Source organism: Dactylosporangium sp. NBC_01737 (genome assembly GCF_035963215.1).
Taxonomy (GTDB): Bacteria; Actinomycetota; Actinomycetes; order Mycobacteriales; family Micromonosporaceae; genus Dactylosporangium.
Window position 1 is genome coordinate 12752694 of the sequence record NZ_CP109153.1, and the last position, 57671, is coordinate 12810364.

Below are 57671 nucleotides of genomic sequence, written 5' to 3' on the forward strand. Positions count from 1 at the left end.
TCGTCGGCGGACAGCAGCGTCGCGAGCATCCGCAGCGTGGTGGTCTTGCCGGCGCCGTTCGGGCCGAGGAAGCCGAAGATCTCGCCCTGCGCGACGTCGAGGTCGATGCCCTTGACCGCCTCGACGCTGGTCGCCTTCTTGCCACGGCCCGACTTGTAGACCTTCTTCAGACCCTTGATCTTGATCATGATCCTGCTCCCTTACCGGACCGAACGCGAGAATGTGCGGGCCGACCAGATCACGGCGACCACCATGAGGCCGGCGGCGATCAGGATGCTCTGCCAGATCGCCGGGTTGCCGGTGTCCCCGATGAACAGCGCGCGCAGGCCCTTGGCGGCCCAGTTGAACGGGTTGAAGTCGGCGACCGTGCGCAGCCACAGCGGCGCGAGGGCGAGCGGCAGCAGGGTGCCGGACAGCAGCATCAGCGGCTGGGCGATGTTGTTGACGACCTGCCCGAGGACGCTGGGGTTGGCGACGCGGATCGCGATGCCGTAGGAGATCGACGCCGACGACAGCGCGCACAGGGCCAGGATCGCGTAGCCGAGCAGCAGGCTGCCGATGTTGACGAATACGCCGAACGGCAGCGACAGGACGGTGATGATGATGCACTGCACGACGACGGTGACGACGTCGCGCAGCGACCGGCCGAGCAGCAGCGCGACCCGGCTGACCGTGGTCACCCGGGACCGCTCGATGACGCCGTTGGCGAGGTCGCCGAGCAGCCCGAAGCCGACGTACAGGCCGCCGGCGAGCGCCAGGGCGACGAGCATGCCCGGCACGTAGATCTTGTACGCGTCGCTCATCGTCTCCGCGCCGACCGACGCGAGCGCCGGCTTGAGCAGCGGCGCGAAGAGGATCAGGTAGACCGCCGGCTGGGCGACGCCGAGGACGACCCACAACGGCGACCGGAGCATCAGCAGCATGTGCCGCTGGAAGATCAACCAGGTGTCACGCAGGAGTTTCACGCGCTTGCTCGCTTTCAGACGTCGTGCTTTGAGGGAGGAACTGGATCAGTGCCGTCGCGGCGGCATCGGCGCCGCCGCCCGCGAGCAGTCGCTTGCCGGTCGCCCGCGCCGCCTCCGCGTAGCGGGGGTCGTCGAGCAGGTCGAGCAGCGCGGCGCGCAGCGCCCCGGGCCGGCTGTGGTCGATCGAGACCCGCAGCCCGGCGCCGGCCCGCGCCACCGCCGAGGCCATGAGCGCCTGGTCACCCTTGATCGGGGCGACCAGCAGCGGCACCCCGTGGACCAGGGACTCGTTGACGGTGTTGGCGCCGCCGTGGCTGACCACCGCGTCCAGCCGCGGCAGCAGGTCCAGCACCGGCACCGGGCGGCGCACCAGCACGTGCCCCGGCTCGCCGGTGATCGTGCCCTGCGGCGCCACGACGACCGCCTGGAGCTGCTCGCCGAGCGGTTCGAGGGCGGCCAGGATCCGCGGGTAGAAGTGCGCGGCCTGGTCCATGTTGAGCGTGCCCATGGTGACCAGGACGTGCTTGCGGGCCGGGTCGAGCCAGTCGAACGGGAAGTCCGGATCCGGCGTGCGCGGCGCGATCGACGGCCCGACCGTGACCGTGTTCGGCGGCAGCTGCGACGGGTCGTCCAGCAGGTCCTCGCCGAGGAAGCTGATCAGCAGGTGCGGGGAGAACCGCAGGTCCCACGGCGGCTCACCGTCGTGGCCGGCGGTGCTCCACGCGGTGCGCATCTGCTGCTGGATCCACTCCTCCACGCGAGGCAGGCGCCGGGCGAACGGCCTGGTCAGCTCCATCGCGCTGGACGCGACGGTCACCCACGGCAGGCCGAAGCGGTGCGCCACGATCGGGCCCGCGATCGCGTGCTGGTCCACGACGAGCAGGTCCGGCCGGAACGCCTCGACCGCCGCCTCGACACCCTTCCGGGTGTACTTCGTGTGCGGCAGGATGTAGCCCTCCCACCGCGAGCGGGTCGCGTCGAGGCCGCGTTCGGCCTGGCCACGGTGCGCGCGCAGCGGGATCGGGTGGATCGCCGCGGCAGGACCGGCAAGGGGGCGCAGGAAGGACTCCGACCCGGCCCACAGCACCTCGTGCCCGCGCGCCAGCAGCACGTTGGCCACCGCGACCATCGGGTGCACGTGGCCGGTCAGCGGCAGCGACAGGAACAGGAACCTGCTCATGGGACCAGCCCCGCCAGGTCCCCGACGGTGAGCTCGATCAGCTCGGGCAGCTCCAGGCCGGCCACGTATGCGGTGAGGTCCACGCCGTACGCCTGCCGCAGCCTGACGCTCAGCTCGACCAGCTCGAGGCTGTCGATGAACAGGTCGGTGTCGACCCGGGTGTCCGGCGTGACCGCCGCCGCCCAGGTCTCGTCCTCGCCGGTGACCTGGCGCAGCAGCTCCACGATCTCCCGATGGACGGCGAGATGCGGCGCCGTGGTCACGGTGATCAGTCCCCTGCCGCCGGCTTCGTGGCACGAACCGCGCCGTAGGTCACGGCACCGGTCTCGAAGCCCTTCAGCATCAGCGGCCCGGCGTAGAAGAAGCCCAGCACGTCGACGCCCCGGTCGCGGGCCAGGTCACGCATCATCGACCGGCCGTTGTCCAGCCCCTTGACCTGGGCGAACCCGGGCTCCCAGGAGTTGGCGACGTTGGCGCTCCAGTCGACGATCGCGATGTCGGTGAAGCCGGCCGCGGCGGCGAGCCGCTCGTGCTCCTCCAGGGAGGAGAAGCTCGGCATCACCTGGTGGCGCAGGATCTGGTCGACGACCCGGGTCTCCTCGGCGTTCAGTTCCCCGTCCCGGACCGACCAGGTGGCGATGGCGACGATGCCGCCGGGTCTGAGCACCCGCAGGACCTCGGCGAAGAACGCCTCCCGGTCCGCGATGTGCATGAGACTCTCGACGGCCCACACCGCGTCGAACGACGCGTCCGGGTAACCGCCTTCGAAGAAGTCGGACTGGCGGAAGTTGGTCCGCTCGCCGAGGCCCAGCTCCGCGGCCTTCTCGTTGGCGCGGGCGGCCTGCGCGGCGCTGAGGGTGACGCCCTCGACGGTGCAGCCGAGCGGCCCGGCCAGGTGCATCGCCGGCCCGCCGATGCCGCAGCCCACGTCCAGGACCCGGGCGCCGGCCGGGATACCCGCGAAGTCGACCAGCTCGCGGACGAGGCGGTCGGTCGCGGCGTGCCGGTCGTCGTCGTTGCCGGGGCGCTCGCCGATGTCCCAGAAGCCGTGGTGCACGTGCTGGCCCCAGAGATCCTCGTACAGGTCCAGGGTCGTGTCGTAATACCGCTCGACGGCGGCGTTCAGTCCGGGCCCGGCAGGTGCGGACGGGTATGCGGAACTGGCATTAGCTTTCACAGTCGCAAATCTCCGAATGGGATCACCAGCTATGGGCGCGTTCCCGGATAGGGACGCACGAGCCCGGCCATTGTATGGGCGACGCGCCGACGCTTGTCAATGCACGTTACATGGCTCGCCACCGGCCCCGGCCTGCACTGTCGGAGATCGCGCAGGCCGACGCTCATCGTGTCGCCATACATGGCGAAACGGTATATCGGCCCGGACGGACGTTCACGGGTGTCAATCGTGGCGGTTGCGCACCGTAGCGCATGGCAATGGGCGGGTGGCGAGTGTTCTCAGGGTAGATACCGGTTGTATCCGGTGCGCCGCTTAGTGGCGCATATTGCCCCATTTGGCAGTCGTCGGATGTCCCCCGAACCGGTACTGACCTCGCAGTTTTGTTGGACGGGGCAGAGACCGAACCTAATGCAGAACGTATCGATGCAAACGATTTTTAGCGGTCGTAGGCATGGCAGAACGGACAAACGGCGGCACGGTCGGGTTGTGCACTCTTGTAAAACGGCTTTGATTGCGTAAGGTCTATGGCTAGTCGAGCTGACTAATTCCTGAGCATTGTGTCCGGGCGTGATTCGCACCGGCGGCTGCAGGCCCGCTCGACGTTCGCCAGTGTGTTCATTCGGGGGTTGCACACGCTGATCGCCGGCCAACGTGGGCCGTCCGGTCAGCGGGGCAACCGTGTGCGCAGAAAGGGGTTCCGGGTGACCGACGCCGTTACCGACATCCATCGAACCCGGGGCATCGACCCGTCATGGGTCGACGAGGTGCTGCTGTCCGGCCCCGCTGACCAGGTCGCCCTGGTCTTCGAGGCCCCCGTCACCCGTGCCGACCTGCGCGCCATGATCTCCGCCAAGCAGTCCGTGCTCGCCGCCGCCGGGCTGGGCCCCGGCGGAGCCGTCGCGCTGTGCCTCGCCCCGTCGCTCGCATTCGTCACCAACCTGCTCGCCGCCTGGCGGCTCGGCGCCCGCGCGGCGCTGCTGGATCACCGCCTCACCGCCTATGAGGTCGACAACGCCCTGCAGCGCCTGGCACCGCAGGTCGTGGTCACCGCCAAGCACGTCACCGGCGGGCCGCTGCGCGGCTTCGTCGAGATCGAGGAGCGCGTCGCCACGTACCCGGGGCGGCCCGCCGACACCGCGCACGCGCTCATCCAGCTCAGCTCCGGCTCGACCGGCCCGTCGAAGGTCATCGCCCGCACCGCGGCGGACCTCGTCGAGGAGGTCGGGCGCTACGTGAAGATCGGCGCCGGTGTGCCGCAGTGCGGCGAGCGGATCGTCTCGCTCGCGTCGATGGTGCACGTGCTCGGTCTGGTCGGCGGCCTGCTCTACGGCCTGCACGCCGGCGTTCAGCTCGTGGTGCCGGCGCGGATGACCGCCGACGGCATCCTGTCCACGGTCGCCGCGGGACCGGAGCCGACGACGCTGCTCGGCGTCCCCTTCCACATCGAGCTGCTCTCGTCGGTGCACGCCCCCATGAAACTTCCACAGCTGACCGGCATGACCACCGGCGGGGAACTGGTCCGCGCCGAGGTCTACGGCGGCTTCGTCGACCGCTACGGCATCCGCCTCGGCAACATGTACGGGATGACCGAGGTCGGGGTCATCGCCACCGACCTGTTCGGTGAACACCGCCCTTCCCTCACCCCCGCACCCGGCCTCACCGTCCGCGAGGAAGCCGGCGAGCTGCTCGTGTCGCTGCCCGCGTCGCCGTACCTCGGCCTCGTCGACCCGGCCCGCTGGGCCGACGGCTGGCTGCACACCAAGGACGCCGGCAGCGTCGACGAGGCCACCGGCCGCGTGCGCATCCACGGCCGGCGCGACTCGCAGGTCTCCGTCGGTGGCCTCAAGGTCGACCTGACCGAGGTCGAGCACACCCTCGCCGCGCTGCCCGGCGTCGCCAGCGCCGTCGTGACGTTCGACAAGGCCATCGAGGCGTACGTGATGCTGCGCGACGGCGCCACCGCGGCGCAGGTCCAGGAGCGGCTCGCCGAGCGGCTGGCCGGCTTCAAGCGGCCGCGCGTGCTCAAGGTCGTGGATCAGCTGCCGCGCACCGCCACCGGCAAGCTCGTCCGGGACCGCGCCGCCCTGCTGGCCGCCGTCCCGGCGCCCGCGATCCCGGCGGCGATCCCAGGGCAGCGTGCGGGAGAAGACGTGACCGATGGCGCGACCGACCCGGTCGCGCCGGCACCCGTGAAGGAAGGGAACCACTCACGATGAACGACACGACGAATCAGGAAATTCGCCAGTTCCTGCTGGACTCGTTGACGGAGATGAACTACAGCACCGAGGACGTCGACGACGACACCGCGCTCGGCCCGGCCGGCGCCGACCTCGAGTCGCTGTCGCTCGCCGAACTCGCCGTGCGCGTCGAGGACCGCTTCGGCGTGCGCTTCGACGACGACGAGGCGGAGAAGCTGGCCGGGATGACCGTGGGCGAGTTCATCGCCGCGGTTGCCGAGCGCCGGTCCGCCGCAGCAACGGCGGGCAGCTGAGCGTGGCCGCTGCGCCAACCCGCGACGACGTCCTGGCCATGCTCGCCACGTACGGCGACCGCTCGCCGGCCGACATCGCCGAGGGGATCGACTCCCTGGAGCTTGCCTGGCTCGTCCACCAGCTCGAACAGCACTACGGTGTGCCGCTCGACCTCGATGACGAAGCCCTCGCCCGGATGTCGACGGTGAGCGGGACGCTCGAGGTCCTACAGGAACTGAAGGTCGAGACGGGTTCGCGATGACCGCCACCATGACCGCTCGGCGCGGTCCGGGTGCGGTGGTGCTGACCGGAGCGGCCGTGCTGAGCGCGTTCGGCCGGGGCATGACCGCCCTCGCCGACGGGCTGGACGCCGGTACGCCGGCGTTCCAGCCCGTGGACCGCTTCGACGTGACGGGACGGCGGGTCGGGGTGGCCGCGGCCATGCCCGGCTCCCCCGCCCTCACCAACGAGCTCGTGCGGGTGGTCGACGAGGCCTGTGACGAGGCCAAGCTCAGCACCGCCCAGCGCGCCGCCGCGCCGCTCTTCCTCGCCCTGCACGGCGATCCGGCGCTGGCCCGCGTGGCCGAGACGGACCGCCGGCAGCACAGCAGCACCGCGTTCACCGCCGCGCTGGCCACCAGCACCGGGCTGGCCGGGGACCTGCCGCTGGGCGCGGGGATCCGGGCGTACACCTCGGCGTGCGTCGCGGCGAGCACCGCGGTCGCCGACGCGGCGGCGGCGATCGCCCGCGGCGAACTCGACCGGGTCGTCGTGGCCGGTGGCTACCTTGTGGACGCTGATCAGTTCTCCCTCTTCGACGCGGGCCGTGCACTGTCCACTGACGGACAGGTCCGGCCGTTCAGCGAAGGACGGCGCGGCCTGCTGCTCGGCGACGGTGTCGGCGCCGTCGTCGTGGAGTCCGCGGCCGCGGCCCGCGACCGGGGTGCCACGGCGCTCGCCCGGCTCGCCGGCTGGGGTCGCCAGCCGCACGCGCGGTCTCGGCCTCGCCCGTGCGGTCACCGCCGCCCTGCAGCGGGCCGGGATCGGGCCGGCGGACGTCGGCTACGTCAACGCGCACGGCTCCGGCACCGCGCAGAGCGACGTCGCGGAGTCCGCGGCGCTGCACATCGCGCTCGGCGAGCACGCCGGCACCGTCCCCGTGTCCTCGACGAAGTCGTTGCACGGCCAGGCCCTTGAGGCATCAGGGGTACTGGAGCTGATCGTCACCCTGCACGCGCTGCGCACCGGCCGGCTGCCGGTCAACGCCGGGTTCCTCGCCGCCGACGAGCACTGCGAGCTGAACCTGGTCCTGGACGGCTTCACCGCGGCGGCACCCACCTACGCGCTGTCGCTGAACGCCGCGTTCGGCGGCGCCAACACCGCACTGCTGGTGGGATCGGCATGAGCGGCCCGGAGCGAAGCGGAGAGGCCGCTCATCATGGGCGCAGTGTTGGCTCAGGCCGGCGCCGGAGCGCAGCGCAGGTGACGGCATGAGCGGCCCGGAGCGAAGCGGAGAGGCCGCTCATCATGGGCGCAGTGTTGGCTCAGGCCGGCGCCGGAGCGCAGCGCAGGTGACGGCGTGAGCGGATTAGTTCTCGACCCGGCGGAGCAGGGTCTCGGCGCGGCGGAGCTCTTCGTCGAGGAGATCCCGCCGTTGACCGCGCTCGCCGCGCGGGCCGGCCTGGAGGTCCTCGCCGCCGCCGACTGGCCGGAGCCGGGTGACGAGGAACTGCCGAAGCTGGCCGGCTTCGTGCACTCCACGTTCAACCCGCTCGTCGCCGCCACGGCCGGCCGCTGCCTCCAGCGCCGTGCGGAGAGCGCTCCACCGGCGGTGACCGCGATCGTGCTCGTCACCTCCCTCGGCGACGTGGCCAGCGCGACGCACGTCGCGGAGGCCGTCGACACCGGCGGCCGGGTCGGGCCGCTGTTCTTCTTCCAGTCCGTGCCCAACGCCGTCGCCGGGCACGTCGCCTCCCGCTGGCGGCTGACCGGGCCCGTCGTGTGCGTCGACAGCACCGACGCCGGGCTGACGGTGGCCAGGCTGCTGCTCGCCGACGGCGACGCCGACGAGGTCCTCGTCATCCTCCTCGAACAGGCCGCCGTGCCCGAGGCCATCACCGGAACCAGCCACGACACCGCCGCCGCGGTGCTCGTCGCCGCCGGAACCGCCGAAAGAACCGCCGAAAGAGGGACACCATGAGCAGATCCATGGCCATCACGGGGATCGGGCTCGTCACCCCCGTCGGCAGCACCGGCGCCGAGGTCTTCGACGCGATGTGCGACGGGCGGTCCGGGCTGTCCCGGCCCGCCGCCGACCATCCCCTCTTCGGATCGACCGACGTGGCCGCGTTCTCCCCGCCGATCGACCCGACGTCGGTCCTGCCGGCGCCGGAGACGCGGGTCGTCGACCGGTACATCATCATGGCGATGACCGCCGCCGAGCAGGCCCTGGCAGACGCCGGCATCGAGGTCGGCCGCGACGTCGACCCGTACCGCATCGCCATCATCCTGTCCGGCACCGGCGGCCTCGCGACCCTCGACGCGCAGGCGGTCCTGCGCTCCCAGAAGGGCCGCCTCGGCGTCAGCCCCTACCTGCTGCCGGGCATGCTGCCCAACATGGGCGCCGCCCGGGTCGCGATGCGCCACGGGATCCAGGGGTACAGCTCCTCCATCGGCACCGCCTGCGCCGCCGGTGCCCAGTCGATCGGCGAGGCCGTGCGGCTGCTGCGCGCCGGCGAGGCCGACATCGTCGTCGCCGGGTGCAGCGAGGCGCCGCTGTTCCCGACGCTCGCCGACACGTTCGGCAACGCCCGGGCACTCGCCCGGGGCTGGGACGACCCGACCGCCGCGAGCCGCCCCTTCGACCGCCGCCGCAACGGGCTCGTCCTCGGTGAGGGCGCCGGAGTGTTCATCGTCGAACGCGCCGAGCACGCCGAGGCCCGCCGGGCGCGCCGCTACGCCGACCTCGTCGGCTGGGGCGCCACCAACGACGCACACCACCCCACCACCCCCCGCCCCGACGGGTCGGCCGCCGCCGCCTGCATGAGCCGGGCCATCGCCGACGCCGGGATCGAACCGGGTGACGTCGGCTACGTCAACGCGCACGGGACCAGCACCAAACTCGGCGACGTGGCCGAGTCCACCGCGATCCGCGCGGTGTTCGGTGCCGACACCCCGCCGGTCAGCTCCACCAAGGGCGTGACCGGCCACATGCTCGGCGCCTCCGGGGTGGTGGAGGCCGCGGTGTCGGTCCACGCCATGCTCCGCGGGCTGCTCCCGCCGACGCACAACCTGGACGAGCCCGATCCCGCCTGCGACGTCGACCACCTCCGCAAACCCCGCCCCGCGGAGGTGACCCACGTCCTGTCCAACTCCTTCGGCTTCGGCGGCCACAACGTGAGCCTGATCTTCGGCCGGCCGGAGTCGGCGTGGACACGCACGGCGTGACGCCCGCTCGTCACCGCCATCTGGCAACGATCGATCAGAACCCGAAAGGGAAGCAGGCCATGGAGATCCTCGACACCGACCACATCGAAATGTTCGTCGGCGACGCGCGCCAGGCGGCGCACCAGTTGTGCGCCACGTACGGCTTCCACGTCTACGGCCACGGCGGCCCGGAGACCGGCCTCATGGGTCAGCGCAGCGTGCTGCTGGGGCAGCGCGACATCCGGATCCTGCTCACCTCCGGCCTCAGCGGTGACCACCGCGCGAGCCGCTACGTCGCCCGGCACGGCGACGGCGTGTCGGTCATCGCCTTCGGCTGCACCGACGTGGAGGTCGCCTTCAGCGAGGCCGTCGCGGCCGGCGCCACCCCGCTCCAGCCGCCGCAGCGCCTGGAGCACAACGGCTCGACCGTCGTGACCGCGGAGGTGTCCGGCTTCGGCGACGTGACGCACCGCCTCGTCCAGCGCACCCCCGGCGACGGGCAGTTCCTCCCCGGCGCGATCGACATGTCGGTCGCGCCCGGCGCGCCGACGGACGCGGACCTGCTGCACACCATCGACCACGCCGCGATCTGCCTGCAGGCCGGCGAGCTCGACCCGACGGTGCAGTACTACGAGCGGGTCTTCGGCTTCACCATGATCTTCCAGGAGTACATCGAGGTCGGCGAGCAGGGCATGCAGTCCAAAGTGGTGCAGAGCCCGTCGGGCGGCGTGACGTTCACGCTGATCCAGCCGGACCTGAGCCGCCGCGCCGGCCAGATCGACGACTTCCTGTCCTGGCACGAGGGCGCCGGCGTGCAGCACATCGCCTACAGCACGCACGACATCGTGACCGCGGTGCGCGCCTACAGCGCCAAGGGCGTCGAGTTCGCGCAGACCCCGGCCAGCTACTACGACATGCTCGAGGCGCGGCTCGGCGCGGTGGACGTGCCCGTGGAGCAGCTGCGGCCGCTGGGCATCCTCGTCGACCGGGACCACTGGGGCCAGATGTACCAGATCTTCGCCAAGTCGACGCACATCCGCCGGACGTACTTCCTCGAGCTCATCGACCGGCACGGCGCCCGGACGTTCGGCACGAGCAACATCCCGGCGCTGTACGCCGCGAAGGAGCGCGAGCTCGCCGCGGTGCGCGACACCACAGACGGCCTGCGCAGCTGACCCCGCCCCCTCTCACGACCTCGAAAGGACATAGACCCTTGACCATCTCAGCGACCCGGGCGTTCACATTGTCCGATGACGAGCTGGCGCTGCTGCCGTCGGACGACGACGTCGAGCACTACGCCCAGCACGGCTGGTACCTGACGAAGAAGCTCTTCACCGATGACGAGGTCGACGAGCTCGTCGAGGTGACCGAACGCTTCTACGCCGGTGAGCGGTCCCGCACGCTGCCGGTGCGCCCGCCCCGGCTGGCGTACTGGGAGCCGTCGCACGGCGACGTGCAGCGCCACCACGACTACGTGCACTACGAGAGCGACCCGATCGCGCGGATCCTGCGCAAGCCGCTCATCGGCGCGGTCGCGGCGCGGCTGGCGAAGGCCGACGAGATCCGGGTCTTCCAGTCGACGCTGATCTACAAGCCGCCGATCGTCGGTGAGCCCAGCAACGTGGTCCCGTGGCACTTCGACCGGCACTACTGGTCGTCCTGCACGTCGGAGAACATGCTGACGGCGTTCATCCCCTTCCACGACTGCGGTGAGGAGATGGGCACGATCACGATGGTCGACGGCTCGCACCGGTGGGAGGAGATCCTCGCCGACGACACCACGACGAAGCACTTCGCCGAGCGTGACCGCGACGACCTGGAGGTCATGCTCGCGGAGAACGCGGCGTACAACAACGTCGAGGTCGTCAAGATCCCGATGGTCATCCCCAAGGGACACATGAGCTTCCACCACTGCCGCACGTATCACGGCAGCGGCCCCAACCGCAGCGACAACCCTCGCCGCGCGGTCTCCTTCCACCTGCAGGACGGTGCGAACGAGTACCGCCGGTTCGAACTCAGCACGGGTGACGTCGTGACCTACAACCACGACGTCCTGGTGCGGCGCACCGAAGACGGCCGACCCGACTACTCCGATCCCGAGTACTGCCCCGTGTTGTGGCGTACGCCCTAACTTCTCAGGAGGCTCACATGTCCCGTTACGACTGGGGTCAGCGACACCCGGGCATCGATCGGCTGGAGGCGCTGATCGCCGATGCCCGCAACGAGGTCGTGTCCCACCCGATCTACGCCCGGCTGGACAGCCTGCCGGCGATCCAGACGTTCCTGGAGCACCACGTCTTCGCCGTGTGGGACTTCATGTCGCTGCTGAAGTCGTTGCAGCGCAACCTCACCTGCGTCGAGGTGCCGTGGATCCCGACCGGCCCGACCGGCAGCCGGCGGCTCATCAACGACATCGTCCTGGTCGAGGAGAGCGACGAGCTGCGTGGCGGCTTCATCAGCCACTTCGAGCTGTACCTGCTCGGCATGCGCGAGGCCGGCGCCGACACGACCGTCATCGACACCTTCATCGAGCTGCTGCGGGACAGGACCGCCGTGCCGGCGGCGATGGCGGCGGCCGGTGTGCCCGAGGCGTCCGCGGAGTTCGTCGGGCTCACCTGGCACCTCATCGACACCGCGCCGATCCACTGCCAGGCCGCGGCGTTCGCGTTCGGCCGCGAGGACCTGATCCCGGACATGTTCACCCAGGTCGTCAAGGTCAACGAGCAGGGCGGCGGGCAGCTCGACACGTTCGTCGACTACCTGGAGCGGCACATCGAGGTGGACGGCGAGTTCCACACGCCGATGGCCATGCAGATGGTCACCGACCTGTGCGGCGACGACGAGAGCAAGTGGAGCGAGTGCGCGGAGACCATCAACCTCGCCCTCGCCGCCCGCGCCAAGCTCTGGAGCGGCATCCTCGCCAAGATCGACGAGAAGGTCCTCGCGGCGTAGTCGCCGTTTCGAAGAAGGAGCACACGTGACTGACGCCGCCGGGCTGTACCGGACGGTCCGCCTGATCCGCAGGTTCGAGGAACGCGCCATCGAACTGGTGCGGGACGGCACGATCGTCGGTGGGATCCACCCGTACCTCGGGCAGGAGGCGATCGCGGCCGGGACCTGCGGAGCGCTGCGCCCCGGCGACGTCATCACCAGCACCCACCGCGGCCACGGGCACGTCCTGGCGAAGGGCGCCGACCCGGCCCGGATGCTCGCCGAGCTGACGGGCCGGGCCACCGGGCTCAACGGCGGCCGCGGCGGCTCCATGCACGCCGCGGACTTCAGCCTCGGCATCCTCGGCGCCAACGCGATCGTCGGCGCCGCCGTGCCGATCGCGACCGGCGCCGCGTGGGCCGCCCGGCGGGCCGGCAAGGACACGGTCGCGATCACCTACTTCGGTGACGGCGCCGTCAGCCAGGGCGTCGTGCTGGAGACCATGAACCTCGCGTCGCTGTGGAAGGTGCCGGTCGTCCTCGTCTGCGAGAACAACGGCTTCGCCACCACCACCCGGGTCGAGCAGGCCGTCGCCGGCTCGATCACCGGCCGCGCCGAGGCGTTCGGCATCCCGGCGTCCACAGTGGACGGCAGCGACCCCGAGGCGGTCCTCGCCGCCGCGCGGGACGCCGTCGCCCGGGCCCGTTCCGGCGGCGGTCCGTCGTTCATCGAGTGCGTCGCGTACCGCTTCGACGCCCACCACACGTGGGAGCACAGCGCACGGCCGCGGTACCGCACCGACGACGAGGTGGCACTCGGCATGCGGCGCGACCCGGTGGCGTTGCAGGGCGCCCGGATCCCCGTCGCGGACCGGGAACGCATCGACGCGGAGATCGAGGCGCTGCTCGACGAGGCGGTCCGCTTCGCCGTGGACAGCCCCATGCCGGACCCGGCCGGTGCGCTGGACCATCTGTACGCGGACGGCCTGCGGGCCAGGGCGGGGGTCTCCTGATGCCGAACCTGTCGTATCTCAAGGCGCTGAACCGGGCCCTGAGCACCGAGATGGACGCCGACCCGGCCGTCTGCGTCTTCGGCGAGGACGTCGGCGTCGCGGTCAGCAACGTCACCACCGGCCTGCTCAAGAAGTTCGGCCCCGAACGGGTCGTCGACATGCCGATCTCCGAGCAGGCATTCACCAGCTTCGCCACCGGCGCCGCGATGGCCGGCCAGCGCCCCGTGATCGAGTTCCAGATCCCGGCGCTGCTGTTCCTGGCGTTCGAGCAGATCGCCAACCAGGCCCACAAGTTCTCCCTGATGACCGGCGGTCAGGTCAGCATCCCGGTCACCTACCTGTTGCCGAGCTCCGGCTCCCGCGGCGGCTGGGCCGGGCAGCACTCCGACCACCCGTACAGCCTCTTCGCCCACGTCGGCGTGAAGACGGTCGTGCCCGCGACCCCCGCCGACGCCTACGGTCTGCTGCTGACCGCGATCCGCGACGACGACCCCGTCATCGTGTTCGCGCCGGCGGGCGCAATCGGGGTCCGCGACAACGTCGACTTCGCCACCCTGGCCCCGGTGCCCCTCGGGTCGGGGCGCATCCACCGCGCCGGTGACGACGTGACGGTCGTCGCCGTCGGGCACCTCGTCCACGACGCCCTCGCCGTCGCCGAGGAACTCGCCGGGACGGTGTCGGTGGAGGTGTTCGACCCGCGGACGCTGCACCCCTTCGACTGGTCCGGGCTCGCCGAGTCCCTGGAACGCACCGGCCGGCTCGTCGTCGTCGACGACTCCAACCGCTCCTGCGGCATCGGCGGGGAGATCCTGGCGACCGCCGCGGAACAGATGCGCCTGATCGCGCCGCCGAAACGGATCACCCGCCCCGACGGGGCGGTGCTGCCCTTCGCCCGCGAACTGGACCTGGCGCTGCAGCCGACCCGGGCCCAGATCCGCACCGCGATCGAACAGGTCGCGAAGACCTCATTTTCAACGCAGAACGAGGAGTAGACCCATGGCGTCCACGAGCATCCGGGCGGCGCTCGCCGCCGACCCCGACGTCGGTGCCGGCAACGTGCTGCACAAGCTCATCGAGCACGGCGCGGCACTGGACGGGCCGGGCATCGCCTTCGACGTCGCCGTCGACGGCTTCCCCGCCTGGCAGGGCCTCACCCTCGGCGAGCTGCGCGACCGGGCCGCGGCCCGCGCCGCGTGGCTGCACGCGTACGGCATCAGCCGCCGCGACCCGGTCGCCATCTACGTGACCAGCTCCGCGGACTGCTTCCTCAACTGGATGGGCCTGGTCTGGCTCGGCGCGATCCCGGCGCTGATGAACCCGAACATCCCCGGCGACATCGCCGCGGCGTACATCGCGAAGCTGCGCGCGACCGCGCTCATCACCGACGCCGCACACATCGAACGGCTGACTGGTGGCGAGATCAAGCACGACGTCGGCATCCCGGTCCTGGACGCGGCCGACACCGGCACCGGCGACCCGGCGCAGGCACCGGCGCCGTTCAAGCTGCACGCCGACGACCCGATCGCCATCACCCATTCCTCCGGCACCACCCGCATGCCGACCGCCGTCGTGCACTCGCACGCCAGCCTGTTCCACGCCACCCGCAAGATCCGGCTGAGCGGCCCGAGGGCCCAGGGCACCGAGCGGATCCTCAGTGCCCTGCCGGCCCCCCACGCGGCCGGCATCATGACCATCAACCACGCCCTGAGCAACCGCTCCGAGCTGCTGTTCCTGTCGCAGCAGAGCGACGGCGGCGTGGTGCTGGACGCGATCGAGCAGTGGAAGCCGACCGGCGTGTTCGGTTTCGCCGTCACCTGGTCCGAGCTGGCCCGCTTCGACCTCGAACAGCACGACCTGGACTCCGTCGCGCTGTGGTTCAACACCGGCGACTGCGCGCACGAGCCGCACATCCGCAACCTCGTCAACGTCGGCAGCCGCAACACCGTCACCCGTCAGGTCGGGTCTTCAGCTGGTGCAGCCGTCGAGCGGGTCAAGGGCTCCATGTTCGTGGACGGGCTCGGCTCGACCGAAATGGGGCACTCCGCGTTCCACATCACCCACCGGCCCGACACCGAACGCTACGGCCGCTGCGTCGGCGTGCCGCACGTCTTCGCCGACGTCGCGCTGCTGGACACCGAGACCGGCGAGGAGGTCCCCGTCGGCGCGGTCGGTCACTTCGGCCTCAAGTCGCCGACTCTCGCACCCGGCTACTGGAACGACCACGTGAACACGTACCGGAACCGGCTCAACGGCTACTACCTGACCGGCGACCTGATGTTCCGCGACGAGGAGGGGTACTACTACCACGTGGACCGCGCCGTCGACTCCGTCGACCTCGGCGACGGCAACTGGCTGTACACCGCCATGTCGGAGGAGCAGATCCTGCGGGCCGTGCCCGACGTGCGCGACTGCACGATCGTGTCGGTCACCACCGACACCGGGGTCGTGTCCGACGTGCTGCTGTCGCTGCACGCGAGCGCCGACCCGACCGTCGACCACACAGAGGCCGTCCGCGCCGCGCTGACCCCGGCCGCTGCGGCGACGCTGCGCAAGGTCGTCGTGTTCCCCGACGAGAACATCGTGACCGGCCCCACCGGCAAGGTCCGCAAGTTCCTGATGCGGCAGCGGCACCTCGCCGAGATGGCGAATGCCTGACACGTACCTGCCGGCCCCCGCCGACACCACCGGGATCCGCGCCACGACGCGGATCCCGGTCCGGTTCTCCGGCGACGGCGCCGGCATCGGGCCGCTGTCCTGGGGACAGCGCGAGATCTGGCTGACCATGCTCCGCCAGCGCTCCTGGCTGCCCATCGGCGGCTGGGCGCCGCTGCCCGCCGGGACGGCCATCGAGGACGTCGTCGCCGACCTGCAATGGGCGATGCACCGGTACCCGACGTTCCGCACCAGGCTCCGCTTCGACGCCGGCGGCGAGCCGCTGCAGACGGTCGCCGCGCAGGGCACCATCGGCCTCGACGTGTTCGACGTGCCGCCCGGCGCCGACCCGGAGGCGTACACGGCGGCCGTCGACGCCCACTACCGCGCCCAGAGCTACGACTTCGTCGCCGACTGGCCGGTGCGGATGGGCGTCGTGCGGGTCGGCGGCAGCCCCGCGTACCTGTCCACCGTCACCTGCCACCTCGTCACCGACGGCGTCGGCGGGCGGCTCATGCTCCGCGAGGTCGCCGCGCGGGCGGAGGCCGCGCCGACCACCGGGCTGCAGCCCCTCGACCAGGTCCGCTGGCAGGCGTCGCCGGACGGGCTCAAGCAGCGCGAGCGGGCGCTGAAACACTGGGACCGGATGCTGCGGCAGCTCCCGCCGGCCGGCCCGCTCGCCGAACGGCCCGGGCCGCGACACCACCGCGGCGAGTTCCGGTCCGCCGCCCTGTACACCGCCACCCACACCGTCTCGACGATCGCCGACCTCGACACCTCGCAGGTGCTGATGACCTTCCTGGCGATCGCCCTCACCGACCAGGCCGGCGACGGGCGGCCCGCCGTCATCCGGCCGATGGTCGACAACCGGTTCCGCCGCGGCCTCGGCGACGTCGTGGCCATGGTCGCGCAGCACGGGATCTGCGTCGCGGACGTCGCCGGCCGGCCGTTCGCCGACGCGCTGCGCCAGACCGGGATCGCGGCGATGCTCGCCTACAAGTGGGCCTACCACGACCCGGCCGCGGTCCAGGCGCACGCGCGCACCCTGGCCGGGACGCTCGGCATCGACCTCGACGCGGGGATCTGGTTCAACGACCGGCGCACGATCAGCCGGCAGATGTTCCCGGGCGACGCACCGACCGCGGAACAGGTCCACGCGGCCGCGCCGGGCGAGTTCCGCTGGACCGCCGCACAGGACGACCCGTACGACCCGCTCAACATCGACGTCGACGACGAACCCGGCCACTTCCTGCTGACCTGGTTCACCGACACGTGGCGCAATCCCCCGGCCCGGGTCGAGGCGCTCGCCAGGTCGGTCGAGGCGATCGCGGTGCACCAGGCGCTGCAGGCACTGTCAACGGCTGCTGAAACGAGGACCCCGTGACCGCTCTCGTCGCCATCGGCACCCACGTGCCGGCGGGCCGCGTCCCGATCGAGTCCCACGCGGACGAGTACGGCCTGACCCCGATGCAGCTGCGGGTGTTCCGCCGGTACCACAAGCTCGGAACCGCCTCGCACGCACCGGACACCTCGCTCACCGAGCTGCTCCGCCTCGCGGTTGCCGACCTGCGGCTCACCACGGCGCAGACCACCCGGATCCGGTATGTGCTCTACGCGCGGACGATGCCCGGCGTGGTCCCCTACCCGCACAACCCGCTGCACGACGTGTGCCAATCGTTCGGCCTGCAGCACGCGCAGGCGTTCGCCGTCGGCCACCACGCATGCGCGTCCGGCCTCCTCGCCGTCGACCTCGCCGGCCGGCTCCTGGCGACCGCACCCGACGACGCGCTCGCGCTGATCCTCACCGGCGAGAAGACGTTCACCCGCGAGGCCCGGCTCGTGCCGGAGACGACGATGTTCGGCGAGGGCGCCGCCGCCTGCCTCGTCGCCGCCTCCGGTCCCCACGACCGGCAGCTCAGTTACGTGGCGCGGCTGCGCGGCGAGTTCGACGAAGAGCTGGCGCAGGTCGACGGCGAGTTCCAGCGGATCTACCACGACGCCCTCGGCGAGGCGGTCACCAGCGCCGTCGAGCAGGCCGGCCTGACGCTGGACGACATCGCCGTGATCCTGCCCCACAATGTGAACGCGGTCGCCTGGCAACGCGTGTGCAAGCGGATCGGGTACCCGCTCGACCGGGTCCTGCTCGAGCACGTCGCGGAATACGGCCACGTCTTCTGCGCCGACGCGTTCCTCAACCACCGCACCGCCGTGCGGCGGGAGCTGCTACGGCCCGGCGACCGCTACGTCATCGCCGCCGCGGGATCCGGCCTGGGCGCCACGTTCTCCGCCATGGTCTTCGAGCATTAGCTCCCGCCCTCGCTGCAAGCCCTCTCTTCAAGGAGCCTCTTCATGACCGACACCACCACCACCGTCGACCCGGAGCTGCGCCAGCAGGTCGTCGACACGATCTGCGAGCTGCTGCCACGCGTGCTGAAGCGGGAGGTCACCGGCGCGTCGGAGACCACCACGCTCATGGACGACCTCGGCATGAGCTCCACCACCGGCCTGGAACTGGTCCTCGAGCTGGAGGACAAGCTGGAGCGGGAGATCAGCGTCGAGGACATGGGCCGCGACAACTTCGAGACGGTCGGCAGCCTCGCCGACTACGTCGCCGGAAACCTGCTCCCGGAAGAGTGAGCATGCCCGCCGAAGACCGCTGGGGACTCCGGCGCGCGGTGTCGCGCCGGTACTCCTCGCCGGCCGTCCTCGCCGCCGACCCGGATCACACGGCTCGCCTGTCGGCGTACCTCACCGACCTCGTCGGCCAGTACGGCCTGTCGCTGACCCCTTCCGCGCTGGACCCGGTGCGCGGCCAGTCCTACGGCGAGATGGCGGTCGAGCTGCTGCCGGACTCGCCGGTCGACCTGCTCGTGCTCGCCTACGACGTGCCGGACATCTCGCCGGGGCGGGCGGTCAGCACCTACCTGACGCACGTCTGCCCGGGCGAGCCGATGTCGTTCGCGGTGTCGGACCAGGGCCGGGCGGCGGCGTTCACCGCGCTGTCGCTGATGAGGGCCTACACCGCGACGCACCCGCGGGCGCTGCTCATCGCCGTCGAGCAGACCGACCTGCCCTACGACCCCGGGGTGCCCGTGGCACTGCCGGCGGCCCATGCCGGAGTCGCCCTGCACCTGGACGCGACGACCGCCGCGGCGTGCGTGTCGGTGACCGTGACCCCTGACTCCGACGCCGTCCTGGACAATCTCGACGCGTCCACGGTCGTGCTCGGCGGCGGGCTGGCCGCGCTCGCCGACGACGTGAAGGCCGACCTGGTCGTCCTCGCCGATCCGGCCCAGCCGATGACCGGCGTGTGGGAGTCTCTGGCGGCGCTCGACCTCGGCACCGCGGGCCGGATCGCGGTCGCCGACTACGACCCCGCCCTGCGCTACCTGTGCGTGGCCACCTTCGGCTGACGGCGGGGTGCACGACTCGACCAGCACAACACAATCCGGCCCGCCGGTCCGGAGCCTCGCGATCCACGCGGCCCGACAGCGGTGCCAGTTCATCGACGTTGATCATTTATAGGGCTATCATCGGCCGGGCCGGTGGAGCTGTCGGACACGATGGGGGAGGCTTGCCTCGATGCAGACCGTGATTGCGTTGAAGGATCTCTTTTCGGCCGAGGGTCGGCGAGACCCGTATCCCTTCTACGCAGATCTGCACCGGCAGGGCCAGGCCGCGCCGCTCGACCCTGCCGTGGATCGGTACGCGGCCGTCGTGCACGGGTGGGAGGCAATCGAGCGGGTGATGCGCGACCCGACATTCCGCATCCTGGACGCCGCATACCTGGATCAACTGGAGCACCGCGCCGAGCCGTTGTGGCGGCGCCATCTGTCGCTGTGGGTGTTGAAGCAGTCCGTCTTCTTCCTCAATCCGCCGGACCACATGCGGGTGCGCCGGCCACTGGCGCAGGCCTTCTCGGCGCGGCGCGTCGCGCAACTGGAGCCCGCGATCGTCCGGCACATCGACCGCCGCCTCGATCTGCTCGAGGAGCTGGGTGCCGGCGGGCGGCCGGTGGACTTCATGGCGACATTGGCGTATCCGCTGCCGAGCGACGTCATCGGCGAGCTGATCGGCGTGCCCGAGGAGGACCGGGCGTGGTTCCCGTCCCAGTCGGAGCCGTTCTCGCTGGTGCTTGAGCCGGGTCCGCAGAACTGGCGGTACCTGCAGGCGGGCAACAAGGCGGCGGCCGAGCTGACCGCGTACTTCACCGATCTGATCGCGACGCGCCGTGCCGCTCCGCAGGACGACCTCATCAGTGCGCTCCTGCAGGCTCAGGCGTCCGGAACGGCCGAGTTCAGCGATGCCGAGCTGGTGGTCAACCTCATCGGGCTGTACAACGCGGGATTCCTCACCAGTGTCCATTCGATCGGCAACGGGCTCACCCTGCTGCTCGATCGGCCCGAGGCCCGCGCCGAACTGGTCGACCGGCCGGAGCTGTCGCCGGCATACGTCGAGGAGATTCTCCGCTTCAAGACGCCGCTGCAGTTCACGGTCCGGTGGGCGTCGGAGGACACCGAGATCATGGGCGTGCCGGTGCCGGCCGGCAGCGAGGCGCTCGTCCTGCTCGGCGCCGCGAACCGGGACCCGCTGCGGTTCCCGGAACCGGACGTCTTCAACCCGAGCCGGCCGAACAACCAGACGATGTCATTCGCGGTCGGCCCGCACTACTGCCTGGGTGCGGCGCTCAGCCGCCTGGAGCTCCAGCTCGCGCTGCCGATGCTGCTGCGCCGGTTCCCGAAGCTGGCGCTGGCCGGCCCGCCGCGCACCCTGGACCTGCTGACCTTCCACGGCTACAAGGAAATCGCGGTCACGATCTCCTAGCGGCTCCAGGTGACGGGCCGCCCGCCGGCAGGGGCTGCTCGTCCTCGTACCGCAACGGCTCAGGCAGCCTCGCAGACGTGCTGGGTGACGGTGAACGGGGCGTCGCCGGCGAGGGCCACCGCGGCGCGGAAGCCGTCCGGGGCGTCGAGGTCCTCGATCCGGAACGGCCCGTCGTGCTCGACCACCACCGGCGCCGGACCCGCGACCGGGGTGGCCAGGCCGCGGGTGAGCCGGGCACCGGCGGCCTTCACCAGGGACTCCTTGCGGGCCCACAGCGCGGCGAAGCGCTCGTGGCCGCCGTCGCCTGTCACCAGGTGCGCCTCGGCGGGCGGGTAGAACCGCCGGGCCATCGCGGCGCAGTCCAGGGTCGGCATCACCCGTTGCAGGTCGACGCCGACGGGCCGACGGCCGGACACGGCGACCATGACGAGATCGCCGGAGTGCGACAGGTTGACCTCGACACCGGTGTACGCCCCGGTCAACGACGGTTTGCCGTTGGCGTTGTGTGCCCAGCGCAGCTCGTGCGCCGGCGCGTCGAGGGCCGCGCCGACGATCCGGCGGGTGACCGCGTGTGCCACGACGAACCGGCGCCGGTCGATCGAGTGGACGATGGCGGCGTGGCGGCGTCGCTCGTCGTCGTCCAGGAGCGTGAACATGGCCGGCAGCGCGGTGTCGGGCACCAGCGCGTCGGCGAGCCAGACCTGGACGGCGTCCACGGTCACGCGGTCGCGATGAGACGCGCGAAGCGGCGGACGCCCTCCTCGATCTGCGCCGGCTCCAGGGCGCTGCACGACAGCCGGATCGCGTGGCTGCCGCCGCCGCCCAGGTAGAAGAACCGCATCGGGGTCCACAGCACCCCGTGCTCGCGGGCGGAGACCTCCAGGAGCTCCTCCGACGCGTCGACCGGCACGTCCACGACGACGAAGAACCCGCCGCTCGGGCTGTTCCACCGCACCGGCGTGCCGCTGAACTCCTGCGAGAGCGCGGCGAGGAGGGTCTGCAGGTTCTGCCGGTAGAAGCGGATCTTCGCCTGGTTGGCGCCGCGCAGGCTGAACCCGCTGTCCAGCAGCATGCCGCCGACCACGGCCTGGGACAGGGCGGAGGTGTTGACGGTGAGCATGCTCTTCACCGTCGACAGTTCCTCGGCCAGCAGCGTGCGGCGGCCGGTGGCGTCGACGACCGCCTGGTCCGCGACGAGGAACCCGACCCGCACCCCTGGGAAGTACGACTTGGCGAACGAGCCGAGGTAGATGACCCGCTGGTCCGTGTCGAGGGACTTCAGGGTCGGGCGCGGCTCGTCGTCGAGGCCGAACAGCCCGTACGGGTCGTCCTCCAGGATCAGCAGGTCCGCCTCGGCGGCGACGTCGAGCAGCGCCCGGCGGGTCGGCACCGGCAGCGACACGCCCGACGGGTTGGCGAAGTTGGGCACCAGGTACAGCGCCTTCGGGGTGCGCCCGCCGGCCCGGACCGAGGCGGCGACCGCCGCGACCGTCTCCGGGCGCAGGCCGTCCGGAGACTCCGGCACCGGCACCACGTCGATGCCGAGGATGCGGGCCGCGCCGGTGAACCCGACGTAGCACGGCTCGGCGGCGAGGACGACGTCACCTGGGCCGGCGCACAGGCCGCGCAGGGCGATGACCATCGCCTCCTGGCAGCCGGTGGTCACCATGACCGCCTCGTCCGGGACGCGGATGTCCTCGTCGACGTCCAGCATGCGGGCGATGAGGCCGCCGACGTGGCCGTTGGTCCGCCCGTACTGGGTCAGCAGCTGCCGGCTCTGCGCCGCGCTGAGGCCCCGCTCGCGCAGGTGCGTCAGGTACGCCTGGACGTGCTTGTCGATGTCGGCGACGGAGTGGAACTCGTCGAAGGGCCGGCCCGCGGCGAGGGAGATCGCGTCCGGGAACCGGCCGGCGACCTCGTTGAGGAAGTTCATCGACGCGGACACCGGGTCGGAGACCGACACGTGCAACGCTTCCCGCCGCAGTTCCACCATCACAGCTCGCCTCCTGGTTGTGCCCGCACCGTCGACCGGTCCAGCCCGGCGAGGCGCGGCCGGCCGGCGAGCGCCATCGCGTGCGCCAGCTCCTCGGTCGTGGTGCGCAGCAGCCCTTCCACACCCTCGGCGCCACCGGCGGCGAGGCCCCACAGCGGTGGCCGCCCGAGCAGCACCAGGTCGGCGCCGAGGGCGAGGGCGGTGAAGGCGTCCGTGCCGCGGCGGACCCCGCCGTCGAACAGCACCGGCAGCGCGCCACCCACCGCGTCGACGACCTCGGGCAGCGCGTCGAGGCTGGCCACGGCGTTGTCGAGCTGGCGGCCGCCGTGGTTGGACACCACGATCCCGTCGACGCCGTGCTCGACGGCCAGTGCCGCGTCCTCGGCGGTCAGGATGCCCTTGAGCACGATCGGCAGGCTCGTCTGCTCCCGCAGCCAGGCCAGGTCGGCCCAGGTGACGGCCGCGTCGAACGACTGGGCGGCGTGCTCGGCGATCGCCGAGTGCCCCTCGTCGCTGTGGTGGGTCAGGGCCATGACCGCCGCGTCGATGTTGACGGCGGCGACGTCACCGCCGATCGCGAACCCGTTGCGCATGTCGCGCCAGCGCCGGCCGATGCGCGGCGCGTCGACGGTGAGCACCAGCGCGCCGAAGCCCGCGTCGGCCGCCCGCCGGATGAGGCCGGTCATCACCTCGCGGCGGCGGAACCAGTACAGGTGCAGCCAGAGTGTGCCGGAGGTCGCCGCGGCGACGTCCTCGAGGGTGCGGCTGGCGAACACGCTCACCACGAACAGCGCACCGGCGGCGTCCGCGCCGCGGGCCGTGGCGACCTCGCCCTCCGCGTCGACGAGGCGGTGGTAGGCGGTGGGCCCCACGCCGACCGGTGTCGCATATTCGGCCCCGAACAACGACACGGTGGTGTCGACTGTGGACACGTCGGTCAGCACCCGCGGGCGCAGCCGCCACCGGTCGAACGCGGCGACGTTGGCCCGCAGGGTGCGCTCGGACTCCGCGCCGCCCTCGATGAAGTCCCACACGTCGGAGTCGACGAGGTCACGGGCGAGCTGCTGGTAGTCGGAGGCGGTCAACACCGGCCCGGTCCGAGGTCGTGTCACCGGCGCTCCATAGGCGGTAGCCTATCGGAACCAGGCAACGACCGACAGGAGCCGAAAGTCTTGCATGGGCACCGATAGCATGCTGATCGCCGAGACGTCCGACCCGTTCTGCCTCGCCGCCGGGGAGGCGCAGGCCCTCCTCGAGGGGCACCCGTGGCACCGGTTCGCGATCCTCGGCGACAGCGTCGCGGAGGGCCTGACGGAGCCCGTCGACGGCTATCATCCCCTCGCCTTCCCCGACAGGCTGCGGGTGGAGCTGGCGCGGCACCGGCCGGGTCTGGCGCACCGCAACCTCGGCCGGCGTAACCTGCGCGCCGCCGAGGTCCTGGCGACCCAGCTCGACCCGGCGCTCGCGTTCCGCCCCGACCTCGCGCTGGTCGTCTGCGGCGCCAACGACGCGATGCGCCCCGGCTACGAGTCGCGCGCCGACGCCGTCGACGCGACGCTGACCGCGCTGATCCGCCCGTTGCAGGACGCCGGTGCCCGGGTCGTCACCGTGTCGTTGTTCGTGATGCCGCACTACCCCTCGATGCCGGCCTGGCTCGGTCCCGCGTTCTCGCGCAGGATGACGCTGCTCGGCCGGCGCACCGCCGCACTCGCCGAGACCCTCGGCACCGTCCACGTCGACCTCGCCACGCACCCGGCGATCGCCACCGGTGACGTCCTCACCGGTGCCGACGGCCTGCACGGCAACGCTCGCAGCCACGCCATCGCCGCGGCGGAGATGATCCGCCGCCTGTCCCGTGAGATCCAGGGAGCCTAGAGATGCCACTCGACCCCCAGCTGCAGGCGATGCGCGACCAGCGCGAACGCGACGGCGTCGCCCCGCTGTACTCGATGACCCTCGAAGCCGCCCGCGCGGCCGACCTCGCCTCGATCAAGGCCGGCGGCGGTACACCGGAGCCGGTGCACGACGTCACCGACCACACGATCGAAGGGCCCGGCGGCGACCTGCAGGTCCGCGTGTACCGCCCGTCCGGGAGTACCCCGCTGCCGGTGCTGGTCTACTTCTTCGGCGGCGGCTGGGTCCTCGGCACGATCGACACCGCCGACGGTATCGCCCGCACCCTCGCCAACAGCGCCGGGTGCCTCGTCGTCGTCCCCGGCTACCGCCTCGCCCCGGAGCACCCGTTCCCCGCGTCGATCGAGGACTGCTACGCCGCGGTCCGCTGGGTCGCGGACAACGCCGCCGAGATCGGCGCCGACCCGGACCGCATCGCGGTCGGCGGTGACAGCGCCGGCGGCAACCTCGCCGCCGGGGTGACGTTGATCGCGCAGGAGGCCGGCGACCTGACCCTCGCCGGTCAGCTGCTCGTCTACCCCAACACCGACCAGCTCGCCGACGACGAGTCGATGCGGGCCAACGACGACCCGTTCCAGTTCAACCACCACTCCGTCGCCTGGTATCGCAAGCATTACCTGATCGACCCCGACGACGCCGAGAACCCGCTCGCCTCGCCGCTGCGGGCGGAGACCCTCAAGGGCCTGCCGCCGGCGCTGGTCATCACCGCCGAATACGACCCGCTGCGCGACCAGGGTGAGCGCTACGCGAAGCGGCTCGCCGACGACGCCGTCCCGGTCACCCTCGCCCGCTACGACGGCATGTCCCACGGCTTCTTCGCGATGGCCGGCACCGTCGACGAGAGCCGCGTCGCCCTCGCCCAGGCGGCCGCGCAGCTGCGGGCGTGGTTCGCATCCTGACGGCGGCGCTGGCGCGCAACGTCGCCGGCGTGTGGGGTGCGGCCGGCGAGCGCTGGCTCGCGGACCTGCCCGGCCTGCTCACCGGCCTCGCCGCGGACTGGGAGCTGACCCTCGGTGCACCGTACGACCTGACGTTCCACTACGTCGCGGCCGTGCGGTGCGCCGACGGCACCCCGGCGGTGCTGAAGGTCGGCTTCGAGCTGGCGGTGGAGGCGACCGCGCTCACCGCGTTCGACGGTCGCGGCGCCGCCCGCCTGCTGCGCGCCGACCCGGCCCGGGGTGCGCTGCTGCTGGAGCAGGTGTCCCCGGCGGCCGCCTCCGCGACCTCGTCCCGGCGCGCGACCCGGAGGCGACCGCGGTCCTCGCCGATCTGATGCGACACCTGCACGTGCCGCCGGTGCCGGGGCTGCCCACGGTGCTGTCCCAGGTGAGCGCCCTGGACGGGCACCGCGGCGCCGTCCCCGCCGACCTCGTCGCCGAGGCGGCCGCGCTCATGCGTTCGCTGTCGGCGACCGCGACCCGCGAGGCGGTCCTGCACGGCGACCTGCACCACGACAACGTGCTGCGCGGCACCCGCGAGCCGTGGCTGGCGATCGACCCGCACGGCGTGGTCGGCGACCCCGGCTACGAGGTCGGCTCGATCCTGTTCAACCCGCACCCCGACGACCGTGACCCAGCCCTCACCGCCCTCGTCCCGGCCCGGCTGCGCCAGCTGTCGGCGGCGCTCGGCGAACCGCTCGACCGGCTCACCGCCTGGGGATTCGTCAAGGCCGTCCTGTCCTCGGTGTGGACCGCCGACACGGGCGGCGCCCCGTCCCGCGCCCTCGACGTGGCCCACCTGCTGCGGCCCTGAGCGCCGCCTGCTACGGGGCGTCGGGAAGGCGGGACAGCAGGCCCTCGCCCCAGGTGTACTCGGAGTCGCCGATCAGCGCCTCGGCCGCGGCCCGTTCGGCGACGGCTGCGGCGACCCGGCCCTGGGTGTTGAGGACCGCGGCGACGCGAAGCCTGGCCTCGCCCTCGCGGATGCGGTCGCCGAGGCGGGCGTAGCGTTCGGCGCCCTCCCGGTAGCGGGTGAGGGCGGCGCCGAGGTCGTCGCGGCGCTCGGCGATCAGGCCGAGCCCGACCAGCGCTCCGCCGATGGCGGCGCCGTTGCCGACCCGTTCGGCGAGGGTGCGCATCTGCGTGAAGTCGCGTTCGGCGTCGTCCCAGCGCCCGTCGCCCTCGGCGGTCCACGCCAGTTCCTGGTGGTAATACGCGAGCAGGTGGTCGTCGCCGGCCCGGGTGGCGATGCCGGGCACCTCGGCGACGACGGCGTCGGACTCGGCCCGGCGGCCGGCGAACCGGTATGCCAGGCCCAGCACCAGCCGCACCCACCCGGCCTGCGCGTCCTCGGCGGCGGGCAGCAGCTCGCGGGCACGTTCCATCATCGGCACGCTCAGTTCGTGGCGCCGGAAGTTGTTGTACAGGGTGCCCAGCGCCGTGCGTACCGCAACCTCCTCGTCGACGCGGCCCACCTCGACGAACAGGTCCAGGGCCCGCAGCAGCGCCGCTTCGGACTCGGCGAAGCGGTGCAGGTCCCGCAGCGCCTCGCCGCGGCGGCGCACGGTCTGCGCGGTCTCCCACTGGTCGCCGGCGGCCTCGGCGAGGGCGAGCGCCTCGTCCGCCGGGGGCAGCGCCCGCTGGACCTCCCCGCGATCGTCAGCGAGTGCGACACCCAGCGCAGCGCCCGGGCCCGCGCCAACCGGTCGCCGCCGGCGGCCTCGGCGGCCGCGGTCCACATGGCGAGGCGGTCGAAGGGGTCGGTGACGTCGCCGTGCACGGCGTCGACGAGCGCCGTGACCGCCTGATGCCGGCCCGTCCCGACGCCTTCGGCGAGCACGGCTGGCAACCCGGCGATGTCGCGGGTGCCGGCGGGTCGGGGCAGGAGCCAGGTCAGCAGGCGCTGCGAGGCGTCGGCGTGCTCCTGCGCGGTGAGGGTCTCGGTGGCGAACAGGCGCAGCAGGTCGTGCAGGTGGAACCGGTCCGGGCCGGGCGACTCGACCAGGAACGCGTCGACGAGCCGGTCCATCGCCGCCTCCGCCTGCGGCACGTCGACGCCGGCGCGGGCGGCCGCGGCGGCGAGGGTGAACACCTGACCGGGGTGCGACCCGGCCCGGCGGAACACGAGGCGGTCCACTTCGGACAGTTCGGCGTACGCGGCCTGGAACGTCGAGCGGATCGCCAGGTCGCCCTGGCGCAGCTCGTCGAGGCGCCGGTGCTCGCCGGCGAGGCGCTCCGCGAGTGCCGACGGTGTCCACTGTGGACGGGCGCGGAGCCGGCCGGCGACGATGAGGACGGCGAGCGGCAGGCCGGCGCAGGCGGCGACGAGGGCCCGCGCGCCGTCGGGGTCCCGGCGGACCGTGTCGGCGCCGGCGACGCGCACGAGGATCTCGATGGCGGCGTCCTCGGGCAGGGCGGCCAGGGTACACCGTGCGCGTTGGCGACGCCGGTCAGCTGCCGCCGGCTGGTGACGATCGTCGCGCACCGCGCGCCGCCCGGCAGCAGCGCGGCGACGTGCGCGGCGTCGCGGGCGTCGTCGAGCAGGACCAGCACCGCCCGGTCGGCGACGGCGGAGCGGAACCGTGCGGCGAGCTCCTCGGTGCTGCCCCGCCGCTCGTCCTCGGGCACGCCGAGCGCGGTCAGGAACCGGCCGAGGACGGCCTCGGGCGCGACCGGCTCCGCGGACGCGCCGCGCAGGGTCGCGAACAGCTGCCCGTCGGGGAACCGGGGCCGCAGCGCGTGCGCGGCACCGAGCGCGAGGACGTCTTGCCGGTGCCGGGGCGGCGGCGAGGGTGACGACCGGGGACTCGCCGCTGAGCACCCGGACGATCTCGGCGACCTCGGCGTCGCGGCCGAACAGCGGGGTCGCCGCGGGCAGCTCCGCCGGCGCCGGGGTCGGCGGCGGGTCCGGCACCGGGGCCGGACCGGCAGCGGCGGCGCCGGCGGTGGGGCCGACTGCTGCCAGAAGGCCAGGCCCGCGCCGGCCACGCCGAGGACGCCGACGGCCGGCCAGGCCAGCCATGACACCTCGTCGAGCGGGGCCGGCAGCGTGCCGCCGGTGGCGACGTTGACGGCGACCGCCAGCAGCACCGAGAACAGGCCGGACACGACCGCCAGCAGTATGCCCAACCGACTCCGCATGCAGCGATCTTCGCCGATCCCGCGCCGGGTCACCAACCCCGGGCGAGGGAGACGGACTCGGCGAGGCGGATGACGTCGTCGTCGGTGAGCGCCGCGATCGCCGGGTCGACCGCCGGGGTCGGGGTCTGGACCTCGACGTAGCCGGGCACGACCAGCTGCACCTCCGTCGCGGTCCGGTTCAGCCAGCCGATCTGGCCGCGGACGATGACCCGGTGGCCGTTCGCGGCGAGGGTGTGCGCCGCGTCGCGCACCTGCACGCACCGCGGCGTGTGCTGGTTGTCCCCGGCCCGCGGGCACCAGGCCTCGATGTTCGTGCCGGCCTGGACCAGCACGTAGTCGCGGGGCACGAGCCCGAACCGGATCGGTCGGTCCAGCTCCATGGGCCGGTCGACGAGGCCCTGCGCCACCTGCCGCGCTGGCGCGCACGCGACGCCGGGCGTGACACCCTCCGCGCGGACGAACACGGTGAGCCACAGCTGCGGCCGGTCCTGCCAGGCCAGGGTGCACGACTGGTCCTCGTGCGACCGGTCGATGCTCTCGAACTCGGTCGCGAGCTGCCCGCGCACCGGCACCCGCGGCTCGGTGGGCGTCGCGCTCGGCGACTCCCGCGTGGGTGGTCTCGTGCTCGAGTGCACCTGGACGGCGAGGATGCCGCCGGCACCGCCGAACTCGTACGAGATCGCGCGCATCCCCTCGGACAGCACGGCGTCGGCGAACGTGCGGGTCACCGCCGCCTCCGGCAGCCACTTCGGGGTGACCGGCAGCGTCACGGCCGTGTCGCCGGCCGCGACGAGCGCCTCCTGCCGCGGCGTGTCGTCCTCGTCGAGCAGCACCGGCACGGTGGCCAGCGCGGCGAGGACCGCGAGCGCCGCGACGGCCTGCCGGCGCCGGGTCCGCTGCCGCCGCACCGGGATGCCACGCAGGATCCGGCCGGTGGTCCGGTCCGCGTCGGGCGCGAACGGCTCCCGCTCCGTGAACATCTGCCGCAGCTCGTCGTCGATCATCGTGCATCACCTGTCCGGTGGGTCAGCGGTACACCGCGCTCCCCCGCGCGCTCCGTCGTGCCTTGCGTCGTTTCGCGCAGGGTGGTCAGGGCCCGGGAGATCTGGGACCGCACGGTGCTGACCGAGCAGCCCAGTACGTCGGCGATCTCGGTGTCGTCGAGGTCCTCGTAGAACCGCAGCACCACCGCGGCCCGCTGCCTGGGCGGGAGGGTTGTCAGGCGTTGCCAGAGCTCCTCGCGTACCGCCGAGGACTCCGCCGGATCGGGGACACTGCCGCGTTCGGGCACGTCGGCGACCGGCACGGACCGCCGGAACCAGCCGCCGCGCCGCCAGCCGAGGTAGGTGTTGGTGACCATGCGCTTGACGTACCGGTCGGGCAGGTCGGCCCGCTGCACCCGCCGCCAGTGCACGTGGGCGCGGACCATCGTCTCCTGCACCACATCCTCCGCCAGGTGCGGGTCACCGGTGAGCATGAGCGCATAGCGCAGCAGCGCCGGCAGCCGCAGCGCGAGGTAGGCCTCGAACGTCACGCTCTCCAGATGCGAGCACCCCCACCGAACATTGACGGCCGTCGGCAACGATTTGGTCTCGGCCCGAGCACCGTGTCCGGGTCGGCGTCGTGCTGCTCGAGTGCGTCACGCAACTGGTGGACGTGAGCACGATGCGCCGCACGTGCGCCGAACGCCGCTCCATCCGGGCGATGCGCCCCCATCGGCTCGAGGCGGCAAGCAGCGCGTCGGACAGCACGTCCTCGGCGAGGTGCCGGTCGCCGCACAGCGCCCCCGAGAACCGGGCCAGCCCGGCCATCTCGGCGTGCAGGAACTCCTCGAACGTCATCGGTCACTCACGTCCACACCAGTACAACGTCATGAGCGGGCCGCAATGTGCGGGCGCGGCGGCGGGTCGTGCTCCGCCGCCGCGCCCGCCGTGATCAGTTGGCTCCTATTTACCTCCGCGATGATGCGTCCGCGGGGACCGCTGCGTGGTGACCGCCGGGATGCCGACGGCGGCGGGCCTCGGCTTTGTGTGCCGGGACCCGCCGTCGGTGTCGGCCGCTCGCCTCCGCAGTCGATAAGGCGGTACGGGGGCTGAGGGCTCACCCCTGTCGTTGCCGTACGGATCGACGTTCAAACATCACCTTCGCCGTCGATGCGTGGCGTCAGCCTTCCGTGGCGGCCGCCTCGGTCGCCGCGAGGAGGTCGCGCAGGAGGGTGGCGAGCTGGCGGCGGCGCGGCTCCGGCAGTCGCTCCAGGACCTCCCGCTGCGCGGCCAGGCCCACCGCGACGGCCTCGTCGATGAGGGTCCGGCCGGCGGCGGTCAGCGTGATGACGAGGCCGCGGCGGTCGGCGGGGTCGGGCGAGCGGGCGACCAGCCCGGCCCGCTCCAGGCGGTCGAGCCGGCCGGTCATACCGCCGGAGGTGAGCATCATCGCCGCGGTCAGCGCCTTCGGCGACAGCTGGAACGGCTCACCCGAGCGGCGCAGGGTCGCCAGCACGTCGAACTCGCCGCGGTTAATGCCGAGCGCCCCGTAGACGCGCTCCTGCCGGTCGCCGACGACGCGCGCCAGCCGGTAGATGCGACCGAACACCGCCATCGCGTCGGTCTCCAGGTCCGGCCGTTCACGCGCCCACTGCTCGATGATCCGGTCGACGTCGTCTGCCACGTACACCATCCTCGCATATCTTGCTTCTAAGTAGCTTAGTGCTAAGCTACTTACTCATGAGGAACCTTGCGCTCGCCACCGCCGTCGCACCCGCGCTGTGGGGCACCACCTACCTCGTCACCACCGAGCTGCTGCCCGACGGCCGTCCCCTGCTCGCCGGGACGCTGCGGGCACTGCCCGCCGGGCTGCTGCTGATCACGGTCGTCGCGGCCCTCGCCGGCCGCCGCGCGCTGCCCACCGGCGCCTGGCGGTGGCGGGCCGCGGTGCTCGGCTTCCTGAACATCGGCCTGTTCTTCGCGCTGCTGTTCGTCGCGGCGTACCGGTTGCCGGGCGGGATCGCGGCGGTCCTCGGCGCCATCGGCCCGTTCGTGGTGGCGGCGCTGGCGTTCGCGCTGCTCGGCCAGCGACCGGGGCTCCGCGTGCTGGTGGCCGGCGCGGCCGGCCTGGCCGGCGTCGCCCTGCTGGTGCTGCGCTCCGACGCGGCCTTGGACCCGCTCGGCCTCGCCGCCGCGGCCGCCGGGATGGTGTCGATGTCGTTCGGCACCGTGTTGGGCCGCCGCTGGGGCACGCCTCCCGGCCTGCCGGACCGGCGCACGGCGCTGCTGGCGCTGACCGGCTGGCAGCTGACGGTCGGCGGTCTGCTGCTCGCCCCGGTGATGCTGCTCGTGGAGGGCCGGCCTCCGGCGCTGACGTGGACGAACGTGAGCGGCTTCGGCTACCTGTCCCTCGTCGGTACCGCCGGCGCCTACTTCCTGTGGTTCCGCGGCGTGACGGCCCTCGCCCCGGCCCGGGTCACACTGCTCGCGCTGCTGAGCCCGGTGGTCGCGGCGCTGCTCGGCTGGATGGTGCTGGACGAGTCGCTCTCCCCCGGCCAGCTGCTGGGCGCCACCGCGGTGCTCGCCGCCGTCATCGTGGGCACCCGCACCCCGGCCGCGCCGGTGGCAGTGCCCGCGGTCCCGAACCTGTGCCGCCCGCCGGCGCTCGGTCCGGCGCGCTGAAGCGGCGAGGCCACACCGTGGCAGACGCGTACGCTCGGCCCGTGGCGACCGACCCCTTCCTTGCCACCGGCGACGTCGTGCAGGCCGGCCACCCCGCCGTCCGCGCGGCAGCGACCCGGCTGCGCCGGCGGCACACCGACACCGGGTTCGCCCGCGCCGCATACGAGTTCGTGCGCGACGAGGTGCGGCACTCCTTCGACGCCGGCGACGCCCGGGTCACCGTCACCGCCACCGAGGTCCTCGAACACCGCGTCGGCCTGTGCTACGCCAAGTCGCACCTGCTCGCGGCGCTGCTACGGGCCGGCGGCGTGCCCGCCGGCCTGTGCTACCAGCGCCTCGCGACGACCGGCGGCGGCTTCGTGCTGCACGGCCTGGTCGCGGTGCACCTCAACGGCGACTGGCACCGCCAGGACCCCCGCGGCAACAAGCCGGGCGTCGACGCCCAGTTCTCGCTCGACGGCCCGCGACTCGCGTTCACCGTCGACCCGGCGTCCGGCGAACGCGACTACGAGCCCGTGTACGCCACCCCCGACCCGGGCGTGCTGGCGGCGCTGAGCGCCACGACCGACGTCCTGACCCTGCGCACCACCGGCCTCCCGGACGACCTGACGCTCCACGGTCAGTGAACGCCCGCTGCTCGGCCGCCGCGGCTGCGCCCGTTATGCCCTGAATATGGGATGACGTCGATGGCGGGCGGAGGGTGTGGCGAGCGGGGCGGGCGGTGTGTCGGTACGTTCAAGGGCATGTCTCTGCGGTGTTCCACGGTGCGATGACGGCGGCGGGTCGCCGGGAGGCGCGGGCGTTGCTGGCGCGGGCGGGCGAGGTGCAGGCCGATGCCGAAGCCGTCGCCGAGATCCTGGGCTCCGGCCGCGCGGAGGTCGTCGCGGCGTACGAGATCGCGCGGGAACCCCAGGTGTGGACCGCGATCGGGAAGATGTCGATCGAGACGGTCAAGGACACCGTGGACGGCCGGGCCAAGCTCGACGAGCTGCCCGCGCACGGCATCTGCTCGGTCGCCGACGTGCTGCGGGCCGGGCCGGAGCGGCTGGTCGCCGTGCCCGGCATCGGCGAGGGCACGGCACGCAAGACCATCCACGCGGCCGAGCAGCTCAAGCGGGCCGCGCGGGACTCGCTGCAGTTCCGGATCGAGTTCGACCCGAAGAACGCGGACATGACCCGGCTGCTGCGGGCCCTCGCGCACTGGGGCGGGGTGTGGCACGCGGCCGGGGCGCACGAGGCCGACGCCGGCCGGCTCGCCGAGGAGCTCGCCAGGCAGCGGCCGCTCGCCGCGCCGGCCGGGGCCGGGCCGCTGCGCCGGTTGTTCCTGCGGGCCGCGGACAAGGCCGCCGCCGATGAGGCATTGCAACGGATCCGCACGATGGTGGACACCGCCGAGGCCGACGGGCTGCCGCGGGGCGCCCAGGAGGCACGCGCGGTGCGGACCCCGGGCGACAGGAAACTCTGGCGCGACTTCGAGCAGCACTCGGCGGACTACTACGGTCTGCTCAGCCAGGTCGTCGGTCTCGGCGGCGACGTCGCGGCGAGCGAAGGGTATCTGCCCGCCGACATCGTCAACCGGGTCGGCGCGCAGCAGCTGGACACGTCCCGGCTCAGCGACAACCTCCGGCTGCGCGGCTACCAGTCCTTCGGTGCCCGCTTCGCCCTGGTGCAGCGGCGGGTCGTGCTCGGCGACGAGATGGGCCTCGGCAAGACGGTGCAGGCCATCGCGACGATCGCGCACCTGTCCGCGCGGGGCGCCACCCATTTCCTCGTCGTCTGCCCGGCCAGCGTGCTGATCAACTGGGGCCGGGAGATCGCCCGGCACTCGACGGTCCCGGTCATCACCCTGCACGGCAACGGCCGGGCCCGGGCCGCGGCCCGGTGGCGGGACCTCGGCGGAGTCGGGGTGGTCACGTTCGGCTCGCTCGGCGCGCTGAAGCTCCCACCGCCGAGGCCCGCGCTGCTGGTCGTCGACGAGGCGCACTACGTGAAGAACCCCGACGCCAAGCGGTCGCAGGCGGTCAACCGGATCGCGGCGGAGTCCGACCGGGTGCTGTTCCTGACCGGCACGCCGATGGAGAACCGCATCGACGAGTTCCGGGCCCTGATCGAGCACCTGCGGCCGGAGGTCGCCGCCGACATGGGGCCCGAGCACGCGGCGATCAGCGTCGAGGCGTTCCGTCGCGCGGCGGCACCGGTCTACCTGCGCCGCAACCAGCCCGACGTGCTCACCGAGCTGCCGGAGCTGGAGCAGGTCGACGAGTGGGAGGAGTTCGGCGCCGAGGACGGCCGCGCCTACCGGGCCGCGGTCCGCGAGGGCAACTTCATGGCCATGCGCCGGGCCGCGTTCGCCGTGCGCCGGCCGCACGACTCGGCGAAGCTGACCCGCCTGCTGGAACTGTCGCACGAGGCCCTCGCCGCCAAGCGCAAGGTCGTGGTCTTCTCCTACTTCCGCGACGTCCTCGCGGTTGTCGGCGCCGCGTTGGGTACCGATGCCCGAGGGCCGATCACCGGCTCGACCCCGGTCGCCGAGCGCCAGCGCATCGTGGACGAGTTCACCGCCGCGACGAAGCCCGCGGTGCTGGTGTGCCAGATCGAGGCCGCCGGGGTCGGCGTGAACATCCAGGCCGCCTCGGTGGTGATCCTGTGCGAGCCGCAGGTCAAGCCGTCCATCGAGGCCCAGGCCATCGCCCGCGCCCACCGCATGGGCCAGGTCCGCACCGTCCAGGTGCACCGCCTGCTCATCGCCGACTCGGTCGACGAGCGGATGATCGAGATCCTCGGCTCGAAGGCGCAGCTGTTCGACGCGTACGTGCGGCACAGCACCATCGCGCAGGCCGCCCCGGGCGCCGTGGACATCTCCGAGGTGCAGCTGGCCCGCATGATCGTGGCGGAGGAGCAGCAACGCCTGTCCGGCACCCCGGAGCCGCCCCGCCGCCTGGCCACCACCACGACCAGCCGCCCCCGCTGACCGCCTCAGTCGCGGGCCAGGGCGGAGACCTGCTGGTGGTTGATGGTGTGCACCAGCGGGTCGGCGTGCCGGTGCAGCAGGGTCCACTCGCCGTCCTGCCTGCGGAAGACCAGGGTGACCCGCAGCGACCAGTCCTGCTCCGGCAGGCCGCCGACCACGCCGTGCTGCCGTTCGATCGCCACGATCACCGCCAGGTCGCCCGAGCGGTCCGCCCGCACGACCTCCAGCTCGGCCTCGCCGCCCTGGAACCAGCGGGCCGTCGCGTCGAGGGACGCGTCGGAGTGGTCGAAGCCGTGCCGGACGTCGCCGTACGGCGGCAGGAGCGTGTAGTCCCCGGCGTGCGGCAGGAGCGCGATGTAGGTGCGGATGTCGCCGCGGATGAAGGCCGACGCGGCCTCGGCCGTGCGCCGCACCAGCGCCGCGAGCTCCTCGTCGCTGTGGTCTGTCACCGTCATGCCCCGGTACCACGCAGCGCGGGCCCCGGACGTTCAGTCGTCGAGGAGCCAGTCGATGACCTCGGTGGCGGTGCCCGGCTGGTCGGCGTCGCACGCCGCCGACCGGATGTCGATCTCCTGGGCCTTCGCCTCGGCACGGGCCCGGGCGTCGCGGTCGAGGAACGCCGTGTGGTCCGGGGCCAGCAGCATCAGCAGGGTGTCGTCACTCCAGTCGGCGGTGACGGTCACGATCCCGTGGTCGCCGGCCGCCATGAACGCGGTCAGCCCGCGCAGCACGGTGCAGGACCAGATCAGCGACGGCAGCCGGAAGTCGACCCGGGTGGTGAGGTCGACGGCGAGCGACCCGGTGGCCTCGTCGAACCGGAACAGCAGCTCGTCTTCGTCCAGCTCACGGAACACGGCCGCGGCGTCGCCGTCGATCCACCGGTCGCACTCGGCGATCGCGGCCGGCAGCTCGTCGCGGGAGCCCCACGCGCCGCCGGTGACACCGGCCCACTGCGGATGCGGCCACTGCGACGCGGGCAGGGCCGGCGCGCTCAGGTACGCCCGCAGCCGCGGCTTCGCGACGGACACCGCCGCCGTCAGGAACAGCGATTCAGACACCGGGCGACGATAGCCGCACGGCACCGGTCAGCGTGGTGCGAGGGCGGGTTCGCGGACGGTGGCGCGGCGGGCGGTGCGGTCCTCGACGCGGAAGCTGATCGCGGCGAGCGCGAGGCCGACGACGCCGAGGGCGACGCCGACCCAGGCCGGCGCCACGTAGCCCCAGCCGCGGGCGATGACGAGGCCGCCGAGCGCGGCGCCGAGGCTGTTGGCGATGTTCATCGCGGACTGGTTGACCGCGGCGCCCATCAGCTGGGCGGTCGGGGCGACGCTGATCAGGCGGGACTGCATCGCCGGGCCGAGGAAGAGGCCGCTGGCGCCGATCAGGAACGCGCCGGCGAACAGGCCGACGGCCGAGCCGGCGACCAGGGCGAAGACGACCATCGCGAGGATGAACACGGCGAAGCCGCCGAGGATGCTGCGGCGCAGGTCCCGGTCGGAGAAGTATCCGCCGGCGGCGTTGCCGACGGTCATGCCGAGGCCGACGGCGACGAGGACCCACGGCACGGCGCCGGTGGACAGGCCCGCGACGTGGGTGGTGACGGGTGCGATGTAGCTGTCGATGGCGAAGAACCCGGCGAAGCCCAGCGCCGCGACCGCGGCGACCAGCCACACCTGCGGCGCGCGGAACGCGGCGAGCTCGGCGCGCGGTGAGCCGTCCACCGCCGCGGCGACCGCCGGGACGGTGGCGAGGACCGCGAGGAGCGTCAGCAGGAACATGATGGCGATCACCATGTACGCGGTGCGCCAGCTCGCGGTCTGGCCGAGCCTGGTGATGGCGGGGACGCCGACGAGGTTGGCGGCGGTGAGGCCGCCGAGGACGACCGCGAAGCCCTTCGCCTGGTTGCCGGGGCCCATGATCGCGGCGGCGAGGAGACCGGCGGCGCCGAAGTAGGCGCCGTGGGGCAGCGCGGCGACGAACCGGGCGACCAGGACCAGCTCGAACGTCGGCGCGAGCGCGGAGGCCACGGTGCCCACGGTGAACAGGGCGAGCAGCCCGGCGACCAGCCGCTTGCGGGGCACCCGGGCGGTCAGCGCGGCGATCGTCGGTGCGCCGACCACGACGCCGAGCGCGTAGACGGTGATCATCCAGCCGCCGTGGGCGACGGCCTTGGCGCTGGAGCGCTCGTACAGCGACGGCAGCAGGTTGCGGGCGATGTCCGGCAGGAGCCCCATCGCGACGAACTCGGTGAGCCCGATGGCGAAGCCACCCAGGGCGAGCGCGAGCAGCGCCGTCCAGCGCCGGGACGCGGTGAGGTGGTCCATGCGGGCAGTTTAGCAACGCTGTTGCGTAATAGGATGTGGGGATGGACACGCCCGGCGCTCACCTGGAGCACCTGCGGGACTACAACGAGTCCCTCATCATCGCCCTCGCCCGGGCGAGGGCCGAGTTCGACCGCGCCGGCGTCGCCGAGGCGACCGGGCTGACCCCGCAGGCCGTGTCAAAGGTCCTCGGCCGCCTCGTCGAGCACGGCCTGGTCGAGATCTGCGGGGTCCGCCGGCAGGGCGTCGGCAAGCCGGCCAGCATCTACCGCCTCGTCCCCGGCAGCCGGCACGCCGTCGGCATCCACGTGGCCCGCCGGACGCTGCGCACCGTCCTGACCGACCTGGCCGGCACCGTGCTGTCCTCGAAGGTCACGCCGCTGCCGCCGGACTTCACCCCCGGGCTGCTGCTCGACGCCATCCGGGGCGGTGTCCGGGACGCGGGGGGCGCTCCGGTCGGCGTCGGCATCGGGATGGTCGGCCCACTGGATCACGCCGCCGGGATCGTCCGCGACGCGCACCGGCTGCGGCACTGGCACGACGTGCCCCTGCGTCAGCTCGCGCAGGAGGCCCTTTCCCTGCCCGTACACCTGGACAAGGACGTCACGGCGGGCGTGACCGCGGAGGCCTGGCGGCGCGGACCCACCTTCCGTGACGGCGCCCTCATCATGGTCGAGTCCGGCATCGGTGCGGGCCTCTGGCTCGGCGGCGCCGCATACCGGGGCGCCCACACCAACGCCGGCGAGTTCGGGCACACGGTCCTGCAGCTGGACGGCCCGCGGTGCGTCTGCGGCCGGTCCGGCTGCCTGGAGATCCTGCACGACACCGCAGTCGCGGACGGGCAGATCGGCGCCGCCGCCCAGGTGCTCGCCACCGGCATCGTCAACCTGTTGCAGACCACCGACGTCAACCACGTGGTCCTCGCCGGCGCCGATCTGTTGCGGTTTTCCGAGGTGTACGCCGCCACGACCCGAGCCACGATCCCCCGATCGCACTGGCTGGACGTGTCGGTCACCCTCGCCGACCTCGGCGCCGACGTGATCGCGGCCGGTGCGGCGATGCAGGTGCTGGACGCCGCGTACGGCATCCCTTCAAAAATGGGTGTTCGTTCATTATTGTGAGCGGTGTGATCGACCGCAGCAGCCGCACCGCCGAGCACGTCGCGCTGTTCCGCGCCCTGGAGACCGTCCGCCCCGGCGGTGGGTTGTTCCAGGACCCGCCCGCCCGGCGCCTGCTCCCGCGGCGGCACCGCACCGTCGTCGCCCTGTCCCGGCTGCCGGGGGTGCACGGCGCGCTGGTGCGATACATCGACCGGCGCTGGTCCGGCGGCCCGCGCGCCTCCGCGGTCGTGCGGACCAGGCTGATCGACGGGTGGCTCGCCGCCGGCCAGGTGGTGCTGCTCGGTGCCGGCTTCGACAGCCGCGCCCACCGCACGACCCCGACCGGCGGCGGCGCGGTGTTCTTCGAGATCGATCACCCGGCGACGCAGGCGACCAAGCGGCGGCGGCTCGGCCGTGACGCCCGGCCCGGCGTGGTGTTCGCGCCCGCCGACCTCACCGTCGACGACCTCGGCGCGGTGCTGCGCGCGGCCGGCTTCGACCCCGCGCTGCGCACCGCCGTGATCTGGGAGGGCGTCACCAACTACCTGGACGCTGCCTCCGTCGACGCGACGCTGCGCACCCTGGCGGCGCTGTGCCCGCCGGGCAGCACCGTCATCTTCACCTACGTCGACCGCGGCGTCCTGGACGGCACCGCCACGTTCGACGGCGCCGCCGAATGGCACGCCGCCGTGCGCCGCGAGGGCGAGCCATGGACGTTCGGCCTCGACCCCGCCGACGTGCCCGCCTACCTGCGCGAGCGGGGCCTGGACCTGGCCGAGGACCTGTCGACCCGGACCGCGGCGCGGCGCCTGCTGCCCGAGTCCCGCCGCACCGAGCCGACCGCCGAGTTCTACCGCGTCGCCCGCGCCGTGGTCCCCGCCGGGCCGGCCGCCTGATGCCGAAGGTCGACGACGCCCACCTCGCCGCGCGGCGGCGGCAGATCCTCGATGCGGCCGCCGCCTGCTTCGCCCGTGAAGGGTTCCACCGCACGTCGGTGCAGGACATCGTGCGCGAGTCGGGCGTCAGCGCCGGCCTCGTCTACCGGTACTTCACCGGCAAGGACGACATGATCGCCGCCATCGTCGCCGAGCGGCACGAGCAGCGCGAACGGCGGCTGCGCGAGGATCCGGTCGTGGCGTACGCGGACCTGCTGCGCGGCCTCGGCGACCCGGCCGGCCGCGACGGCCTGCGGCTCGCGCTGCAGGTCTGGGCCGAGACGGTGCGCTCGGCGCCGATCCGCGACCTGGTCCGCTCCGGCGTGGACCGCCCCGCCCGGCACGCCGCGGACCTCCTCGCCGGCGCCGCGCTGCCCCCGGGCGTCGACGTGGACGCCGTCATCAGGATCTTCATCGCCGTGTACCAGGGGCTGCTGCTGCAGACCGTCCTCGACGACACCCTCGACCACGAGCGGCTCGCCACCGCCGCCGAGCACCTGCTGCGCGCCGCGCTTCAGCCCGCCGGCCTGACAGCGCCATAGCCGCTGCACGGGCAGCGCGCGGCGGGCCGTGGATGGCAGGATCGGGCGATGCGGGTGCTCTTCGACGGCGCGGCTCCGGTCGACTACGGCCAGATCTATGTGACGAGTCGTGAGCTGCCGGACATGCCCGGGGCGTTCGCCGGGCAGGTGAACGGCCTCTGCGGGGCCGGTGCGCCCGGTGCCCTGTTCCTGATGACGGGCACGCACTACGGGCGGGTCCGGTGGACGGTCGAGCTGCACGACGCCGAGCCACCGCCCGCCGGGCCGCAGTGGCAGGACGTGGTGGAGGTGTCGTTCGTGCCGAGGACCGCCGCCGTCGACCTGGTCCCGTGGGGCGACGGGCCGCTCGCCCGGCTGCCGCTGCTCCCCGACGGGCACGACACCGGCGCGCTGCCCGTGTTCCGGGTGCGGTACTGCGCCGCCGGCATGGACGAGGGACGGGACCCGTACGGCGGCCACCACCCGGACGGGCTCGACGAGGACGACCACAGCTACCTGGACGACCGGCCGGACCGCTACCTGCTGTGCTTCTGGCCGATCGGCGCCGCGGACCCGGCCGGCCGCGCCGACGCGATCCTGCGGCAGACCAGCGGCGCCGCCGCCCATCGGCACGGCTGGGCCGCGGCGCTGCCCGTACCGCCGCCGCTGTGGGAACAGGTCGAGGCCGAGATGCGGCGGCGGCTGGAGCGCGAACGCCGCGACGAGGAGCACCGGCGGCGGGACGAGGAGCGGCGCTGGGGCGGGCGGGCGCCGTCGGAGCGGCTGCGGCGGGTGCGTGGCAACGTGCACGGCATCGCGCTGATGGACCGGGACCTCGTCGACGGGATCGCGGCGGCCGACGACGCCACGCAGCGGCGGATCGCGGTCTGGGCGGCGCGGCAGGCGTTCACGGTCGCCGGCGTCGCGGACCTCGACTGGATGGCGCCGGCCTGGGCGGCGCTGGACCGCGGCGAGCCGCTCCCGGCCGAGTTCACCGACATGATGGCGCTGCTGGCACGGATCGGGGGCAAGCGGGCGGTCAGGTATTCCATCAGCGCGCTGCGCCCGGCGGGCCGCCGCCGCGGGACCGGATTGCTCGGCACCGGCCTCGGCGCCCAGGTGGACCCGGTGGCGATGGCGCTGCCGGCGCTGACGGCGGCCGCGGCACCGGATCCCCTGCAGGCGGCGCTGGAGGCGGTCTGGGCGGCGGCCACCGCCCACGGCTCCCGGCACGCAGCGTTGCTCGCCGAGGTACGCCGCGTCTTCCCGCTCGTCGATCGCCGGGAGGCGTGAACGGCGCGTTGGTTGCCTGCTCATCGCCCGTGGCAGAATCTGCCGGGTGCAGATCGGGATGCTCGGGTCGTTCGAGGTTCGCACGGACGACGGCACCCCCGCCGACGTGCCGGGCGCCCGGCTGCGCGGGCTGCTGATCGCGCTCGCGCTCGAGCCCGGCCGCGTGGTGCCGAAGGCGACGCTCGTCGACTGGATCTGGGGCGAGCACCCGCCCGCCGACGCGACGAACGCCTTGCACCGCCTGGTTTCCCGGCTGCGCAAGGCACTGCCGGAAGGATCGATCGAGGGGCACACGGACGGCTACCGGCTGACGGTGGAGCCCGACGCGGTCGACGCCGTGCGGTTCGAGCGGCTCGTCACCGCGGGCCAGGTCCGCGACGACGACAACGCCCGGCGGGTGCGGCTGCTGCGCGAGGCCCTCGCACTGTGGCGTGGTGCCGCCATGCAGGACGCCGGGCTGCCGGAGAGCGCCGCGTTCAACGCGGCGGTCACCCGGCTCGAAGGGCTGCGCCTGCGCGCCCTGGAGGACCGGTTCGACGCGGAGGTCACCGCCGGGCACGGTGCGCAGCTGGTCACCGAGCTGACCGACCTGGTCGCCGCCCATCCGGTGCGGGAGCGGCTCGTCGCCGCGCTGATGCGTGCGCTCGTCGCCGCCGGCCGTGACACGGACGCGCTGCTGGCCTACGAGCGCACGAAGGAGGCCCTCGCCGACGCGCTGGGCGTCGACCCCTCGCCGGAGCTGTCCGCGTTGCACGTCGCGCTGCTGCGGGGCGAGCTCGGCGGCCGGCGGGAGGAGCACCGCAAGACCAACCTGCGGGCCGAGCTGACCAGCTTCGTCGGCAAGGACGCCGACGTCGCCGTGGTCCGCGAGCTCGTCGCCGACCACCGGCTGACGACCCTCATCGGACCCGGCGGCTCCGGCAAGACCAGGCTGGCCACGGAGACCGCGCGGACGCTGCTCGACGACCTGCCCGACGGGGTCTGGCTGGTGGAGCTCGCCGCCATCGGCGCCGACGGTGACGTGGCGCAGGCGACGCTCGCCGGGCTCGGCCTGCGCGACACGCTGCTCGGCGGGTCTCCGAACGCGGAACCGGCGGATCGGCTCATCGCCGCGGTCCGCGACCGGGAGGCGCTGCTGATCCTGGACAACTGCGAGCACGTGATCGAGGCGGCGGCGGCACTCGCGCACCGGGTGCTCGGGGAGTGCCGGCGGCTGCGGATCCTGGCCACGAGCAGGGAGCCGCTCGGCATCACCGGCGAGGCGATGTGGCTGGTCGAGCCCCTGGCCCTGCCGGAGCAGGACGTCGGCGCCGCCGAGATCGAGTCCTCACCGGCCGTGCAACTGCTGCGGGACCGGGCCGGCGCGGTGCGCAAGGACCTCACGGTCGACGCGCACGCGTTGCCGACGATGCTGCGCGTGTGCCGGGCGCTGGACGGGATGCCCCTCGCGATCGAGCTGGCCGCGGCCCGGTTGCGCACCATGTCGCTCGAACAGCTCGCCCACCGGCTCGACGACCGGTTCCGCCTGCTCACCGGCGGGAGCCGGACCGCGCTGCCGCGGCACAAGACGCTGCGGGCCGTGGTCGACTGGAGCTGGGAGCTGCTCAGCGACGCCGAGCGGATGGTCCTGCGCAGGCTCTCGGTGTTCTCCAACGGGGCGAGCCTGGAAGCGGCGGAGCGGGTCTGCGCCGGCGACGCGGTCGAGCCGGACGAGGTGCTCGAGCTGCTCACCTCGCTGACCGAGAAGTCGCTGCTGCGCACCGAGGGCGACGGCGCCCCGCGGTACCGGATGCTCGGCACGATCAAGGAGTACGCGGGACACCGGCTCGCCGAGGCGGGCGAGACGGAACTGGCGCGCCAGGCGCACCTCGCGTACTTCACCGACCTCACCGAGACGGCCGAGCCTCAGTTGCGCCGCGCCGAGCAGCTGCGGTGGCTCGCCACGCTCGGCGCCGAGCACGACAACATCGGCGCCGCGATGCGGGGTGCGCTCGCCGCCGGCGAGGCGCAGGCGGCGATGCGGCTCGCGGCGTCCGCCGGCTGGTACTGGTGGCTCGGCGGGCACAAGGCCGAAGGCATCGAGCTGATCACCGCGGCCACGTCGACGCCGGGCGAGGTGCTCGATGAGATCCGCGGCATGGTGTACGCCCTCGTCGTGCTGTTCGAGAGCTCCGGCCGCGGCGACGAGCGCCAGGTGGAGGACTGGATCCACAAGGCGTACCGGCTCGGCGCGCCCGGCCGGCGCCGCTACCCGCTGGTGGAGCTGGTCGCGCCGCTGGAGCGCATACTGCGGGCGCCGCAGGAGTTCCAGCCGGCGTGGGAGCCGCTGCTGGACAGCGAGGATCCGTGGGTCCGCGCGCTGGCCCGGTTCCACCTCGGCAAGATGCGGATCGCGTTCGGACAGGACGGGCTGGAGGCGGACCGGTATCTGGAGTCGTCGCTCGCCGAGTTCCGGGCGCTCGGCGAGCGGTTCGGCATGTCGCTGGCGCTGACCGAGCTGGCCGAACGCATCGTCGGCCGCGGCGAGCTCGCCAGCGCCTGCGAGCACTACGAGCAGGCGATCGTGGTCCTCACCGAGGTCGGCGCCGTCGAGGACGTCATCCGGGCGCGGTCGCGGCAGGCCCAGCTGTACTGGCTGCTCGGCGACCCGGAGCGCAGCGCGGCCGCCATCGCGGAGGCGCAACGGTACGCGGACCGGGTCACCTGGCCGGACGCGCTGTTCGAGCTGGCACTGGCGAAGGCGGAGCTGGCCCGCTGGGCCGGCGACACCGCCGAGGCCCGCCGCCAGGTCGGCGTCGCGGCCACCGTCCTCGGCGACGGCGCGGACCTGCCCTACATCCGCGCCGTCACACAGGACCTGCTGGGCTACCTCGCCGACGACCTCGGTGAGGCCCGCGCGCACCGGGCGGCGGCCTGCGAGGCGGCGGGCCAGACGGGCCACGCGGCCGGGCTCGCGCAGATCCTCATCGGCGTCGCGGACCTGGCCCTGCGATGCGAGCAGCCCGAGCAGGCCGCGCGGCTGCTCGCGGCGAGCACCGCCGTGCGCGGGCTGCAGGACCGTTCCCACTGGGACGCGGCCCGCATCGAGCGGGCAGCGCGAAGCCGCCTCGGCGACGAGCGGTTCGCCGAGGCGGCTGCCGAAGGAACCCGGGCGAGCTGGTCTCAGCTGGTCGCGGACACGCTCGCGGTGCGCTGAACGATGATGTCGCCGTGCCGCGTGCGGGCGTGGACCTTGACGTCGGGGTTCGCCTGCGACGCGACGGAGTTGCGCACCGACCCCCGCTTGCTGTCGGCGTCGACCCGGGCGGTGCTGCCCTCGCCGATGCCCACCTCGATGTTGCCGGCGTGGTTCAGCAGCTCCGCCTGGCCCCGGGTCAGCCGTCCGATCCGGATGGCGCCGTCGCCGGTCTTGGCGGTGACGCTGCCGTCGGCGCGGTCGATGTCGAACCCGCCGCTGCCGCTGCTGAGATCGAGGTCCGCCGAGGCGTGACCGATCCAGAGCTGCCCGCCCGACGTCGAGAGCCCGACGGCACCCTCGACCTCGGCGATCCGCGCCGCGACCGTGCTGCCCTCGATGCGGGCGTGCCCGGCGATGTGCCCGACCGCGACCTCACCGGCCGCGATGTTCGCCTGCAGCGCGTCGATGCGGTCGAGCCGGACGCGGCCCTTCGCCATGTGCAGCTCGCACTCGCCGAACGAGCCGTCGGCCTGGACGGTCGAGTGCGCCAGGTATGCGACCAGGCTGGACCCGGCGGGCAGCTCGATCGTGACGGCGACCGAGCCGTCCTTGTCGCCCGACACGGTTGTCTTGACCGACAGCCGGCCGCCGGCGAAGTCGACCTTCGTCCCGCCGGCGACCTTGACGTCGACCTGGTTGGCCTTGTCGATGGGTTCGACCAGCACGACGGTGTCGGCCCGGTCGCTGGCGGTGACGTGTACCCGGGCTCCGGCGACCTGCACGGTGGCGGCGATGGGTCCGGGTGTGGCGAAGGTGGTCATGTCAGGCTCGCTTCTTGAAGGTGGAGGACGCCCACAGGTAGCCGGCGAGGGCGATGACCGCGCACCAGGCGATGGCGGGGATGACGTCAGCGGTCTGCGGTGTGCCGTTGAGGAGTCCGCGGAGGGTTTCGATGATCGGGGTGAACGGCTGGTACTCGGCGAACTGCCGCACGCCGGGGCCCATTTTGTCGGCGGGGACGATGGCGCTGCTGAAGAACGGCAGCATGATCAGCGGTACCGCGGCCATCCCGGCGGTCTCCGGGGACTTGGCGGCCAGGCCCAGGGCGACGGTGAGCCATGCGGCGGCGACGCCGAGCAGCACGATCATGCCGGCCACGCCGAGCCAGTCCAGCAGCCCCGCGTTGGGGCTGAACCCGAGCAGGAACGCCACCCCGATCAGCGCCGCGATGGCGATCAGGTTGGTCAGGACGCTGGCCACGACGTGCCCGGACAGCACCGCGTTGCGGGACACGTCCATGACCTTGAACCGGTTGATGATGCCCTTGGTCATGTCGGAGTTCACGGCGGTGGCGGTGGCGCCGAGGCCGTAGCAGACCGCCAGGAGCATCAGCCCCGGGGTGGCGTAGTCGATGTAGTCCACGCCGACGCTGAACGCGTCACCGAAGACGTACACGAACATCAGCATCATCACGATCGGCATCAGCACTGCGTTGAACACCGAGGTCGGGTTGCGGGTGATGTGCTTGAAGTCGCGGCGCAGCATGACCAGCGACTGGGACTTGGCGCTCATTTTGCAACAACCTCCGAGGAGTGGCCGGTCAGGGCGAGGAAGACGTCATCAAGGTCAGGGGTGTGCACGGAGAACTCCTCCGCGGACAGGGCATGCTCGTCGAGACGGTCCAGCAGCGCCCGCAACGACGTGGTCCCGGCGTCGCTGGGCACCCGCAGGGCCAGGGCGTCCTCGTCACGGGCACCGCCGGCGAAGACCCGCGCTGCGGCGTCGAGCTCGTCGATGGTGGTGAACCGGAACCTGACGTGCGTGCCCGGGATCTGCCGCTTCAACTCATCCGGGGTGCCCTGCGCGACCAGGCGCCCCTGGTCCAGGACCGCGATGCGGGCGGCGAGCTGATCGGCTTCCTCGAGGTACTGGGTGGTGAGGAAGATCGTGACGCCGTCGGCGACCAGGTCCCGGATGATCGACCACATCGTGCGGCGGCTGCGCGGGTCCAACCCGGTCGTCGGCTCGTCCAGGAAGATGACCCGGGGGTTCCCGACCAGGGTCATGGCCAGGTCGAGCTTGCGGCGCATCCCACCGGAGTACGTCGACGCGGGCTTGCCCGCCGCCTCCACCAGATCGAACCGCTCCAGCAGCTCACCCACCCGACCCGCCCGCGACGGCGACCGGTGCAGATCGACCATCAGCTGCAGGTTCTCCTGCCCGGTCAGCAGTTCGTCGACCGCCGCGAACTGGCCGGTCACCCCGATCGCCGCCCGCACCGCCCTCGCCTGCGCGCCGACGTCATACCCGGCGACACGCACCGACCCGCCGTCGGCCTGCATCAACGTGGTCAGCACGTTCACCGTCGTGGTCTTGCCCGCCCCGTTCGGGCCAAGCAGCGAGAACACCGTCCCCGCAGCAACCTGAAGGTCGATGCCGTCGAGCACGACCTTGTCCTTGAAGGCCTTCCGCAGCCCCGAAACCTCAATCGCTGAACTTGTCATGTGATGAAGATCGAGGCCCGCACTGACACGGCCGTGTCACGCCACTGACACGCCCGCTGACACCGCTGTGGTCAGCTGGTCGGTGTCGTGGTGCAGGCCCAGTCCGGCTGCGCGGGCGGGGAGTAGCCCGAGACCCCGGAGGCGTTGAACGCGCGGACCTTGAAGCACATGTAGGTGCCCGGGGTCAGGCCGTCCCAGGTGTACGACGTCGCGTTGGCGCCCGCGTTCTTCGACGTGGACCCGTTGATGACGGTGAAGCCGCTCTCGTCAGTGGAGCCGTCGGTCCATTGCAGGCGGATCGCGGTCGGGCTGACCGGCGTCGCGGTCAGGCCGGTCGGCGCCGCCGGTCCCGTGCCGGCCAGGCTGGTGGCGCAGACCCAGTCCTGCTGCGCGGTCGGGAAGTACGCCGAGACGCCCGACGCGTTGTGCGCGCGGACCTTGAAACACATCCGTGTGTCGGGTGCCAGGCCGTCCCAGTTGACCGTGGTCGCGTTCGCGCCGACGTCCTTCGACGTGGACCCGTTGATGACGGTGAAGCCGGTCTCGTTGCTGGACGTGTCCGTCCACCGCAGGCGGATCGTGGTCGCGCTGACCGGCGTCGCCGTCAGGTTCGCGGGCACCGACGGCGGCACGCTGCCGTCGGCGCGCGCCGCGCCCGTGGTGCCGGCGACCGACGCCGGGCTGCGGGCCGACGCCGTCGCGCTCGTGCCGTTGGGGACCGCGGTGAGGCCCGCCGCCGCGGCCGGATTCGTGTTCTCGGTGTTCACGGCAGGGCCGAGGGGCTTCGGCGTACCGCCGCGGCCGGGGACGACCACGGCCAGGACGACGGCCGCGGCCGCCACGGCGGCGCCCGCGGTGATGAACAGCAGCCTGCGGCGCCCGTTGACGGCGGACCGCCCGGTCGCCGGCGGTGGGATCTCGCGCCGGGTCGGCTCCGCCTGCACCTGCACCTGCATCGCCCGCCGCGCCGCCGCCGCGAGGTCGGCCCCGGACTCCCAGCGCGCCGCCGGGTCCTTGGCCAACGCCCGTTCGACGACCTCCCGCGCGCCGGGCGGCACGTCCTGCGGCAGCGGCGGCAGGTCGTCGTGGGCGTGCCGCAGCGCGATCTGCAGGAAGCTCTCCCCCACGAACGGCAGCCGCCCCGTCAGGCACCGGTATGCGACCACACCCAGCGAGTAGATGTCGGACCGGGCCGTCGCCGGCTCGCCGCCGGCCCGCTCGGGCGCGATGTACGACGCCGTGCCCAGCAGCAGCCCGGCCGTGGTCTGATGGGTCGCCGCCGCCGACCGCGCGATGCCGAAGTCGGTGAGCATCGTGCCGCCGTCGGGCCGCAGCAGCAGGTTGCCCGGCTTGATGTCACGGTGCATCACCCCCTTCTCGTGGGCCGCGTGCAGCGCCTCGGCCGCCTCCGCGACCAGCCGCATCGTCGCCTCGACGGTCAGCCGCTCCTCGCGGTCCAGGGTGCGCGCGAGCGACTCGCCCTCGATGTACTTCATCACCAGGTACACGCCCGCGGCCGGGTCGTCGCCGAAGTCGTACACGTCCACCACGCCGGGATGACTGATCGTGGCCATGGTGCGCGCCTCGGCCCAGAACCGCTCGACGAAGGCCAGCTCACCCGACGGAGACCGCAGCAGCTTGACCGCCACCGTGCGCCCCAGCACCCGGTCGTGCCCCTGCCACACGTCGCCCATGCCCCCGCTGGCGATGTGCTCCCCGATCTCATACCGCCCGGCCAGCACCGTCCCCGCACCGATCACCGCCGCCCCCTTCGCAGGCCAGACCGTTCCCGAACGTGCACGCCGAGTAGCAGGGCGATGAGGCTTGGGCCAGCCGAATTCATACAGCACATGGCCAGGCAGCTGCAACGCTCTCCTCGGCGTGGTCCGTCAGGAATGGGTATGTCGTCGCGAGGTGCCGCACTGGACGTGTCGCTCACGGTCACCGAGTCGACCGTGCGCCTCGTCGGCGCGGGCGTGGACGTGTCGGCCGCGCACGGCGGGGTCCGGCCGGGGCTGGCGAACGCGTTGTACGACGTGCGCCTGGAACGCACCCGGCAGGGTGACCTGACGTCTCGCCCACGCGGCGACACGACGGGGAAAGACCTGCTGGTGGTTGACGCGCGGCCGGGTCTGCTGTCGCTGCGCCGGGCGGGTGAGTTGCTGGCCGAGTCGTTTCTGCCGGAACCGGTCGAGGTTGCGTTACGTGAGCTGCTTGAACGTGCGGTGCGGGACTTCGTGTTCCTGCGGATCGGGGTGGACGCGCCCGGTCTTGCCCGGCTGCCGTGGGAAGCGCTGCCCGACCCGATCACCGGCCAGCCCCTGGCTCTGCATCCCCAGGTGGCGGTGTACCGGCGCACTGCGGTGACCGCGCCGTCGCGGATGGCGGGGCCGTTGCGGATCGTGGTGGCGATCGCCTCCCCCGATCACGGCGGCGGGGCGTTGCTCGATTATGAGCACGAACTGCGCATGGTGCTGGCCGCGGTGCAGCAGGCACGGCAGCATCAGGCGCGCATCGATGTGGTGCCGTTCGCCACGACCAGCGCGATCCGTGCCGCGCTGGATGTCCCCGGTGGTGTGCACGTGCTGCACATCTCGGCCCACGGCAGGCCTGGCGCGCTGATCTTGGAGGACGAGGCCGGTGCCGCGCGGGAGGTCACCGCCGAGCAGCTCCTGACCGAGGCGATCCCGCCGGGTCGGATGCCGCCGGTGCTGGCCCTGGCGGCCTGCTACACCGACGTCGACGGCGAGCAGCAGGGCACGTCGTTCGCCGCGCAACTGGCCGCCCGCGGCGTGTGTGCCGTGATCGGCACCCAGACGAGCGTGACGGACCGGTACGCGACGCGGTTCTTCGCTCGCGTGTACGCCGAACTCGCGGCCAGCGCGGATCCGGACGTGGTGCGGGCGGTGTGCGACGCGCGGCGGCTGGTGCAGCGGGACCTCATCGCCGGTGGGGACCGTTCGGCGCAGGTGCTGGCGGGGATGGACGAGTGGGGTGTGGTCACCGTGTCGGCCAACGCCGCGCAGGTCGGGGTCATCGACCACAGCCAGGCCCGGATCCCGGCCCCGCCGGCCCACAGCGCCGAATGGGGCCAGGTGGCCGCCCGCCCGGTCGGGCAGTTCGTCGGCCGGCGGGACCAGCAACGCCACCTGCCGGCGGTCCTGGCCGGTAATGAGGACGCGGGGCTCGTGTTGCACGGGATCGGTGGGATCGGCAAGACCACCCTGGCCGCGGAGGTGTTGCGGCGCGCGGTGAACGCCGACCCTGCCTGGCGGGTGGTGTCGTTGTACGGGCCCGTGACCCCGGACCTGGTCCTCGCCGAGGTCGGGGCGGTGCTCCGCCGCGAGTTGCTGCGCCGGCAGGCGGCGCCGGGTGCTGCGACAGTGGCGGCGCAGGTCGCAGGTCGCATCGACGTGCCGTGGCAGGACCGGCTGGCGCTGCTGCACGACGACGTCCTCGGTGACGTGCCGGTCCTGCTGGTGCTGGACAACTTCGAGGACAACCTCGACCCCGACACCCACGCCATCACCGACGACAGCCTCGCCCAACTCCTGGCAACATGGGTCATGGCGCCGGCGCGCAGTCGGCTGGTGGTCACATCCCGGCATCCAATTGCCCTGCCCGGCGGTGCCGAGGGCCGGTTGCGGGCGGTGCCGGTCGGGCCGCTGTCGGCGGCGGAGACCGGGAAACTGCTGTGGTCGCTGCCGCACATCGACCGGCACGCCACCACCGGCGACGTCCTGGAGCAGGTGTGGCGGCTGGTGGGCGGGCACCCGAGGTCCCTCGAATATCTGGATGCGCTGCTCGGCGGTGGGCAGGCAAGGTTCGCCGACATCACCGCCCGGCTGGAGGCAGCTGCGGAAGCCCGGCTCGGCCCAGAGCGCAGCAGTGCCTGGCTGGAACAGGACCGGACCCTCGACGCGGCGGTGGCCGACACTGTCACCCTCGCCGCCGACGACGTGCTGCTCGACACCCACCTGAACCGGCTCACCACCATCCCCGGAGCGGTGGAGGTGTTGATGGCGGCCAGTGTCTACCGGGAACCGGTCCCGTCACTCGCGCTCACCTTCCACATCGGCACCCCCCGCCCAGCCGACCAGGTCACGACCGACAATGACACCTACCGCGCCGAGCGGCGGGCCGCCGCCGAGCAGATCACTGCACTGCTTGCCGCCTACGACCTCACCCCCGACCAGGCCGACAACGTGGCGCACGACGGCGGTGGGCCGCTCACCGCAGCCGACCGCGACATCCTGCGAGACGTCTTCGACGCGTACCAGCGGCCGCCGCAGCCGCCGTACACCGAACCCGCCGATCTGACCGGACTGTTGGAAGTGCTGCGGGACAGCAGTCTGCTGCACCTGGACCCGGCGCAGGGTGTGGTGTTCATGCACCGGTGGACCGCAACCGAGCTGCAGCACCGGTGGCAATCCACCGCGACGCTCGACCCAGGTAAAGACCCGATCCGGCGGGCGCATCTGGCCGCTGCTGCCTACTGGCTGTGGCGGGTCAAGGTCTGGCCGCAGGACCAGGTCGCGGACCTGCACGACCGGGAAGAGGCCCGTCACCACCTCATCGCCGCCGGAGACCTGGACGCCGCCGACACCATCACCGGACACATCTACGGTCAACTCACCCTGTGGGGCGCCTGGGACCGGGCCACCGCACTCATCCACGACACCCTGCGCTGGCTGCCCACCAACTCCCCCAGCCACCCGGGCTACACCCACAGTCTCGGCAACCTGGCCTACCGCCTGGGAGACTTCGACGAGGCCGAACGCTGCTACCAGCAATCCCTCACTATCCTTGAGCAGCTCGGCGACCAAGCCGGCATCGCCAACAGCTACGGACAGCTCGGCATGCTCGCCCAGGACCGGGGCAACTATGCCGAGGCCGAACGCCGCTACCAGCAATCCCTCACGATCTTCGAGCAGCTCGGCAACCAGACCGGCATCGCCACCAGCTACCACCAGCTCGGCATCCTCGCCCACAACCGGGGGAACTACACCGAGGCAGAACGCCGCTACCAGCAATCCCTCACCATCAAAGAGCAGCTCGGCAACCAGGCCGGCATCGCCACCAGCTACCACCAGCTCGGCATGCTCGCCCAGGACCGGGGGAACGATGCCGAGGCAGAACGCCGCTACCAGCAATCCCTCACCATCAAAGAGCAGCTCGGCGACCAGTCCGGCATCGCCAGTAGTTACCACCATCTCGGCATGCTCGCCCAGCATCGCGGCGACTACACCGAGGCCGAACGCCGCTACCAGCAGTCCCTCATTATCAACGAGCAACTCGGCAACCAGGCCAGCCTTGCCAGCAGCTACCACCAGCTCGGCATTCTCGCCCAACTGCGCGGCGACTACACCGAGGCCGAACGCCGCTACCAGCAATCTCTCACCATCGAACAGCAGCTCGGCAACCAGGCCGGCATCGCCACCAGTTACGCCCAGCTCGGCAACCTCCACGCCACGACCGGCGATCCCAGCGAAGCCATCCAGCTGCACGTCCAAGCACTCAGCATTCGGCTGGCCATCGGACTGCCCCAAGCCGCCAACAACATCACCAGACTCACCGAACTTCGCGAACGCACCGGCCACGCCGCCTTCGCCGAGGCCGCCCGGCAGACCCTCGACGACGCCTCCTACACCAACCTCATCGCACTCCTCGACGCCCGCACACCCGACGAATGACGACCTCTATGGTGGACTGATGGCGCCGGTCAAGCAGGTCCAGGTCACGTTCGACTGCGCGGAACCGGAGCGGGTCGCCCGGTTCTGGTGCGAGGTGCTTGGGTACGTCGTGCCGCCGTCGCTGAAGGGGTCTGCGCAGAACGCGGCGTGCATGGATCCCTCGGGTGTTGGCCCGCGGCTGTACTTCCAGCGCGTGCCCGAGGGCAAGGTCGTCAAGAACCGGGTGCATCTCGACGTGCGGGTCGGCACCGGGCTCGTGGGTGAGGCGCGCGTCGCCGCGCTGGAGGCCGAGTGCGCCCGGCTGGTCGCGCTCGGCGCCGTCCGCGTCCGGCTCCTGCTCGCCGACGCCGACAACGAGTCGTGCCTCGTGATGCAGGACGTCGAGGGCAACGAGTTCTGCCTCGACTGAGCGGCGGGGCGCGCGGCAGTCAGGGGGTTGACATGATGCGGGCGATGTTGGCCGGGGCGAAGTACTCCGGGAGCGGGGTGCTGCCCTGCATCGCGCCGAAGAATCTGGTGCTTTCCTCGGGTGAGGCGGCGATCGTGGCGAACAGGGCGGCCATCTGCGGGGTCGGGGGTTCCATGGACGCGAGGTCGCGGGTGAGGTTCAAGGCCGGGAGCAAGCGTTCGTCGCGCCGGCGCTGGTAGTCGGCGAGGGCGGCGTCCAGTGCTGACGGCGAGGGCAGGCCCGTGTGGATCGCGTCGGCGAGCAGGGACGCGGAGACGAACGCGTCGGTGATGCCCGACGCGGTGCACGGGTCCTTGTGGTACCCCGCGTCGCCGACGAGGGCCCAGCCGGGGCCGTGCGAGGTGCGGAAGAAGTTCGGCACGTCGGCGGTGCCGCGGAAGCGCTCGGCTCGCTCGCCCGCCGCGACCCGCTCGGCGAGGCCCGGCACGCGGGCGACGGCGGCGAGGAAGTTGCCCTCGATGTCGGCGCGGAAGGCGTGGAACTGCGCGACGGGGCAGGCGACGAAGACGCAGGCGAGGTCGTCGTTGGTCGGGAAGACCACGACGGCGCGGTCACCGAGCTGGTAGATCTCCGCGCCGGGGCCGGACACGCCGCGGTAGTACGTGTAGTAGCAGGCGGTCGCCGACGGGGTCGCGTCGTACAGGGCGGCGCCGCTCTCGCGGGCGACGACGGAGTGCAGGCCGTCCGCGCCGACGACGACGGGCGCGTGCGCCTCGAACCGCTCGCCGCGCACCCCGACGACGCGGCCGGTGTCGTCGCGCAGCAGGCCCTCGACCGTGGTGGACTCGCGGACCGTGACGCCGGCCGCGGCCGCCGCGTCGAGCAGGATCTTGTCCAGGACGGTGCGGCGCACGCAGAACGGGTTGGCCGCGCCGTCGACCGCGGGCGGCGGGCCGGCGATCGCGAACGGGCCGAAGTCCATCGTGAAGCCGGCCAGCGGCGGCGCGCCGGACGCGGCGACCTGGTCGAAGAGGCCCCATTGCCGCAGCAGGGCCATCGCCGGTACGTGCAGCAGGTGCGTGGACAGCACGTCGCTGGGGAACGTGGCGCGGTCCAGCAGGAGCACGCGGTGGCCGTGGCGGGCCAGGAGCATTGCGGTCGGGGAGCCGGCCACCCGGGCCCCGACCACGATCGCATCGAAGTCCATGGGCAGCACCGTACACAAGGAGCGGCGCTACGAGGTGAGCTGCTCGGCGACCGCGGCGAGGAGGTCGGCGCCGGTGAACGGTTTCTCGACCAGGTGCACGCCGGGGTCGAGGATGCCGTTGCTGGTGAGGACCGGCTGGGCGTAGCCGGACATGAACAGGACCCTGGTGTCGGGGCGGGCCTGCTGGAGGCGTTCGGCGAGGACCCGGCCGAGCATGCCGGGCATGACGACGTCGCTGAGCAGCAGGTGGATCGGGCCGTCGTGGGCGGACGCGACCTCCAGGGCGTCGGCGCCGTCGGAGGCGGCGAGCACGGTGTACCCGCCGCGGCCGAGGATGCGGGTGGTGACCTCGCGCAGCGCCTCCTCGTCCTCGGCGACGAGCACCGTCTGGCCCGTGCCGCCGGGCAGGTCGGCGCAGGGGCTCTCGCCGGCGGTGAGCGGCTCGGCTTCGGAGGCCGGCAGCAGGATGGTGATGGTGGTGCCGAGGCCCGGCTCGGAGTAGAGACGCACGGTGCCGCCGGCCTGCACGACGATGCCGTAGACGGTGGCCAGGCCGAGGCCGGTGCCTGCGCCGCTGGGCTTGGTCGTGAAGAACGGCTCGAACGCCTTGTCCTGCACGTCGCGGGGCATGCCGGTGCCGGTGTCGGAGACGCGCAACCGCACGTACAGGCCGTGCTTGAACCCGTCGCGGGTCATGGAGTGCTCGTCGTCGACGGTGACGGTGCCGGTGTCGATGGTGAGCCGGCCGCCCTCGGGCATCGCGTCGCGGGCGTTGACGGCGAGGTTGACGAGGACCTGTTCGAGCTGGCCGGGGTCGGCCACGACGGACGGGAGGTCGTCGGACAGGGCGGTGCTGAGCTCGATGTGCTCGCCGATGGAGCGGGTGAGCATCTGCTCGACCTCGGTGATGATCCGGTTGACGTCCAACGGCACCGGGCGGATCACCTCGCGCCGGGCGAACGCGAGCAGCTGGTGGGTGAGGTCGCTGCCGCGCTGGCCGGCCCGCAGGATCTGCTTGGCGTCCTCGGCGAACGGGGTACCGGCGCCGTCCTCGACGATGAACTCGGCGTAGTTGAGGATGACGGCGAGCAGGTTGTTGAAGTCGTGCGCCACGCCGCCGGCGAGCTGGCCGAGGCTCTCCAGGCGCTGGGTGCGCTGCTGGCGGACCTCGTCCATCTGCCGGTCCGCCTCGGCGCGCAGCCGCTCCTGCTCGGCGCGGGCGGCGATGCGTTCGGTGACGTCGCGGATGCCGGCGAGCGTGATGACGCCCTCGTCGGTGCGCAGGGCGCTGCGGGTGATGTCGACCGGGACGAGGGTGCCGTCGCGGTGGCGGGCGGCCGGGCCGGGCCAGCCCTCGGCGGCGGCGCCGTCGGGCAGCAGCCGCCGCACCGGTATGTCCAGCAGGTCGTAGCGGGGGTAGCCGAACAGCCGCTCCGCCTGGCTGTTGACCAGCACGACCCGGTTGCTCTCGTCGACGCCGATCAGCGCGTCGGGCCCGGCATCGATGACGGCCTGCATCTGCGTCTCGGCGCGTTCCCGTTCGCTGATGTCGCGGGTGGTGGTGGTGACGCCGATGGTGCGGCCGTCGGGTCCCGACAGCGGCGACACCAGCATCGACACGGTGAAGACGGTGCCGTCGGCGCGTTGGCGCAGCGTCCGGTACGGGTCGACGCGACCGTCCGCGGCGACGATCGTGCGGATCTCCGCCTCGTCCGCGCGCCGGGACGGCGGGATGATCAGGTCCTTCGACCGGCCGAGCATCTCCCCCGCGGTGTAGCCGTAGAGACGCTCGGCGCCCGGGTTCCACGACAGGACGACACCGTCGAGGTCGGTGGAGACGATCGCGTCGTGCGAGGACTGCACGATCGAGGCCAGCAGCGACCGGGCCCGGTCCGCGCCGGTCTGGCCGCTGAGGTCGTGCAGGACCGCGAAGATGTGCCCCTCGACGACCGACAGGGTGACCTCGGCGGAGAACAGGGTCCCGTCGCGGCGGACCGCCCGCAGCGGCTGCCCGACACGCTTGTCGGGCTGGGTGGCGCCGAGGTACGCGCGGACCCGCTCGACCATCGGCGGGTTCGCCGGCGGCACGAGGACGTCGACGGGGGCGCCGACGAGGTCGTCGGAGCCGAACATCGCCCGCGCGGCGGCGTTGACGAACACGATCTCGCCGTCGCTGTCACAGATGACGATCGCGTCCGGCGCCACCTCCAGCAGGCCGCTCGCGAGCTTCTCCGTCCATCGCACCTGACCGCCCCCGCACGTCTGCGCCTGCACTCAGAGTAAGGTGACAAAAACGGACAGTTGGCAAGTTTCGGAAAGCGGTGGCCATGAGCGAGCCCCCGCGAGCGAATCATGCCGCAGGTTTGGCGCATGCCGACGCCTGCAGCGCAGCGGAAGGTGGCAGCATGAGCGAGCCCCGCGAGCGAATCATGTCGCAGGTTTGGCTCATGCCGACGCCTGCAGCGCAGCGGAAGGTGGCGCCATGAGCGAGCCCCGCGAGCGAATCATGTCGCAGGTTTGGCTCATGCCGACGCCTGCAGCGCAGCGGAAGGTGGCGCCATGAGCGAGCCCCGCGAGCGAATCATGTCGCAGGTTTGGCTCATGCCGACGCCTGGAGCGCAGCGGAAGGTGGCGGCATGAGTGCAGCGGAGGGTGGCGGCATGAGCGTCGACCCGAACCGTCCGAGCGCCGCCCGCATCTATGATCACTTTCTCGGTGGCACGCACAACTTCGCCGTCGACCGGGAGGTCGCCGAGCGGGCGTTTGCCCTGGTCCCGGACCTGCCGCAGGTGGCACGCGACAACCGGGCGTTCCTGCGCCGCGCGGTGCGGTTCGCCGCGTCCCGCGGGGTGCGCCAGTTCATCGACATCGGCTCCGGCATCCCGACGCAGGGCAACGTCCACGAGGCCGCCCTCGCCGCCGACCCCGGCGCCAGGGTCGTCTACGTCGACGTCGACCCGACCGCCGTCATCCACTCCCGGCAGATCCTCGGCGACGACCCCCGCACCGTGGTCCTGCAGGCCGACCTGCACCAGGCCGACAGCATCCTCGGCGACCCGTCCGTGCGGGCGCTGGTCGACTTCGGCCAGCCGGTCTGCCTATTGTTGGTCGCGATGCTGCACTTCATCCCGGACTCGCCGGACCTGCACGCGGCCCTGCGCCGCTTCCGGGACGCGTTCGCCCCGGGCAGCCTCCTCGCGGTCTCACACGGCTCCGCCGGCCCACGCACCGAACGGCTCGACGAGCTCGC

At 72.6% G+C, this 57671-nt stretch carries 53 protein-coding genes and 1 pseudogene (2 of these 54 cut by a window edge); 33 read left to right on the forward strand and 21 right to left on the reverse strand.

Annotated elements, in window-relative coordinates; all coding sequences use genetic code 11:
* The 5 genes in view from OHA72_RS58810 to OHA72_RS58830 are tightly spaced (at most 12 nt apart) and all read right to left on the reverse strand, a layout consistent with a single transcriptional unit that may run on beyond the window.
* Positions 1-188 carry the beginning of an ATP-binding cassette domain-containing protein gene (locus tag OHA72_RS58810; RefSeq protein ID WP_327004797.1) on the reverse strand. The gene continues 766 nt to the left of window position 1, outside the view, so 188 of the gene's 954 nt are visible here — the first part of the coding sequence; the start codon lies at positions 186-188; the stop codon falls past the left edge of the window.
* A 12-nt stretch (positions 189-200) separates the two neighbouring features.
* Positions 201-965 carry an ABC transporter permease gene (locus OHA72_RS58815; RefSeq protein ID WP_327004798.1) on the reverse strand — a complete coding sequence of 255 codons (765 nt, stop codon included), beginning with the start codon at positions 963-965 and terminating at the stop codon, positions 201-203.
* The gene (locus OHA72_RS58820) at positions 949-2145 is read right to left on the reverse strand and encodes a glycosyltransferase (RefSeq protein ID WP_327004799.1); all 1197 of its coding nucleotides are present in this window, start codon (positions 2143-2145) and stop codon (positions 949-951) included. Before OHA72_RS58820 ends, OHA72_RS58815 begins: the two co-directional genes overlap by 17 nt.
* The gene (locus OHA72_RS58825) at positions 2142-2408 is read right to left on the reverse strand and encodes an acyl carrier protein (RefSeq protein WP_327004800.1); all 267 of its coding nucleotides are present in this window, start codon (positions 2406-2408) and stop codon (positions 2142-2144) included. Before OHA72_RS58825 ends, OHA72_RS58820 begins: the two co-directional genes overlap by 4 nt.
* A gap of 5 nt (positions 2409-2413) precedes the next feature.
* The gene (locus tag OHA72_RS58830) at positions 2414-3322 is read right to left on the reverse strand and encodes a methyltransferase domain-containing protein (RefSeq protein ID WP_327004801.1); all 909 of its coding nucleotides are present in this window, start codon (positions 3320-3322) and stop codon (positions 2414-2416) included.
* A gap of 701 nt (positions 3323-4023) precedes the next feature.
* Here OHA72_RS58830 and OHA72_RS58835 point away from each other — a divergent pair.
* From OHA72_RS58835 to OHA72_RS58915, 17 genes and pseudogenes are all read left to right on the forward strand, one after another.
* Positions 4024-5538, forward strand: a complete 1515-nt coding sequence (locus OHA72_RS58835) for a class I adenylate-forming enzyme family protein (protein WP_442788452.1) — start codon at positions 4024-4026, stop codon at positions 5536-5538.
* Entirely contained in the window at positions 5535-5813 is a 279-nt protein-coding gene (locus OHA72_RS58840) for an acyl carrier protein (RefSeq protein ID WP_327004802.1), read from the forward strand. The genes OHA72_RS58835 and OHA72_RS58840 overlap by 4 nt, the downstream gene beginning before the upstream one ends.
* A 38-nt stretch (positions 5814-5851) precedes the next feature.
* A complete protein-coding gene (locus tag OHA72_RS58845; RefSeq protein WP_327011879.1) occupies positions 5852-6055 on the forward strand; it encodes a phosphopantetheine-binding protein in 204 nt (67 codons plus the stop codon).
* A pseudogene (locus OHA72_RS58850) lies at positions 6052-7198 on the forward strand (beta-ketoacyl synthase N-terminal-like domain-containing protein). The gene OHA72_RS58845 and the pseudogene OHA72_RS58850 overlap by 4 nt, the downstream one beginning before the upstream one ends.
* A gap of 249 nt (positions 7199-7447) precedes the next feature.
* On the forward strand, positions 7448-7993 hold the full coding sequence (locus tag OHA72_RS58855; RefSeq protein ID WP_327011880.1) for a beta-ketoacyl synthase chain length factor: 546 nt from the start codon (positions 7448-7450) through the stop codon (positions 7991-7993).
* Complete coding sequence (locus OHA72_RS58860; protein WP_327004803.1) at positions 7990-9240, forward strand: beta-ketoacyl-[acyl-carrier-protein] synthase family protein; 1251 nt, start codon at positions 7990-7992, stop codon at positions 9238-9240. Before OHA72_RS58855 ends, OHA72_RS58860 begins: the two co-directional genes overlap by 4 nt.
* 59 nt (positions 9241-9299) lie before the next feature.
* Positions 9300-10394 carry a 4-hydroxyphenylpyruvate dioxygenase gene (hppD, locus tag OHA72_RS58865; RefSeq protein ID WP_327004804.1) on the forward strand — a complete coding sequence of 365 codons (1095 nt, stop codon included), beginning with the start codon at positions 9300-9302 and terminating at the stop codon, positions 10392-10394.
* A 44-nt stretch (positions 10395-10438) separates the two neighbouring features.
* Entirely contained in the window at positions 10439-11350 is a 912-nt protein-coding gene (locus OHA72_RS58870; protein ID WP_442788794.1) for a phytanoyl-CoA dioxygenase family protein, read from the forward strand.
* A 17-nt stretch (positions 11351-11367) separates the two neighbouring features.
* Entirely contained in the window at positions 11368-12171 is an 804-nt protein-coding gene (locus OHA72_RS58875; RefSeq protein WP_327004806.1) for a DUF3050 domain-containing protein, read from the forward strand.
* Positions 12172-12196: 25 nt separating this feature from the next.
* Positions 12197-13162: a thiamine pyrophosphate-dependent dehydrogenase E1 component subunit alpha gene (locus OHA72_RS58880; RefSeq protein ID WP_327004807.1), complete on the forward strand. Its 966-nt coding sequence runs from the start codon at positions 12197-12199 to the stop codon at positions 13160-13162.
* Positions 13162-14154, forward strand: a complete 993-nt coding sequence (locus OHA72_RS58885; protein ID WP_327004808.1) for an alpha-ketoacid dehydrogenase subunit beta — start codon at positions 13162-13164, stop codon at positions 14152-14154. The genes OHA72_RS58880 and OHA72_RS58885 overlap by 1 nt, the downstream gene beginning before the upstream one ends.
* Before the next feature lie 4 nt (positions 14155-14158).
* The gene (locus OHA72_RS58890; protein WP_327004809.1) at positions 14159-15817 is read left to right on the forward strand and encodes a class I adenylate-forming enzyme family protein; all 1659 of its coding nucleotides are present in this window, start codon (positions 14159-14161) and stop codon (positions 15815-15817) included.
* Positions 15810-17198 (forward strand): condensation domain-containing protein, encoded by a 1389-nt coding sequence (locus OHA72_RS58895; RefSeq protein ID WP_327004810.1) that lies wholly within the window; start codon positions 15810-15812, stop codon positions 17196-17198. Before OHA72_RS58890 ends, OHA72_RS58895 begins: the two co-directional genes overlap by 8 nt.
* A complete protein-coding gene (locus tag OHA72_RS58900; RefSeq protein WP_327004811.1) occupies positions 17195-18121 on the forward strand; it encodes a 3-oxoacyl-[acyl-carrier-protein] synthase III C-terminal domain-containing protein in 927 nt (308 codons plus the stop codon). The genes OHA72_RS58895 and OHA72_RS58900 overlap by 4 nt, the downstream gene beginning before the upstream one ends.
* A gap of 42 nt (positions 18122-18163) precedes the next feature.
* Complete coding sequence (locus tag OHA72_RS58905) at positions 18164-18451, forward strand: acyl carrier protein (protein WP_327004812.1); 288 nt, start codon at positions 18164-18166, stop codon at positions 18449-18451.
* A gap of 2 nt (positions 18452-18453) precedes the next feature.
* Positions 18454-19227 (forward strand): 2-hydroxy-acid oxidase, encoded by a 774-nt coding sequence (locus tag OHA72_RS58910; protein ID WP_327004813.1) that lies wholly within the window; start codon positions 18454-18456, stop codon positions 19225-19227.
* Between the two features lie 169 nt (positions 19228-19396).
* Positions 19397-20638 carry a cytochrome P450 gene (locus OHA72_RS58915; protein ID WP_327004814.1) on the forward strand — a complete coding sequence of 414 codons (1242 nt, stop codon included), beginning with the start codon at positions 19397-19399 and terminating at the stop codon, positions 20636-20638.
* A gap of 59 nt (positions 20639-20697) precedes the next feature.
* Here OHA72_RS58915 and OHA72_RS58920 read toward each other — a convergent pair whose 3' ends face one another.
* Genes OHA72_RS58920 through OHA72_RS58930 form a run of 3 tightly spaced genes read right to left on the reverse strand, consistent with a single transcriptional unit; the run spans position 20698 to position 23743 of the window.
* Positions 20698-21360 carry a 4'-phosphopantetheinyl transferase family protein gene (locus OHA72_RS58920; RefSeq protein WP_327004815.1) on the reverse strand — a complete coding sequence of 221 codons (663 nt, stop codon included), beginning with the start codon at positions 21358-21360 and terminating at the stop codon, positions 20698-20700.
* Positions 21357-22631, reverse strand: a complete 1275-nt coding sequence (locus tag OHA72_RS58925) for an aminotransferase-like domain-containing protein (RefSeq protein WP_327011881.1) — start codon at positions 22629-22631, stop codon at positions 21357-21359. The genes OHA72_RS58920 and OHA72_RS58925 overlap by 4 nt, the downstream gene beginning before the upstream one ends.
* The gene (locus OHA72_RS58930; RefSeq protein ID WP_327004816.1) at positions 22631-23743 is read right to left on the reverse strand and encodes an alpha-hydroxy acid oxidase; all 1113 of its coding nucleotides are present in this window, start codon (positions 23741-23743) and stop codon (positions 22631-22633) included. The genes OHA72_RS58925 and OHA72_RS58930 overlap by 1 nt, the downstream gene beginning before the upstream one ends.
* Positions 23744-23807: 64 nt before the next feature.
* Between OHA72_RS58930 and OHA72_RS58935 the strand changes: the two genes are divergently transcribed.
* The 4 genes from OHA72_RS58935 to OHA72_RS58950 are packed head-to-tail and all read left to right on the forward strand — an operon-like array spanning position 23808 to position 26297.
* Complete coding sequence (locus OHA72_RS58935; RefSeq protein WP_327004817.1) at positions 23808-24506, forward strand: SGNH/GDSL hydrolase family protein; 699 nt, start codon at positions 23808-23810, stop codon at positions 24504-24506.
* Positions 24507-24508: 2 nt separating this feature from the next.
* On the forward strand, positions 24509-25444 hold the full coding sequence (locus OHA72_RS58940) for a LipP1 family hormone-sensitive lipase (protein WP_327004818.1): 936 nt from the start codon (positions 24509-24511) through the stop codon (positions 25442-25444).
* A complete protein-coding gene (locus tag OHA72_RS58945; RefSeq protein ID WP_327004819.1) occupies positions 25429-25818 on the forward strand; it encodes an aminoglycoside phosphotransferase family protein in 390 nt (129 codons plus the stop codon). Before OHA72_RS58940 ends, OHA72_RS58945 begins: the two co-directional genes overlap by 16 nt.
* On the forward strand, positions 25818-26297 hold the full coding sequence (locus OHA72_RS58950; RefSeq protein ID WP_327004820.1) for an aminoglycoside phosphotransferase family protein: 480 nt from the start codon (positions 25818-25820) through the stop codon (positions 26295-26297). The genes OHA72_RS58945 and OHA72_RS58950 overlap by 1 nt, the downstream gene beginning before the upstream one ends.
* Before the next feature lie 582 nt (positions 26298-26879).
* On the opposite strand, the gene OHA72_RS58955 is transcribed toward OHA72_RS58950, so the two are convergent.
* Positions 26880-27866, reverse strand: a complete 987-nt coding sequence (locus tag OHA72_RS58955; protein ID WP_327004821.1) for a hypothetical protein — start codon at positions 27864-27866, stop codon at positions 26880-26882.
* A gap of 47 nt (positions 27867-27913) precedes the next feature.
* Between OHA72_RS58955 and OHA72_RS58960 the strand changes: the two genes are divergently transcribed.
* On the forward strand, positions 27914-28279 hold the full coding sequence (locus tag OHA72_RS58960; RefSeq protein WP_327004822.1) for a hypothetical protein: 366 nt from the start codon (positions 27914-27916) through the stop codon (positions 28277-28279).
* Positions 28280-28653: 374 nt separating this feature from the next.
* Here the strand turns inward: OHA72_RS58960 and OHA72_RS58965 are convergent, their stop codons facing one another.
* The 3 genes from OHA72_RS58965 to OHA72_RS58975 form a co-directional block, all read right to left on the reverse strand.
* Positions 28654-29628, reverse strand: a complete 975-nt coding sequence (locus OHA72_RS58965; protein ID WP_327004823.1) for a hypothetical protein — start codon at positions 29626-29628, stop codon at positions 28654-28656.
* The gene (locus tag OHA72_RS58970; protein ID WP_327004824.1) at positions 29625-30158 is read right to left on the reverse strand and encodes a SigE family RNA polymerase sigma factor; all 534 of its coding nucleotides are present in this window, start codon (positions 30156-30158) and stop codon (positions 29625-29627) included. Before OHA72_RS58970 ends, OHA72_RS58965 begins: the two co-directional genes overlap by 4 nt.
* A 629-nt stretch (positions 30159-30787) precedes the next feature.
* Positions 30788-31291, reverse strand: a complete 504-nt coding sequence (locus tag OHA72_RS58975; protein ID WP_442788454.1) for a MarR family winged helix-turn-helix transcriptional regulator — start codon at positions 31289-31291, stop codon at positions 30788-30790.
* A gap of 56 nt (positions 31292-31347) precedes the next feature.
* Between OHA72_RS58975 and OHA72_RS58980 the strand changes: the two genes are divergently transcribed.
* The 3 genes from OHA72_RS58980 to OHA72_RS58990 all read left to right on the forward strand — a co-directional run bounded on the left by OHA72_RS58980 (position 31348) and on the right by OHA72_RS58990 (position 35260).
* Positions 31348-32289, forward strand: a complete 942-nt coding sequence (locus tag OHA72_RS58980) for an EamA family transporter (RefSeq protein ID WP_327004826.1) — start codon at positions 31348-31350, stop codon at positions 32287-32289.
* Positions 32290-32330: 41 nt separating this feature from the next.
* Positions 32331-32915 carry a transglutaminase-like domain-containing protein gene (locus OHA72_RS58985; RefSeq protein ID WP_327004827.1) on the forward strand — a complete coding sequence of 195 codons (585 nt, stop codon included), beginning with the start codon at positions 32331-32333 and terminating at the stop codon, positions 32913-32915.
* A 143-nt stretch (positions 32916-33058) separates the two neighbouring features.
* Positions 33059-35260, forward strand: a complete 2202-nt coding sequence (locus OHA72_RS58990) for a DEAD/DEAH box helicase (protein WP_327004828.1) — start codon at positions 33059-33061, stop codon at positions 35258-35260.
* A 5-nt stretch (positions 35261-35265) separates the two neighbouring features.
* On the opposite strand, the gene OHA72_RS58995 is transcribed toward OHA72_RS58990, so the two are convergent.
* From OHA72_RS58995 to OHA72_RS59005, 3 genes are read right to left on the reverse strand one after another with little or no spacing between them, the layout of a single operon-like run.
* A complete protein-coding gene (locus OHA72_RS58995; protein ID WP_327004829.1) occupies positions 35266-35715 on the reverse strand; it encodes a YybH family protein in 450 nt (149 codons plus the stop codon).
* Between the two features lie 33 nt (positions 35716-35748).
* A complete protein-coding gene (locus tag OHA72_RS59000) occupies positions 35749-36318 on the reverse strand; it encodes a hypothetical protein (RefSeq protein WP_327004830.1) in 570 nt (189 codons plus the stop codon).
* Positions 36319-36345: 27 nt separating this feature from the next.
* Entirely contained in the window at positions 36346-37584 is a 1239-nt protein-coding gene (locus OHA72_RS59005; protein WP_327004831.1) for an MFS transporter, read from the reverse strand.
* A 41-nt stretch (positions 37585-37625) separates the two neighbouring features.
* Here OHA72_RS59005 and OHA72_RS59010 point away from each other — a divergent pair, with 41 nt between their 5' ends.
* From OHA72_RS59010 to OHA72_RS59030, 5 genes are read left to right on the forward strand one after another with little or no spacing between them, the layout of a single operon-like run.
* Complete coding sequence (locus OHA72_RS59010; protein WP_327004832.1) at positions 37626-38702, forward strand: ROK family transcriptional regulator; 1077 nt, start codon at positions 37626-37628, stop codon at positions 38700-38702.
* Between the two features lie 5 nt (positions 38703-38707).
* Positions 38708-39577 (forward strand): class I SAM-dependent methyltransferase, encoded by an 870-nt coding sequence (locus OHA72_RS59015; RefSeq protein ID WP_327004833.1) that lies wholly within the window; start codon positions 38708-38710, stop codon positions 39575-39577.
* Positions 39577-40158, forward strand: a complete 582-nt coding sequence (locus OHA72_RS59020) for a TetR/AcrR family transcriptional regulator (RefSeq protein WP_327004834.1) — start codon at positions 39577-39579, stop codon at positions 40156-40158. Before OHA72_RS59015 ends, OHA72_RS59020 begins: the two co-directional genes overlap by 1 nt.
* A 48-nt stretch (positions 40159-40206) precedes the next feature.
* Positions 40207-41430 (forward strand): hypothetical protein, encoded by a 1224-nt coding sequence (locus OHA72_RS59025; protein WP_327004835.1) that lies wholly within the window; start codon positions 40207-40209, stop codon positions 41428-41430.
* Between the two features lie 46 nt (positions 41431-41476).
* On the forward strand, positions 41477-44626 hold the full coding sequence (locus OHA72_RS59030) for an ATP-binding protein (protein ID WP_327004836.1): 3150 nt from the start codon (positions 41477-41479) through the stop codon (positions 44624-44626).
* Here OHA72_RS59030 and OHA72_RS59035 read toward each other — a convergent pair.
* From OHA72_RS59035 to OHA72_RS59050, 4 genes are all read right to left on the reverse strand, one after another.
* A complete protein-coding gene (locus tag OHA72_RS59035; protein ID WP_327004837.1) occupies positions 44593-45429 on the reverse strand; it encodes a DUF4097 family beta strand repeat-containing protein in 837 nt (278 codons plus the stop codon). The genes OHA72_RS59030 and OHA72_RS59035 overlap by 34 nt on opposite strands.
* 1 nt (position 45430) lies before the next feature.
* Positions 45431-46180, reverse strand: coding sequence for an ABC transporter permease (locus OHA72_RS59040; protein WP_327004838.1), 750 nt, complete (start codon positions 46178-46180; stop codon positions 45431-45433).
* Positions 46177-47112 (reverse strand): ATP-binding cassette domain-containing protein, encoded by a 936-nt coding sequence (locus OHA72_RS59045; RefSeq protein ID WP_327004839.1) that lies wholly within the window; start codon positions 47110-47112, stop codon positions 46177-46179. The genes OHA72_RS59040 and OHA72_RS59045 overlap by 4 nt, the downstream gene beginning before the upstream one ends.
* A 71-nt stretch (positions 47113-47183) precedes the next feature.
* Positions 47184-48872, reverse strand: a complete 1689-nt coding sequence (locus OHA72_RS59050; protein WP_442788455.1) for a serine/threonine-protein kinase — start codon at positions 48870-48872, stop codon at positions 47184-47186.
* Between the two features lie 168 nt (positions 48873-49040).
* On the opposite strand from OHA72_RS59050, the gene OHA72_RS59055 reads away from it, so the two are divergent.
* Both OHA72_RS59055 and OHA72_RS59060 read left to right on the forward strand, forming a co-directional pair.
* Positions 49041-52805, forward strand: a complete 3765-nt coding sequence (locus OHA72_RS59055; RefSeq protein WP_327004840.1) for a tetratricopeptide repeat protein — start codon at positions 49041-49043, stop codon at positions 52803-52805.
* A 19-nt stretch (positions 52806-52824) separates the two neighbouring features.
* The gene (locus OHA72_RS59060) at positions 52825-53214 is read left to right on the forward strand and encodes a VOC family protein (protein WP_327004841.1); all 390 of its coding nucleotides are present in this window, start codon (positions 52825-52827) and stop codon (positions 53212-53214) included.
* Positions 53215-53233: 19 nt separating this feature from the next.
* On the opposite strand, the gene OHA72_RS59065 is transcribed toward OHA72_RS59060, so the two are convergent.
* Complete coding sequence (locus OHA72_RS59065) at positions 53234-54421, reverse strand: NAD(P)/FAD-dependent oxidoreductase (protein ID WP_327004842.1); 1188 nt, start codon at positions 54419-54421, stop codon at positions 53234-53236.
* Positions 54422-54448: 27 nt separating this feature from the next.
* Positions 54449-56695, reverse strand: a complete 2247-nt coding sequence (locus OHA72_RS59070; protein ID WP_327004843.1) for a hybrid sensor histidine kinase/response regulator — start codon at positions 56693-56695, stop codon at positions 54449-54451.
* Between the two features lie 362 nt (positions 56696-57057).
* Between OHA72_RS59070 and OHA72_RS59075 the strand changes: the two genes are divergently transcribed.
* Positions 57058-57671: the 5' portion of an SAM-dependent methyltransferase gene (locus OHA72_RS59075; protein ID WP_327004844.1), read on the forward strand. The gene runs 193 nt beyond the window's last position; the window shows 614 of its 807 coding nt (coding positions 1-614); the start codon lies at positions 57058-57060; the stop codon falls past the right edge of the window.

Bases quoted from the DNA above. Each gene is read 5' to 3' on its own strand.
- OHA72_RS58820 (WP_327004799.1), bottom strand. From the start codon at position 2,145: ATGAGCAGGTTCCTGTTCCTGTCGCTGCCGCTGACCGGCCACGTGCAC.
- OHA72_RS58840 (WP_327004802.1), top strand. From the start codon at position 5,535: ATGAACGACACGACGAATCAGGAAATTCGCCAGTTCCTGCTGGACTCG.
- OHA72_RS58845 (WP_327011879.1), top strand. From the start codon at position 5,852: ATGCTCGCCACGTACGGCGACCGCTCGCCGGCCGACATCGCCGAGGGG.
- OHA72_RS58860 (WP_327004803.1), top strand. From the start codon at position 7,990: ATGAGCAGATCCATGGCCATCACGGGGATCGGGCTCGTCACCCCCGTC.
- hppD (WP_327004804.1), top strand. From the start codon at position 9,300: ATGGAGATCCTCGACACCGACCACATCGAAATGTTCGTCGGCGACGCG.
- OHA72_RS58875 (WP_327004806.1), top strand. From the start codon at position 11,368: ATGTCCCGTTACGACTGGGGTCAGCGACACCCGGGCATCGATCGGCTG.
- OHA72_RS58885 (WP_327004808.1), top strand. From the start codon at position 13,162: ATGCCGAACCTGTCGTATCTCAAGGCGCTGAACCGGGCCCTGAGCACC.
- OHA72_RS58890 (WP_327004809.1), top strand. From the start codon at position 14,159: ATGGCGTCCACGAGCATCCGGGCGGCGCTCGCCGCCGACCCCGACGTC.
- OHA72_RS58895 (WP_327004810.1), top strand. From the start codon at position 15,810: ATGCCTGACACGTACCTGCCGGCCCCCGCCGACACCACCGGGATCCGC.
- OHA72_RS58905 (WP_327004812.1), top strand. From the start codon at position 18,164: ATGACCGACACCACCACCACCGTCGACCCGGAGCTGCGCCAGCAGGTC.
- OHA72_RS58910 (WP_327004813.1), top strand. From the start codon at position 18,454: ATGCCCGCCGAAGACCGCTGGGGACTCCGGCGCGCGGTGTCGCGCCGG.
- OHA72_RS58915 (WP_327004814.1), top strand. From the start codon at position 19,397: ATGCAGACCGTGATTGCGTTGAAGGATCTCTTTTCGGCCGAGGGTCGG.
- OHA72_RS58925 (WP_327011881.1), bottom strand. From the start codon at position 22,631: ATGGTGGAACTGCGGCGGGAAGCGTTGCACGTGTCGGTCTCCGACCCG.
- OHA72_RS58935 (WP_327004817.1), top strand. From the start codon at position 23,808: ATGGGCACCGATAGCATGCTGATCGCCGAGACGTCCGACCCGTTCTGC.
- OHA72_RS58940 (WP_327004818.1), top strand. From the start codon at position 24,509: ATGCCACTCGACCCCCAGCTGCAGGCGATGCGCGACCAGCGCGAACGC.
- OHA72_RS58950 (WP_327004820.1), top strand. From the start codon at position 25,818: ATGCGACACCTGCACGTGCCGCCGGTGCCGGGGCTGCCCACGGTGCTG.
- OHA72_RS58965 (WP_327004823.1), bottom strand. From the start codon at position 29,628: ATGATCGACGACGAGCTGCGGCAGATGTTCACGGAGCGGGAGCCGTTC.
- OHA72_RS58980 (WP_327004826.1), top strand. From the start codon at position 31,348: ATGAGGAACCTTGCGCTCGCCACCGCCGTCGCACCCGCGCTGTGGGGC.
- OHA72_RS58990 (WP_327004828.1), top strand. From the start codon at position 33,059: ATGACGGCGGCGGGTCGCCGGGAGGCGCGGGCGTTGCTGGCGCGGGCG.
- OHA72_RS58995 (WP_327004829.1), bottom strand. From the start codon at position 35,715: ATGACGGTGACAGACCACAGCGACGAGGAGCTCGCGGCGCTGGTGCGG.
- OHA72_RS59005 (WP_327004831.1), bottom strand. From the start codon at position 37,584: ATGGACCACCTCACCGCGTCCCGGCGCTGGACGGCGCTGCTCGCGCTC.
- OHA72_RS59010 (WP_327004832.1), top strand. From the start codon at position 37,626: ATGGACACGCCCGGCGCTCACCTGGAGCACCTGCGGGACTACAACGAG.
- OHA72_RS59020 (WP_327004834.1), top strand. From the start codon at position 39,577: ATGCCGAAGGTCGACGACGCCCACCTCGCCGCGCGGCGGCGGCAGATC.
- OHA72_RS59025 (WP_327004835.1), top strand. From the start codon at position 40,207: ATGCGGGTGCTCTTCGACGGCGCGGCTCCGGTCGACTACGGCCAGATC.
- OHA72_RS59035 (WP_327004837.1), bottom strand. From the start codon at position 45,429: ATGACCACCTTCGCCACACCCGGACCCATCGCCGCCACCGTGCAGGTC.
- OHA72_RS59040 (WP_327004838.1), bottom strand. From the start codon at position 46,180: ATGAGCGCCAAGTCCCAGTCGCTGGTCATGCTGCGCCGCGACTTCAAG.
- OHA72_RS59045 (WP_327004839.1), bottom strand. From the start codon at position 47,112: ATGACAAGTTCAGCGATTGAGGTTTCGGGGCTGCGGAAGGCCTTCAAG.
- OHA72_RS59060 (WP_327004841.1), top strand. From the start codon at position 52,825: ATGGCGCCGGTCAAGCAGGTCCAGGTCACGTTCGACTGCGCGGAACCG.
- OHA72_RS59065 (WP_327004842.1), bottom strand. From the start codon at position 54,421: ATGGACTTCGATGCGATCGTGGTCGGGGCCCGGGTGGCCGGCTCCCCG.